The organism is Deinococcus yavapaiensis KR-236, assembly GCF_003217515.1.
Classification (GTDB): Bacteria; Deinococcota; Deinococci; order Deinococcales; family Deinococcaceae; genus Deinococcus_A; species Deinococcus_A yavapaiensis.
In genome coordinates, this window is the sequence record NZ_QJSX01000005.1 from 226,859 (window position 1) to 284,529 (window position 57,671).

A 57,671-nucleotide genomic window follows, 5' to 3' on the forward strand; every position below is an offset into this window, starting at 1 on the left:
CGCGCGCAGCCAATTCAAGCTGCGCTCCACGTCGGCGAGCATGTCGCCCTCGCTGCTGTCCTGCTCGATCACAAGCCACTCGGCGCGGGCCGCCTCCAAGCAGGCGGGCAAGTCCACCTCGCCGGTGCCGAGCGGAACGGGCACGGGGCCGGGGCGGTAGTCCTTGATGTGCAGCAGGGGCGTGCGGTCCGCGTAGCAGGCGAGGTAGTCGTGCGGCACCCCCCCGCCGGCGTCGATCCACGCCACGTCGAACTCCGCGTGGAGCGCCGGATGCTCGGCGAGGAGGAAGTCCAGGACGGGCCGCCCGTCCACCTGCCCCGTGAGTTCGTGCGCGTGGTTGTGGTACGACAGCGTGACGCCGAGTCCCGCCGCTTGTTCCACCACCGCTCCGAGCCGCTTCGAGAAGGCGCGCCAGCCGTCCTCGTCGGGCGCGTTCCACCACGGTACGGCGATGTAGGTGAAGCCGACCGCGCGGGCGAACTCGGCTTCTCGCGCGAAGTCCGTCTCGAGGCGCTCGAAGGAGACGTGCGCCCCGGCGGGTTGGAGGTTCAAGCGGTCCAGCAGGGCGCGCAGATCCTCGGGCGAGCGTTCGTAGTACCCGGCGAACTCCACGCCTTCGTACCCCATTTCGGCGACGCGGGTCATCGTGCCCTCGAAGTCCTTCGCGAGCGCGTCGCGGACGCTGTAGAGTTCCAGCCCGACCTTCACGCGCCCACCTCGTCGAACAGACCCTCGGGCAGAGGCGCGGGACGCTCGACCCCCGACGTGAGTTCGAGGGCGCGGCCTTGACGTGACGTCTCCAGCGTGGACGCCATCACGTCGAGGACGTGGTAGGCCAAGGCGCCGCTCGCACGCGGCGCGCGCCCTTCACGCGCGGCCAGCGCGAGGTCGCCGAGGCCGACGCCTCGGCTGTTGGTGGCGAGCGGTCCGCCCACCTCGACGTCCTGCCATTCCTTGTCTCCGGCGAGCCGGACGCGCACGGGGCCGCCGAACGTGTTCGGATCGGGCACGGACAAGGTGCCTTCCGAACCGTAGATTTCGATGCGCGGCAAGTTCGCGTGCCACACGTCGAAGCTCGTCACGAGCGTCGCGACGGGGCCCGACGCGAAGTCGAGGATCGACGCGACGTGCGACGGCGTCTCGACGGGAATGCTCTCGCCCTTCTTCGCGCCGCTGCCGATGGTGCGCGTGTCGAAGCTCGCCCGCGCCGAGCCGCTCACGCGGCGAACGCCCCCGAACAAGTTCACGAGGGCCGTGAGGTAGTACGGCCCCATGTCGAACATCGGCCCCGCGCCTTCTTGGTAGAAGAAGGCGGGATCGGGGTGCCAGCGCTCGGGACCGCTCGACATCATGAAGGCCGTCGCAGCGACGGGCACGCCGATGGTGCCTTCATCGATGATGCGGCGGCACGCTTGCAAGCCCGCGCCGAGGAAGGTGTCGGGCGCGCAGCCGACCAGCAGGCCGCGCGCGTCCGCTTCGCGGAGAAGTTCCGACGCCTCGTCGAGCGTGATGCCGAGCGGCTTTTCGTTGTACACGTGCTTCCCGGCCTTCAGCGCGGCGAGCGCGACCGACGCGTGCGCTTTGGGAATCGTGAGGTTCAAGACGACTTGGACGTCGTCGTCGGCGAGAAGTTCCTGAAGCGAGAGGGCCTTCGGAACGCCGTACTCCGCCGCGCGGCTCTTCGCGCGCTCCATGTCGAGGTCCGCGACCGCCACGACGTCCAAGCCGAAGCGGCGCGCGTTCTTGAGGTAGATGGGGCTGATGTTGCCCATGCCGACGATTCCGACGTTCACGACAAGACCTCCTGAGAAACGTTGGCGGCCCACAGCAAGCCGCGCCGCGTGAGCTCGCCCGCCGCGCCGTCCAAGTCGCTCGGGGTGTGCCCGACGGATTGGTAGAACACGCGGCCCTCACCGTACCGCCGCGTCCAAGCGACGGGCATGACCGTGCCCTCCACCCACGGAGCGTCCGTGCCGTCGAAGGTCGTCGTGGCGAGCACGGTGTTCGACGGATCGACGTGCATGTAGTACTGCTCGGACACGACGTCGAAATCCGACAGGCCCGCCGTGAGCTCGTGCGCGACGACGTTCACGCGGTACGGGCGGACGTTGCCGGGGTGGGCGACGAATTGGCCGCCCACCATGAATTGGTAATCGGTGTCTTCGCGGAACGCGTCGCCCGCGCCGCCGTGAATTCCGGCGAGTCCGACGCCGCCACGCACGGCGGCGCGCAGATTCGCGCTTTGCGTGCCCGTGAGTTTGCCCATCGTCCAGTTCGGCACGATGAGCGTGTAAGCGTCCAAGGGCTCGTCGAGCACGTCGAGGCTGCGCGCTTGATTCACGCTGAAGCCCGCGCTCTGAAGCAAACTGCCGAGCACCTCGGCGAATTCGAGGGGTTTGTGGCCTGGCCAGCCGCCGGAAACGATCAGTGCGTTCATGTCATGACCTCCAAGACTTCCGAAAGAGGGGGGGCGTACGCGCCGGGCCGACGGCAAGCGGCGGCGGCGGCGGCAAGCGAGAAGGACAAGTGTGCCGACGGGTCGGGCGGCGCGGTGAGGTGCGCGTGCAGCAAGGCGGCGATGCTCGCGTCGCCCGCGCCGACCGTGTCGACGATCTTGACCGCGAAGCCTTCGTGCGAGACGTCGAAGTCCGGCCCGATAAGGCGAGCGCCGTCCGCGCCGAGGGTGAGCAGCACCGTGACGGACGGATTGGCGTTTCGCACGAAGGCGAGGGCTTCGTCGAGGCTCGCGTGAGGCAGGACGCCCCTCAAGTCGCCGTCGCTCACCTTGAGGAGCGTGGCGAGCTTCAGGTACCTCGGAAAGGCGGCGCGGTACTCGTCGGCGTGCGCAGGACGGAAGTTCGGGTCGTAGACGATCCTCGAGCCACGCTCGCGCGCTTGCTCGGCGGCCCGAAGAAAGCGCGGTTGGCGAACGAGGGTGACGCCGCCGAAGTACGCGGCGGTCGCGCCTGGCCACGCTTCCTCGGGAACGCTTTCGAACAGCGAGTCGGCGCAGCCTCGGGCGTAGAAGACGTAGCGGCTCGCCTCGGAATCGTGCACGACGGACAAGGGCGTCGGCGCGTCGACGCGAACGGCGAAGCGTAGGCCGACCCCGGACGCCTCGCCCGCCCGCACGAACTCCTCGCCGAACTCGTCCGTGCCGAGCGCTCCGACGAACTCGCACGGCGATCCGAGCGCCGCGAGGACCCGCGAGACGTTCCACGCGCTTCCGCCTTGCCGCACGTCCCACGCGTCGCCACGCCGCACGAAGTCCATCACGGCGCCGCCGAAGACGAGCACCGTCACCAGTTCCCCCAGACGGGCACCTCGCCGCGCTTCACGCACTCGTGCGCGTACACGTACATCGCGGCGGACCAACTTTGGCCTCGGAAGCCGCTGGGCCGCCCGCTGGTGCCGTGCAGCCACTCGTTGAAGTCCCACTCCAAGCCGGGCGTTCGCGACTGCTTGTTGGCGAGAGCGAGGCGTTCGAGTTGCGTCGCCGCTTCCTGAAGCCGCCCGGCCTTCACGAGCGCCGCGACGTAGAAGCCGCCGATGAAAGGCCAGATTCCGCCGTTGTGGTACTGATTCGGAAGGTTGAGGTTGCGCAGGCGGTAGTACTCGCGCCAATCGGCTTCGCCGGGCATCACGGGCGGGTGGATCGCCTTCACGGGCCAAGGATGATTCACGCCCGCCGACTCGATGAAATCGAGGATCTTGTTCGCCTGCGCCGGAGACGCCAACCCGAAGAGAATCGCGATGAGGTTCCCGAACGTGTCGAAGCGGTCCGCGTAATCTCGGAAGGCCATGTACGGCAAGAAAAACGGTCGTTCTTGCAAGACGGTCGTCGTGAGTCGGATGGGGTACAGCCACTCTTTGCGGTTTCGCTCTACCCAGCCCATGTCCTTCTCGACTTCCGGCCCGAGCCATAAGAGGGTGTCGACCTTGAACTTCACGTCGTCGGCGCGCGCGTCGAACGAAGCGCCGTCCTCGCCGAGCGCCCGCGAAATCCTCGCCATGGCCTTGTGAACGGCGAACCACAAGACGTTCGGCCACAGCGAATTGTACCGATTCGCGAAGAGGTCCGCCCAGTCCATCGCCTCGTGAACTTCGAGCAGACCGCACTCGTTGGAGTCCTGGTACTCCAGCCAGGTGTAGGCCTTTTGGATGTTCGGCCAGAAGGTGCGAAGGCGCTCCACGTCGCCGTCGGTGTCGAACAATGCCCAGTTGCCGAGGATGAACCACAAGGAGTTGTCGATGCAGCCCGCGTGCGCCGTGTCCACGACGACGTCGGCGTCGCCCGCCTGGAGGCTTCCGCCGTGCGCGATGAGCGCCGGGTCGGGAATGCCGCTGAAGCCCACGTTGTGCGGCACGTTTCCGAGGCGCGATTGGTACGTGGCGAGCGTTCGGACGGAACGCCGCGCGATCTGCGCGCCTTCGGGGTCGGCGCACTGCAGCAAACCCAAGGTGCAGATCATGGAGTCGCGCGCCCACACCTGCTTGTACGCGGAACTCGCGCCCAGCAGGCCGATCGCGGAGCCGTTGGCGAGCACGGTGGCCTCGGCAACCGGACGAGCGGCGTCGGCGGCGGACGAATCGAGGATCGTCATGCCGTCTCCAACGAGTCGGGCGAACGCGGCCCCGCGGCGAGCCGTTCCGCCTCGAACACGCACGCCCGAGCGAACCAATCGAAGGTGTCGCCCGCGACCCAGTGAAAGTTGTCGCGCACGAGCGGAATCTCCTCCATCACGTACTCGCGTGCGCGCGCGTCGTGCGGATGGTCGAGGGCGCCGAGCGCGTACTTCAGCACGCGCGCCCAGCCTGCCAGCTTCGACACCCACGGCGCGATGTCGTTGCGAAGGTCGAGGTCTCGCAGGCGTTCGAGCGTGTACACGTGCAGTTCCATGTCGCGCGCGAGGTCGCGCAAGGAGCGCTCGTTTGCAGCGACCGACGTTCTGGGAGGGCGACCGGGCAAGTCGGGCACGGCAAGGTCGCCCCTCGCCGCCCAGAACGCGTCGATGGCGGGCCACAAGGAGTGGTGAAGCGCCGTCGGGTAGTACAAGGGGTTGCGGCGGGCGACGTCGGCGAGGAAGAGCAGGGCGTCGGCTTCGCGTTCGTTCGCGGCGCTGGCCTTCGCGGCTTCTCGAAGGGCGGCGCGCGGCTCGTACGTTTCGGGCGACTTCAAGTACGCGGCGACCGTACGCAAGGAGACGCGGTGCGCGGCGGCTAAGCGCCCCGGAGCGGCGAAGTAGCCGTCGATGGCGCTCAGCAACTCGGGCGAGCGGTCCTTCAAGGCTTCGACGTGCAGGTGGTTGCGCATGTCGAGGTCGTTCACGGGGAAGTTGTCCCAAATCGTGACTTGGCGGCGCAGCGAGGCGTTCACGGCCTCGACGTCGGCGGGCGAGAGGGAATCGGCGAAGACCTTCGCGCCCGTCCAGAACACTTTCACGCGCGGATCGAGCGTCTCGCCGAGAATCGTGAGGTACTCGGAGCGCCCGACGCCGTGGTACTCCGTGGGGCAGAAGTACAAGGTGCCGGGCACGCGCGGCAGGAGTTCGTTCAAAAACAAAGCCTGCGCGCGCGCGGGATGCCCGAAGCGCTCGGCGTCTTGTGGCGAGTCGAACGCCTCGGGCAAGTCGTCGAGCAGAAGGCAGAAGGACGAGATGCCGCACGCCTTGGCGCGCTCCAAGCGTCCGCGCACGATGGCGCCGTGCTCGGCGTTGGTGTACTGGTAGCCAATGGCCGACAAGCCGAAGATGAAGTCCACGCCGACGCGCGCGGCGTGCTCGGCGAGACGCTCGAATTCGCGCCACTCGAAGCTCGTGTACGGCTCCTTCCAGCGGTTGCGGTGCAGCGGGTCGTTCTTCGGGGCGTACAGATACGCGGTCAAGCCGACGTCGCCCATGAAGTCGAGAGTGGCGTGGCGGGCCGCCCACGACCAGGGCGGGCCGTAGAAGGCTTCGATGACGCCGAACGGTTTACTCATGCGCGACTCCGAGGGTGACGTGCGAAAGAAGAGGCGGATCGCCGGGAGCGCCGCGCACCTCGATCTTGGTGAGGGGCGCCGACGGCATGAACGTCGTTTCGAACGTGCCGTGCGGCGGCACGAGGATCGGCGAGGGGGAAGCGTCGCCCGCGATGAGTGCGCCGTGGAAGGCGTCGGGCGTGGCATTTTCGACTTTCACATGGACGGCCTCGCCGAAACGAGGACGAATCGGCGTGACGTGCAACAGCAGACGCGACGGCAGGGGTTGCAAGGTCGCGTGAAGGTCGCGCAGGCGCTCTCCCCTGCCCTTCAGGTCGGCGAGCCACTCGCGCGTCGGCTTCACGGGCGCGTGGTGCCCGCCGAACACGAGGTCGGGCGCGAGTCGCTCGATGAGGTCGGCGGAATCCGCGAAGTCGTGCTCGCGCAGGCCGTTGGCGTAGGTGTAGTTCAAGAAGCGCGCGTCGAGGCCGTACTGATCGCCGACGAACAGCAACCGTTCGCCGTGCGCCTCCACGAGGATCGCCACGGCGAAGCGCGTGTGGCCGGGGTACTCGTGCAAGGTGATCGTGAACTCTTCCCAGCGAAAGGGCTGCCCGAGCGGAAAGACGCGGTCGGGCGCCATCGGCTCGAACCACAAGCACGGCAGACGGTGGCGCTCGGGATGCGCGAGGATGTCCGCGAAGTTCTCGGGCGCCCAAAGGTGCGAGCCGAAGGTGTCGCGCAGCAGGGGAATCCCGGCGACGTGATCGTCGTGAAAGTGCGTCGGGATGACGGCTTCCACGGCGGTCACACCGTGTTGCTCGAAGAGGTCGGGCAACGTGTACAGCCACGGCATTCGGGATTCGCGCGTCGTGACGATCGCTTGGCCGAACGCGAAGTCGTACCCGAAGTCGATGAAGACCGCGCGGCCCGACTGCGCCTTGAGGACGGTGGAGTTCGCGCAACTCGTGCGGTTGACGAGCAGCCACGGGCGCAGTTCCTCGTAGGGGCGCTCGCGCAGTTCCAGCAACCTCGGGTTGTGGCCGCGCAGCTTCACGAGTTGCCACACGCGCTCGGCCGTGAAGCGCAAGTCGTCGGCGCTCAACGGCGAGCCGTGCGCGGGCAGCACGACGTCGGGCGCGCGGTCGGCGAGGTCGAGCAGCGACAAGATCGAGCCCGCCAGGCCCTCGCCGCCCGTGTACGTCCATTGCGTGGGCGCGAGGCGCGGCAACTGTCCACGCTCGGCCACGAGGTCGCCGCAAAAGATCACGTGCCGACCGTTCGAGACCACTTGGAACGAGAGGGCGTTCGGAGCGGCGCCGGGCGTTGGAAGGACGACCGCTTCGACGCCGCCGAACGTGTACGAGCGGTACGGTCGTAGCGGCCGAGTCTCGACGTGACGCGTCGGCTTCGGAAGGAAGGCGCGCGGATCGTACTCGTCGAGAAGATCGTCGCCGACGGGCCGCACGCCCGCTTCGGGCGCGAAGACGGGAATGCCGAGCTCGGCGGCGCGCGCGGCTCCCTCGGCGACGTCACGCGCGCCGTGCGTGAGCAGCACGGCGTCCACGTGCCGCACGGTCGGCGGGAGGTCCGAGAGGGCCGATCCGTCCCCGACGTTCACGAGGATCGCCCGCGCGCCGTTCACGACCGCGTACACGTGGCACGTGTCCGTGCGGCACAGCACGCCGGGAACGAGTTCCGTCCACGAGGAGACGCGAGAGGAGGACAGCGAATCGTTCATGTCGTCACACCAATTCGGGCGCCCGGTCCGCCCAGGGGATGAAGGTCGTCGTGAGGTCCACGGGTCGGCCCGTGCGAATGGACTCGTGCGCGCCCTCCAAGATCTCGACGATATGCGCGGCGTGCTCGCCCGTCATGCGTGACGGGCGGTTCTCCAAAATCGCCGAGCCAAGATCCACGAGGCCCGTCGCCCAGCTCCACTTGCGCTCCGTGCGCTCGTAGTCGGCGAGGGGCGCGTACTCTTCGCCGTACTTTGCCACTTCGATGGCGGCGCTCGGCGCGATCCAGTTGCCGAGGTGCAGTTGTCCGTCGTCGCCGAAGAACTCCACGCCTTTTTGGCGAGACTGCTCGGGCGCGTAGAAATTGCACGTGAGGCGCAGCACCTCACCGCCCGGAAACTCCACCATGGCGACGTAGAAGTCGTATTCGACGGCCTCGAACGGCACGCCGCGCTTCGTGAGGCGGTCCTTCTTGAGGGTGGTGCCGTACGCGGAGACGCGCGCGGCGGGTCCGAGGACGTTCGTGACGATTCCGAGCGGGTACACGCCGACGTCTCGCAGCGGGCCGACTTCGTAGAAGGACTGCGGCTGCGGATGCCACGCTTCGATGAGGCCGTGGTTCGACTCGGCGTACACGAGGCGCACCTTGCCGACGCGTCCCGCGCGAATTTCTTGCCGAGTGCGCTCTTGCGCCTCGCCCAGGAACGTCACGGGCGCGCACGAGAGGCGCACCCCGTGCCGACGCGCGACGTCCACGAGTTCGACCGCCTCGTGCACGCTTCCCGCCAAGGGCTTCTCGCTGAAGACGTGCTTGCCCGCTTCGAGCGCGCGCTTCGTGATGGGGTGGTGCGCCTTGAACAGCGTGAGGTTCACGACGACGTCCACCTCGGGATCGGCGAGCAGATCGTCGAGCGAGTCGTAGGCGAGCCCACCGTGCTTCTCGGCGAAGGTCTTCGTACGCTCCGCGTCCACGTCGTACGCGCCGCGCAACGTCAGGAAGTCGACTCCGACCATGTCCTTGGCGTACTCGTGCGCGATGACGCCGCAGCCGACGATGGCGACGTTCACGGTCTTCACGTCGTCACCTCCAGCACTTGATTCACGAAGGCGCGCGCGTCGTGCAGATCGGGCGTCGGGTCGAACTGGTCGGGCTCGTGCTCGACGCTGACGTATCCTTCGAAGCCGAAGCCTCGCAGCGTCTCGATGCACGCGCGAATCGGCACGACGCCCTTCTCGAAGCCGCACGTGTCGTGCTTGCCGATCTCGGACACGTCCTTGAGGTGCACGTGCATGAGTCGGCTTCGAAGTTCGAGCAGGGCTCGGTCCGCTGGGTAGTTCTGCGAGCCGTACCAGCCGGTGTCGACGGTCGCGCCGACGACGTCCTCGTCACCCCCGATTTTCTGGAGGTGCTCGGCGGGCGTCTTCTCGGGGTGGTTCTCGTACGCGAAGCGCACTTCGTGGTGCCGCAGCCGCTCCACGAAGCTCGCGCGCTTCTCGAAGAAGACTTTGCTCGCTCCGGCCAGCACGTCGATGCCGAGGGCGTTCACGAGACCGAGGGTGCGCTCGAACTCGGGCAGGTCGTCGCCGAAGCCGCCGCAGTACGCGACGAACTTCATGCCGCGACGCCGAGCGACGCTCAGCGCGATCTCCACGTGGCGGTCCGTCCACCACTTCTGGTGCAGGTGAAAGTGCCAAAGCTCGACGGCCTTGAAGCCGAAGGCGTCCACCTCGCCGAGCATCTCGTCGAAGCGTTTTTCGAACGTCTCCACGTCCGAGTAATGTTCGCGGCTCGTGCGGCAAGCTTGACCCCAGTCACCCGTCGCCTTGTACCCGACTTGACGAAAGGCGAAGTTGGCGGTGTTGAACGATATTTTGAGGTCCTGTCGGTCCTTCATGGGTGATCCTCCCTCAGGGCAAATTCGACTCGAACGGTGGCGGCACCCCAAGCGCTCACCGGGAAACGCAGTTCGTCGGGCGTGAAAGGCAAGTCTCGAAGGTCTCGTTCCAGCAAGTCGGTGAGCGTCGCCCGAGCGATGAAGCGGCCCGGGAAGCGCACGACGGCTTCCCTGTCCGTTCCGGACGGCTCGGTGACGCGCACGATCACGCCGCGCCCGTCTCTGGACGCGCGCATCAAGCTGAGGTCGACGTCGCCGCTCACGAAGGCGAGGCGTCCACCCGCCGAGTCGCCGTACGGCGCGAAGGGCGCGCGGAAGTCTTGGAAGCTGACGCGGTGCGCGTACAGGCCCAGCCGCGCTTCACGTCCGAAGCGGCCCGCGCGAACGGTGGAAAGGCTCGCGTCGCTGACGAGCGAGTACCGAAAGCGCAGGCGGCCCTCTTGCCCCGCTCGGTAGTTCGTGTGCCAGTAGTTGCTCAGCACGTACCCGAACACCCGCCCGCCTGAAAGGTCCTTCTCTTTGGGCCAAGCGCCGCGCACGGCGTCTCCGACGGTGAACAGCGGCACGTCCGGCGACGCGAGGCACAGCGCGGCGTTCGGCGTGTCGAGCAGAACCGCGCTTTGCAAGGGCAGCCACTCCAAGCACGCGCCCGGCAGCCGATCGCGGTTCCAGTCGATCCAGCCGAGTTGCGAGTCCGAGCGGACGCGCGCGCCGTCGAGCGTCGTGTCGAAGCGAACGTACGCCGCCTCGCGTCCCGCCGTCGGAAGCTTGTCGAGGACGTACTCGAAATCGACGCGCTTCTCGTGGGACGGCAGCGAGACGCGCAAGGAAAGCTCGCCGAGCGGCGTGCGGCCCCGAGCGACGATGAGGTCGCCGAGATCGTCGCTCGATTCTCGAAGTTCGAGCAGGTCGAAGGCGTCGTCCTCGCGCAAGTCCGCGAGCGGCAAGTCCGCCTGGTTGCTCAAAATCCTCGATCCCTCCCCGCCGAACACGGACACGAACGCCCCGAGTCCTTGCGGCCCGGCAAGCTCGAGGCCCGTCTCCAAATCCACGAGCGAGGTGAGGCGGCCTTGCGCGAAGACGGCGTTCCACCGCTTGGGCCGCTCGCGCGGCGCGCGCACGCCGCCGGAGGACGTCAAGGGCCACCGCCGATACGCCAGCCCTTCCACGGTCGCCACGAATTGAATTTCGCGTTGGGTGGGATGCCGTTTCAGTTCGCGGTACGGCACCGCCTCGCCGCGCTCGTCCACGGGCGCTTCGCCGTGCGCGATTTCTACGGTGACGACGTCCGTGACCGTCCAGTTGTGCGGATTGTACGCGACGACTTCTCGGCCGTTCGTGGCGAACTGAAGGCTGTGTCGGCTCGCGGCGGCGTGCAAAGCTTCGCGGGCGCGGCGCGCGGCGTTCTCGGCGAAGCCCGCCTTCGTGCTCCACTGGTCGCGGTCGAGGGCGGCGCCCGGATCGGTGACGCTCAGGAAGGCGCCCCACGTGTGCTCGTCGTACAGCAGCAAGTCGCGCCAAGCGTCGTCGTGCAAGTCGGGCGCGAAGCGCAGGCGGTCGTCGTGAACGCTCGCGAGCGCGGCGAGGGTGTCGGCGGCGGGCAAGCGGCTTTGGGCTTTCCGCGCGAGGATCGTCTCGCGCAGGCTCGTGAGGGCCCCGTCCTCCCAGTACGCGCCGCCGTCTCCCTTGAAGACGGGCAGGCGGTCCGCCGCGCGCTCGGCGTGCTCGAAGAACGCCGTGGGGTCGCTCGGAACGAGGCGCGGGTAAGCGTACTCGGCGTTCCAAGCTCCGATGAAGGCGTTGGGCTGCGGATCGAGGTCGGTGTTGTCCGCTTCCTGGCCATACAGCAGCACCGCGTCGAGGAGGTAGTCGGGACGCTCGAACTCGCTGAGCCACACGCCGAGGCCGCGCTCGGCGCTCGACAAGACGGGCGGGCTGCCGCAGACTTTGCGAAGCTCGCAGTACATCTTCGCGAGCCACACGAGCACCCGCCCGCCCGCCACGCCTTCCCACACGAAGGGGCTCGCACGGTGCAAATTGCCGTTGAGGCGAAACGGCCCTCGGTCCTGGTTGTTGGCGTGCACGAGGTACTTCACGCCGCTTCCGGCGAGGACGTCGGGCACGCTCGCCGAGATGGACGCGACGTCCACGACCGCCGCGAGCTTCGCGCCGAGCCCCAGCGGCGAAAGGAAGTCGTTCGTGAAGCGGGCGTTTTCGACGAGTTCTTCGAGCGACGCGAGGTTCGTGAGGAGGTCCGCGAAGTTCGCGGCGACGTTCACGCGCCCCTCGCGCACCCAGTGGCGCAGACGCTCGACTTGCCCAGGAGAGCGCGTGCGAAGGTAATCGAGCAGGGGCCACGACGCGTCGAGGTGGTACGCGAAGTTCGCGTCGCCCGCGTCGAGGAAGGCCACAGCCGCGTCGAGGTTGCGGCTGTGACGCTCGGCGACTTCCTCTTGGCGGTGCGTGTAGCCGATGTCGGTGTGCGAGTGGGCGGCGACGTACACCGTCCAGAGGCGCTTGCGGGGAACGGTGAAGGTCCACGTGCGGGCGCCGTGCGAAGCTTCGACGCGCAGGTCGGCCTCGACGCGTGGAACTTGCAGCGTGAACGTCACGTCTCCGAAGACCGTCGGCGCGACGGGCAGATCGACGTCGAGGTCGTCGAGACGCAACTTCAAACGGTCCGCCGTGGGATGACGCAAGATGACGTCCACGCGGCCCGTCAGCACGCCGTCCACCTCGCGGTGCAAGACGCTCGGTTCGATCGTCAGGACGGTCGTCGGATCGTCCGCTTCCCGAAGGGCGAGGTGCTGCCAGATGACGCCGGCGCCGTTCGCCATGCGGTCGAGCCGAGCGATCTTGTCGGGCGAGTCGATTCGCAGGACGTCGCCGCCGTCCACAGCGGTGATTTCCAGGACGTTCGCGCCCGTTCGGAAGAGCTGTCTCGGCAAGGCGACCGTCAAGCGCTCGTCGGCGTAGATGCTCGTGTGCAGGCCCGACAGCAGGCGAATCTCGCCGCTTTCCGAGGCCTTGGGACTCAAGTGGACCGCTCCGGCCATGCCGTTCACGGTGAGGTGGAGGGTGGGCACGCGCGGCGCGATCACGAGGACGTCCAGCACCAGTTCGAAGTCGCTCGTCACGCGGTCGAGGTCGAACTCCACTCGGCGTGTCTGCGCTCGGTATCCGCCTTCGGGATCGGCTTCGGACGCTTGGAAGATCGGCCAGACGTTGCCGTCGCGGGCGACACGCCACGTGACGCCTCGCCCGTCGAGCGGACGTTTGTAGTTGTCGGGCAGATCCGGGCTCGGCCCGTCCTCGCTACCGATGCGCCAAACGGTGCGACTTGGCGGCGGGGAGGCCGTCACGCGGTCGCCTCCTCTTCCTCGACGACGTCTTGCGGTTCGGGCCGCTCGCGAAGCGGTGCGACCAGGGCCGCCGCGAACGTCAAGCCGAGCGCGATCAGCACGACGGGCGCGAGCGTGCGGAAGTACAAGCCCGCCACGAGCAGAATCACTCCGAACAGCACCGAGACGTGCCCTTCGAACGGTTGGCGCGCGAGCCCGAGGAAGGCATCTCGCCACGCGGGCAGGAAACGCGCTTCTCGTACGGCGAGCGCTTCGAGCAGAAACGGCTGAAGCGCCACGAACAGCCACAGCAGGTACAGCCACACCATCAGCACGACCGTCGTTCCGAAGGGCGGCAGAAAGCGCGGCCAGACGGTGGTGTTCGCGTAGAACAGCACCGCGAACATGACGGCGCTCAAGGCCCACAGCAAGCCCGAGCCCAAAAAGCGCAGGACGAGCCTCGGCAGGAGGCGAAAGTCGATTTCCAAGTCTTCGCGCAGGCGCGTCGCGACAAGGTGGTACACGGCGAGCGTCGCGGGACCCAGCAGGATCAGCGTCCACGCCATCGCGACCCACGCGAGGTTGAGCCACACGAGGGTCAGCAAGTTGCGCCACGTCATGAGCGCGCCGTCCTTGAAGATGTCGATCAAGCCGCGAGGTGCAGCGAAGGTCATTCGGCCTCCCACGGCGAGGTGACCCAGGAGGCGTTGAAGGCGCGCAGGCGAACGGAAGCGGCGGGCGAGGACTCCACGGCGCGCGCTTCTCCCGGCAGCAAGTGGAAGCCGTTGTCCGAGAAGCGCTCGGGGCCGTCTCCGGTCGCTTCGATCATGACGTACGGCGCGACGGTGCCGCCCGTGTTGCGAACCGTCAAGCGGTCGCCTTGCCGAGTGACTTCCAGCGTCGTTCCCGGCGCGGTGACGAGGGCGGCGAAGGGATGCGGGCGGTCCCGGGCGAGCCACTGCTCGGCGAGGCGGTCCTCGTGCCTCAAGCGCAGCAAGACGGGCGTGTCGAGCAAGTGAACCGTCAAGTCGCCGTCGACGGTGCCTTCTTGCCGCTTCGCGCCGCTCAAGTCGAAGACTTCGAAGGTCAGCTCGCCTTCCGCGCCGAGAAGTCGCGGGCGAAGCGTTACGCTTTCCTCGCCGACGGGAGCCGTCATGCCGAGGTGGATCGCCACGGGCGCGTTCGCTTCCTTGCAGCGGTAGTACGCGAGCTTGGGCTTGAGGTCGTAGTCCACGACCGAGGTGTTGTGCGCGTTCGGCCACGGCTCGCCGAGTTGCCACACGAGGGCGGCGCTGCACTCTTCTTGGCGCGAACGATTCCAGGTCAACGCGTGACGAAGCACGTCGCCTTGCGCGGCTTGGCCCACGTGGACGTACGTGTCGAGGTCGCCGACTTCGCCGAACACTTCCTCGACGCGGTGCGCCATCAACCACCACTCGCCATGGTGAACGACTTCGGGATTCGCGTCCGTCATCGGCCAGGGGTGCGTGAGGTACTTGCGCAAGGTCGCGCTTCGCGACGGCGCTTGACAGCCGAACTCGGAGTGGACGAGGGCGCGGTTGCGCGCGTGCATCTCGTAGCTGTCGTGCACGCCTCGGTAGTGCCAGCCGCCGTGAATGTCGTGAAGGTCCTCGGGACGCGCTTCGGGATGCATTTCGTAGGACGGCCCGCTCGGAGAGGTCGGCAGGAAGGGGCGCGTGCCGTCGGTGTTGGAGATGAGAGTGCAGATGAGGGCGATCGTCTCGTTCGACTCGTCGGCGGGCCGTCGATGTTCGTCGGTGAGCTCGTTGCCCGCGCCGAACAGCACGACGCAAGGATGGCTTCGAACGTGCCGCACGAGCGGCGGCACGTCTCGGCGCACTTGGGCCTCGAACATCTTCAGCGGCGGCGGAACGTTGTCCGTGCCGCTCGACGAGAGCGGCATCTCCTGCCACACCATGACGCCCAGTTCGTCGCAAGCGTCGAGCCACGCGTTCGACGCCGCGTAACCCACGCCGTTGAAACGCAGGAGGTTCGCGTGCGAGAAACGCACGAGTTCGGCGAGGGCGCGCTCTTTGGCGGGCACGCCGCGACGACCGGGAATGAGGTCGGTCGGGACGATGTTGTAGCCGCGCGCGTAGACGGAGACGCCGTTGACTTCGAGGGTGTAGGGCCGCGCGCCTCGCTCGCGCGAAGCTTCGTTGTGCACGAGCCGCACTCGGCGAACTCCGAAGCGCTTCGTCACGGGGCGCGCGCCGGACACGAAGGCGGTGACTTCGTAAAGCGGTTGATCGCCGAGATCGTGCGGCCACCACAAGGCGGGCTCGGGAATCTCGAAGCGGAGGTCGCGTCCCGCGACGCGCTCGGTCGTTCCGTTCGGGTGGCGTAACTCTGCCGTGACGACGACGTCCGGATCGCCGTGAACGTCCACTTCGACGTCCACGGTCGCATGGGTGAAGTCGTCGGTGAGCGTCACGCGCGGATTCACGTCGGTGATGGCCGCGCCCTCGTCCCACTCCAAGCGCACGTCACGCCACAGCCCGACGTGGACGAGGCGCGTCGCGAAGTCCCACCAGTAGCCGTACCTCGGCTTGAGGGTGCGCGTCTCGCTCGTGCGGCCGAGTTGGCCGTGCTCGGGCGGGGGTTCGTGCAAGACGACCGCGAGAAGGTGCGGCGCGCGGCGATCGAGGAAGCTCACGTCGAAGCGGGCGGGCGTGTGCGTGCCCGCGACGCCGCCGAGCAGTTGACCGTCGAGGTACACGTCCGCCTCGAAGTCCACGCCGTCGAAACACAGCGTGAGGCGTCCGCCTTCGGGAGCGTCGACTTCCAGCGCGCGGCGGTATACCCACTGCCGCGCGCTCACCCACTCCGCCTCGAAGGAGTTCAAGGCGAAGTTCGGGTCTTTCAGCACGCCCGCCTCGATCAAGTCGAGGTGCACGCTGCCCGGCACTCGCGCAGAAATCCACGCGGTGCGCGCGAACGCCCCGACGCTTTGATCTCGCTCGGAGTGCAAGCGGCGGAAACGCCAAGCTTCGCTGACGGACGGCGCCAGATCCCACCGTCCACCCAAATCCCAATGCTGGCCGTGCGAGCCTGCGTGCCCCTCCTCTCTTTCTTCCGGGCCGTGCGTCACGCGCGCACCGCGTCCGCCTTCCCGGCGGACAGCACGTAGTTCGTGATCTTGTCGCTCGCTTCGAGGTACACGGCGTCGAGGCCGAGCGCGCGTTCCTCGTTGGGCAAGGCGTCGAGTTCGGCGCTCGTCATGCGGCTGCGGCCCGGCATGGCTTTCAGAAGGGCCTGCTCGAGGTCCGTGGCGACGTTCATCTTGGACACGCCGCCGCCGGGCAGGGCGATCGCGCGGCGCACGGTGTGCACGGGAAGGCCGCTGCCACCGTGCAAGACGAGCGGCGTCGTCGGCAGCAACGCCCGAATGGCGGCGAGTCGGTCGAAGTCGATCTTCGGGTCTTTCACGGTGTAGACGCCGTGCGCGGTGCCGATGGACACGGCGAGGGCGTCGCATCCCGTCCGGTTCACGAAGTCGAGCGCTTCCTCGGGAACGGTGTAAAGCGCTTCGTCTCCTTCGGTTTCGAGCTTGTCGGTCGTGGTGAGCTTGCCGAGTTCGGCTTCGACGCTCACACCGCGCGGGTGGGCCATGGCGACGACGCGCTTCGTCGCGGCGATGTTGTCCTCGAAGGGTTGAGCGGACGCGTCGATCATGACGCTGGAAAAACCGGCGGTGACGGCCGCTTCGATGACGTCGAACTCCCAGGAGTGGTCGAGGTGCAAGCAGAGCGGCACGTCCAGCGCGAGGTCGATCATGGCTTTTTCGACGGCGTCGCGGAAGTCGCGCGGAGAGAGCCCGAACCAGCCGAGTTCGCGCTGCGAGATCTCGACGATGACGGGGCTGCGAAGGTCTTGCGCCGCCCTCAGAACGGGTTCGACGCACGCACGGTAGCGGGCGCTGAAGGCGGCGACGGCGTACCCGCCTTGTTGCGCTTCGGGCAGGAGTTCGGCGAGGGTGAGGCTGCGCGGAAGTTTCATGACAACGCCTCCAGGGCCTTCGCGAGGCCGCTTTCGGGGCTGGAGAGGACGGGCGTGGTGAGGTCGTGAAGGCTCGGCAGGAGGCGCGCCATGCTCGCTTGAGCGAGCACGACGACGTCGCTGCGGGCGGCAAGGTTCGACAAGGCGGCTTTGACGAGTTCGTCGTGCCGCTCGGCGTGCCCGGCCACGAGAGCGTCGTAGGCGCCTTCGACGAGGACGCGCTCCACGGTGGCGTCGCGGCCCGCTTCCCGGGCGGCGCGCTCCACGAGGTTGGCGGTGGGCTCCAAGGTGCTGCGGACGGTGGCGATCACGCCGACGTTCGAGCCGAGGGCGACGGCGCGAACGGCCATCGGCGCGTCGATACGCAAGAACGGCACGGAGAGGTCGTCGCGCAAGTCGTCGACGACGTCCCCGACGGACGAGCAGCAGCACATGACGGCGTCCGCGCCCGCCGCGACGGCGTTCTCGGCGTAGGCGCGCATGCGCGCGCGCACGCCCTCGGTGGGACGGCCCGCCGCCATGACTTCGGGCAGAAGGCTGTCATCGAGGATGTTCACGACGCGAACGTTCGGAGCACGCTCGCTCGCGAGGGCCTTCATGGACGCGACGGTGACGGGCGTGGTGTGCAGCAGGGCGAGGGTCTTCACGGTCTCACCTTCAAAGCGAGCGTGACGATCTCCCAGGGACGCGCGTCGAGGGTGACGGCGCCGCCTTCGACGGCGAGATCCTCGACCAACGTCTCGGAGAGGTCCACGCGGCGCGCGGCGGCGAGGTGAGGCAAGCTCACGCTCGCTCGCTGCGATTCGGGCGTTTGGTTGACGAAGCGCACGATAAGGTCGTCGGACAATTCGGCCTCCTTGACGGTCGTGACGAGCACGCGGCCCTCGACGTTCAAAAACTGCCCGACGGGCGGCAGCGACGCGTCGAGCGCGTGGAAGGCGTTGCGCAGCGGAATGACTTGCGAAATCACCGTGGCGGTGTGCAGGGGCGACGCGAAGTCGTGCGCTTCCCTCCACGCGTTCGCGTCCGCCCAGCTTCGCGCGTGCGGAACGAGGCTGTACTCGGCGAAGACGGGCCCGAGCATCTGCGCGTCCGGTACGGCGATCGTGGGACCCGCGCCGCCGACGCGCGTGAGGAAGTCTTCGCGCGAAAGGTAGCCGACGGCTCGCAGCACAGTGAGGTTGGCGGTGCCGTCGGGCGACACGCTGAATTCCGGCAGTCCCCGGTTGGCGATGGTGAGGCCGCGCCGTCCGTCCGTGACGCTCAGGAAGGTCGTTTGGGGATGCTCGTCCACGGCAGGTTCGGCGCTGCCGCGCTGGCCGTTCGGAAGGGCGGTGGGGCGGTCGACGACGCCGTACGGCGTCTCGGCGCTCGACACGGCGACGGGCGCGCCGAGCGGAAAGTGCGCGCGCAGGCGGTGGTCTTTCGCGGTGTTGTCGAAGTGCGCCTTGAGGTCGACGCGCTTGACACCCGCGTGAAGCGTGACGTCGTGATGCAACGTGAACGCGACCTTCTCGGTCGAGCGGCTTTGTCGGTCGTTCGAGAGGCCGCCGGGAAGGCTCAGGGACCACGTGACGCGCAAGGTGGCGGAGGCGGGACCGACTTCGACCCAGCCGACGCTGGGCTGGACGCGGCTCGTGGAGAAGATTTGGTCGCCGAGGGGCCAGGCGTAGTTGTACGTGTCGCCGTTGTCGCCGCCGTCGGTGAACGAGCCGAGGCGTTCGTACGTTTCGCCGGTCGTCTTGTCGTGCAAGTCGAAGGTGCCGTCGTCGAAGTTCACGGTGACGCACACGAACGCGTTTTCGAGGACGCCCGGCGCGATCAGGAGGTCGCTCGGGGCGGTGTCGCCCTTGTCGAGGGCGACGTTGCCGAGCACGCCGTAAGGGCGCACGCGCACGTCGGGACGGCGCTTGTCGCGCCGACGCAGGGCGTACGCGCGGTAGCCGAGCCCCGGCACGTCCTTCGCGACGAAGCGCACCTCGGTGAACTCGTTGTGGTCGTGCGAACGCGTGTAAGCGGTCCCAAGCCAGTCGAACGCCTCGGCCTTCTCCGTCTCGTGGTGCACGGTGCGCGTTTGAAACGGCACCTCGTTGCCTTCATGGTCGGTCAGCGCCCACGTGTCGGGCGAGACTTCCAGGTACCCGTTGATCAGGACGGTCGCGAGGTCGGCGCGCGTCCAGTTGAGAGGGTTGAAGACGCTGATCGGGAGGCTTCCCGGCGCGAAGCTCGTGTCGACGCGTGAGGCGAGGGCTTCGTGCGCGTCGCTCGCGAGAAGATCGGCGATCTGGTTCGCTTCGTCGAAGCGCGTGATCATCTCGCGGTGCACCTGGTCGATAGAGCAGCCGCAGATGGAGTCGTGCGGGTGGTTCTCGATGAGGCGCTCCCACGCGGTCCACAGGTAGTCGCGCTCGTACGACTCGCCGTGCAGGGACGCGAAGGCCTGCAAAGGCTCCGCGAAGCGCTCCAGCGCCGTTTGCGCTTCGTAGTTGCGACGCTTGAGGTACAGGCGCGCGCTGAACACGCCGGGCAGGAGGTGCGCCTTGCGGCCGAAGGCGCGTCCCTCGCCGTGCCACTCGACCGTGACGCGGTCCGATTGGGCTTTCACGTCTTCGACGAAGGCGTCGAGGGAACTCACCTCGTACGTGAAGCCTTCGTTCCCGACGGCCTCGTTGATGCCCTTGAGCAAAGTCGGAAGGCGCGGATCGACGGGCAGGTGGTCGCCGCCCATCGGTTCGAGGATGACGTCCGTCGCGGCGTACTTCTTGAGGTAGTTCAGCGTGCGCCGCGCGCGCCCGATCGTTTGGTCGTGCGTGGCGGTCTCGTCGCCGGGGCTCACCTTGTAGTGGCTGCGGTAGTACTCGAGCGGCAGTTGCACGCCGAGGACGCGCGTGCCGTCGAGCGCCGTCCACCAGAACTCGGACGTGATGCGGTTGGGAAAGCGTGCGTCGCGCGCGCGGGGCAGCAGGTACGAGTCGCGCCCGACGTCCCCCTCGCCTTCCTCGCCGCCGAGGGGCGGCGCGCCGAACCCGCGCCACACGATGGCCGAGTCGATGCCGAAGCCCGACAGGATCTGCGGCATCTGCGCGAGGTGTCCGAACGAGTCGGGCAGGTAACCGACGCGGCTCGTCGGCACGTCGAGTTCACGGGCCGTGCGCTCGGCGAGCAGCAGGTTGCGAACGGTCGCCTCGCCGCTCACGAGGAACTCGTCGGGCAGGATGTGCCACGGCCCGACGAAGAGGCGACCTTCGCGGATGTGCCGAGCGACGCGCTCGCGTTGAGCGGGACGCACCTGCAGGTAGTCTTTGAGCACGATCGTCTGCCCGTCGAGCACGAAGCAGTTGAGGCCCGCGTCTCCTTCGAGGGTGTCGAGGATGCGGTCGATCGTGCGGACGAGGCGAAAGCGAAAGCGTTCCTTCGTGCTCCACCACTCGCGGTCCCAGTGGGTGTGGTGGTACATGTGCACTTTGAAGGTGCGTTCGTGCCGCGTTTCGGGACGCTCGGAGCGGATCGTCACGAGTTGTTCCTCTGGGTGTGCGCGCCCCACACGGCCCGCACGAAGTCGTAGTCGGCCTCGGTGAGCTCCTCGCCGTCACCGTCGACGTGCGTGGCGAAGTAAAGGCTGGGGATGCCGAGGTGGGGTTGCAGGGCGACGTACGCGCGCCACGCCTTGATGCTCGGCATCGGCCAGTTGTCCGTGTCGATGAGGTGCGCGGGCAGGGCGGCGCGCGTGACCTTGGCGCGGTGCGTCATCTGCTCGTTGACGTCGGCGGCCATGTTGACGTCGTTGAGGCGGATCATGTCCGTGACGTTGGAGAAGACGGGGTGCGGCGTGTGCGTCATGACGAGCGCGTCGGGCTTGCACGCCTTGGCTTCGGTGTACAAGATCTCCAGCAGGCGGTGCAGGAGGTGGATGCCCCAAGCGTCGCCGTGCCGCTTGAGGCTGGGCCCGCTCGGCGTGCGCGCGGAAAAGTCGACCTTGAAGCCGTCCGCGTCGTAATCGAGCAGCATGCGGCGCACGGCGCCGCGCAAGATCGCTTCGTAGACGGGGCTGGTGGGATCGGCGGCGATGGGCTCGCCGAGGTCGTCGAGAATGCACGCTTCGGGCGGCAGGCCTTCGCAGTCCCAAGCTTTCCACCACAGCAAGACCTTCTGCTGTCGAGCGTGCGCCGCGTCGATCCAGCCGCGCAAGTCGGGCCACTTCACGGGATCGACTTCGCAGTTACCGTAGGTGGCGCTCCACTTGTCGTCGAGCACGAGGACGCCGGGCGTGAGGCTGCGGACGCCGAGGGCGTGCAGGAAGTCGTCGTAGTTTTCCTGCGTGCAGTAGTCGGGCGCTTTGCCGCCATGCTTGTTGGCGAGGTGGCACTGCGCTCCCCAGCCGCATTGAATGGGCGTGGACCACCACTCGGGCGTACGCTTCGGGGGACGCGAGGTGTAGCCGAGTTGCTCGTGGCGCTTGGCGTTCTCGGCGAGCGCTTCGTAGGGGCCTTCCACGAAGTTCAGGCGCAGGGTCGGCGTGCGGAAGGTGCCGTTGACGTGCGTTTGACCTTCATACGCGACGCGCAGCGAGAACGCGCTTTCGCACGCGTCGTAGTGAAACGCGGTGAAGTTGAGTTCTTCAACGGGCGCGACGATGGACATGGAAAGCCACGAGGGCTCGCCCTTCCACGCGGCGACGACGGCCTTCACGGCGGCGGGCGTGCCGCCTTGGTCGGCGCCGAGGTGGCTGAGGGTGTCTTGGCTGGGGTCGGTCTTGACGGCGTACACGAGCGGCGCGGGCGTGAAGAACCAGTGGCCCTTGCCGGGCAGGCTCGTTCCGAGGACGTCGATCGTCGAGGACTGCGAGGCGGGCAAGGTGCGCTGCTCTTTGTGGGTCGGCTCGGGGTTGAAGACGCTGGAGAAGTGGGCGCCGCTTTGGAAGAAGCCGCTTCCGTAGCGCAGGTGGCCGCTGTAATGTCCGCCGAAGAGGTGGACGTCCGTCAGCGCTCCTTGGCCTTCCACGGTGACGTTCATGTCGATGCCCGCGTCGTCGCACCTGAACTCCACCGTCTTACGCCGCCACACGCCGCCGCGCAAGTCGAAGCGCAGCACGACCGTGTCGCCGCGCTCCTCGATAATGGGGCCGGTGACTTTGGCCGTGGAGTCGAGGCCGAGGGTGGAGTGCAGACTCGGCGCGAGGAAGAGGTCCGCGACGAGCAGGCCTTGCACGTCGATGAGGCGCAGGTAGGGGCGAAGGTCGTCGTAGACGACTTGGTACGTAGACAGGCGCACGCGAAGGCGGGTGGTGCCTTGCTTGGTGGTTTCGCGTGAAATTCGGCTCGATTGAAGTCCTTGGTTTTGCTGTTCCTGGGTAGTCGTCACGATGGTCCCTTCGGGTCGTTCCTCTTGTATTAAGGCTGCCTTCACACTACCCTATTTCTTAAAGATATTAAATAACCTCGAGTGGGAGTGACATGATCGACTTTCGAAGCAAAACCTTAACCGTTCACCTCGTCGGTCACGCGCACATCGATCCAGTGTGGCTGTGGAATTGGCGCGAAGGCCACGAGACGGTCAAGGCGACCTTCCGCAGCGCCCTCGACCGTCTGCGCGAAAACCCCGACATGGTCTTCGTTCACTCCAGCGCCGCGCAGTACGCCTGGATGGAAGCCCATCCCAAGCTGCTCGCCGAAGTCAAGGACGCCGTGCAGCGCGGCCAATGGGAACCCGTCGGCGGCTGGTGGGTCGAGCCCGACGTCAACTTGCCCCACGGCGAAGCTCTCGCGCGCCAAGCCCTCATCGGACAGCGAACGCTCGAGCGACTCGTCGGCAAGCGCGCACGCGTCGGCTTTCTGCCCGACTCGTTCGGTCACCCGTCCACCTTGCCTCAGTTTCTCGTGGAGTCGGGCCTGAACGCCTTCGTCTTCATGCGGCCCAACGCGAACGAAATCGACTTGCCGTCGAACCTCTTCGTGTGGGAAGGCGCCGACGGCTCACGCATCTTGTCGGCGCGCGTGGAGTGCTACAACTCCAGTCCGCTGTGGATCGAGAGCAGCCTCAAGCGCAACCTCGATTGGCGCCCGCAGGAATTGGACGTGTGGCTGGGCCTCTTCGGCGTCGGCAACCACGGCGGCGGCCCCACGAAGCGCGCGATTCGGAATCTGCGCGACCTCAACGCCTCGCCCGAGTGGCCCGACTTGAAGATGAACTCGCTCTCGGGCTTCTTCGACGTCGTGCGTGAGGAAAGCCGTCCCGTGTACCAGGGGTCGTTGCAACACCACGCGCGAGGCTGCTACGCCGCCGTGAGCGAGATCAAGGCCCTCAACCGCCGCGCCGAGTACGCGTTGATTCGCGCCGAGAAGCTCGCCGTGCTGGCCTCGTCCTACGGATATCCGTATCCGAAGGACGAGCTCACACGGGCATGGAAGCGGCTGTTGTTCAACCAATTCCACGACATCCTCGCCGGAAGCTCGATCGAAAGCGCGTACGATGACGCGCGGCACGAGATCGGCGAAGCCCTCGGCGTGGCGTCTCGCGTGACGTTCGCCGCCATGCAGGCCGTGGCGGACCGCGTCGACACCCGTCTGAACGGCCGCGACGCCGACGAGCCGATTCGTTCGGTGCGCTGGGACGGCCCGACGTGGGTCACGGACTACGGCGACGGCGTGCCCGTGTTGATCTTCAACGCGTCCGACCGTCCGCGCAGCGAAATCGTGGACGTCGAACTCAACGATTGGCACACGCCGAGGGCGCGCCTCACCGACGAGTCGGGCCGTGACGTCCTCGCGCAAGTCTCGCATCCCGAAAGCGCCTCGGGCGGACGTCCGAGGTTCGTCTTTCGCGCCGAGGTGCCCGCCTTCGGCTACCGCCTGTACCGCGTGACGGACGAAGACGCGGGCGAGGTCGAACATCCGGGCCTTCTACGCGTTTCGCCCACGGGGCTGGAGAACGACTTCTGGTCTTTGCGCTTCGACGCCGACACGGGCGCCTTGACAAGCTTGCGCGACAACACGCGCGGCCTGGAACTGCTCGCGGGCGGCGCGCAAGTCGTCGCGGTGAAAGACGAGACGGACACTTGGGGCCACGGAATGCGCTCGTTGCGCCACCTTCTCGGGGCGTTCGCAAACGCGAAGCTGGAAGTCGTGGAGAGCGGTCCCGTGCGCGCCACCTTGCGCGTCACGACGACCTTCCGGAATTCGACGGCGGCGCTGGAGTTTTCCTTGTCTCGCGGCTCGAAGGACATCGGCCTCGACTTGGAGCTCGATTGGCGCGAACGGCACGCCTGCGCTCAATTCGTGCTGCCGACGGCGCTCGCCGACGTCCGAGCGACCTTCTCCGTTCCGTACGGCAGCGAGGAGCGGCCCGCCGACGGCGAGGAGGAACCGACGTCCACGTGGACGGACGTGAGCGGCCTCACGCGAGACGGACGCGGCGTGCGTCATGCAGCAGGCTTGTCGCTCGTGAGCGATTCGAAGACATCCGCGAGCGTCCTCGGCGGCGAGTTGCGCCTCACCTTGTCGCGCAGCCCCGTGTACGCGCACCACGATCCCGCGACGCTCGACCCCGCCTTGAAGTACCGCTACGTCGACCAAGGCCGACAAGTCGCGCGCCTCGCCATGAGGCCGCACGAAGGAGATTGGCGCGCGGCGCGCGTGCCGGAGTTCGCCGAGAACTTCGGGCAGCCCTTGACGTTCGTGCGCGAGTACGTCCACGACGGCGACTTGCCGCAGCGCGCGTCGCAGTTGCAACTCAGCGGCTTGGAGAGCGCCTCCGTCAGCGCCATGAAACGCTCGGAAGACGGTGACGACGTCGTCGTGCGGCTCGTCGAGTGGGCGGGCGCCTCGACGCTCGGAACCATGCGGTTCGGCCCGTCCTCGCACGACATCGCCCTGCGGCCCTTCGAGATCTTGACCTTGCGCCTCTCGGGCGGCGAGGCGACGCGCGTGAACTTCCTGGAGGAGCCGCATGATCGAATCCCTTCCTGACGTCCTGCCCGACGCGAAGACCACCTGGGCGAGCGACGAGCTCCATCCCAGGCCGATGCTGACGCGCCCTTGGCGATCGCTCGACGGCGTGTGGGCCTTCTCCACGAGCAAGCAAGAACACCCCGAGGACGTCGCCTTCGACCGCACGATTCGCGTGCCCTTCGCGCCCGAGACGCCCGCGAGCGGCGTGCACGCCACCGACCACGGCGGCAGCTTGTGGTACCACACCCGCGTCGAACTCGCGCCTCACGAGGTTCCCGGCCCCGACGAGCGTCTGCTCGTTCACTTCGGCGGCGTGGACTGGAAGGCGCGCGTCTTCGTCGACGGCGCCTTCGCCCGCGAGCACGAAGGCGGCTACACGAGCTTCTTCGTGGACGTCACGCGCGCTGCGAGAAAGGGCAGCTTCGAGATCGCCGTGCACGCCACGGACGAGCCCGGCGATCTCGACGTGCCGCGCGGCAAGCAAACGTGGAAAGACGAGCCGCACGCCATCTGGTATCCGCGCACGAGCGGCTTGTGGCGCACCGTCTGGCTGGAGAAGGTGCCTCGTCAGCACGTCGCGCACGTCGCTTGGACGCCCAACATCGACCGCTTCGAACTGCTGCTGCGCACCGAACTCGCCGAGTTGCCCGCGCCGGGCACGCGCCTGCGCGTCCAAGTGTCGCTGCACGGCGAGGTCCTCATCGACGAGGACGCCCTCGTTCGCACGCGCCGCTTCGAGAAGGTCCTGCGCTTTCCCGATCCCGGAATCGACGCGGCCCGTGAAGACTTGCTGTGGACGCCCGACCATCCGCGCCTCTTGGACGTCACGTTCACCTTGACCGTCGCCGGAAGCGAAATCGACCACGCCGAAGGCTACACGGCGATGCGCTCCGTCTCGACCGGCGGGCGGCGCTTCCTGCTCAACGGCCGCCCGTACCCGCTGCGACTCGTGCTGCACCAAGGCTACTGGGCCGACACGGGCCTCACCGGAGACGACGACCGCTTCCGCTTCGACGCCGAGATGATTCGCCGACTCGGATTCAACGGCGTCCGCCTGCACCAAAAAGTCGAGGACCCGCGATTCTACGCGTGGTGCGACCGCGTCGGGCTCGCCGTGTGGGCGGAGTTGCCGTCCGCGTACGCTTTCAATCCCGAGAGCCTCTCGACCCTCACGCGAACGTGGCTCGACTGCTTGCGCGACCTCGCGTCGCATCCGTGCATCGTCGCGTGGGTGCCCTTCAACGAATCGTGGGGCCTGCCCGACCTCGCCACGCGGACCGATCAGCGCGAAGCGCAGCGCGCCTTCTACGCCCTCACGAAAGCCTTCGACACGACGCGCCTCGTGAGCGGCAACGACGGCTGGGAGCAACTCGTGACGGACATGTACACCGTGCACGACTACGACGAAGACCCCGAGAAGCTCCTCGCACGCTACGGCAGTCCGGACGCGATTCGCGAGACGATGTGGAAGCTCTGGCCCGGCGGGCACCGCTCCACCTTGGAAGGACTGATGCCCGACGAGCGTCCCGTGATCCTCAGCGAGTTCGGCGGCATCTCGTGCATTCCCGAGGGAGAGCGCGGATGGGGCTACGTCGTCGTGCGAACTTCCGACGTCCTCACGAGCGCGTACGAAGCGCAACTCGGCGCGGTGAACCGCGCCCTCGACCTCAAGGGCCTCCACGGCTTTTGCTACACCCAGTTCGCCGACACGTACCAGGAGAAGAACGGCCTGCTGGACATGGCGCGCCTGCCGAAGGCGGACGTCGAGCGGATCGCGCGGGCCACGAGAGGCCAAGCGCCCCACCCCGCCAATCCGTTGTGGTACTCGCCGCGCTGGCGCCAGGGGGTGAAGCCGTGACTCGCGTCGTGATCACGGGCGCGGGCGGCATGGTCTTTCCGCTGACCCTCGCGGCGGACTTCCTGGCCTCTGCGCAACTTCGCGGCGCCGAGCTCGTTTTGCACGACATCGACGCCGCGCGGGCCGAGCGCACCGCCAACGCCGTGCGCGGCGTGGCCGATCATCACGCCCTCCCCTTGAAGCTCGTCGTCACGGCGGACCGCCGCGAAGCCTTGGCGGGCGCCACGCACGTCCTGATCACCTTTCAAGTCGGCGGCCTCGACGCGTACCGCTCGGAAGTCGAGATCTCGCGGCGCTACGGCTTGGACTTCGTCGCGGGCGACACGCTCGGACCGGGCGGCATCTTGCGCTTCCTGCGGTCCACGCCCGCCTTCGACGCGCTCGCGCGCGACGTCCTCGACCTTTGCCCGGACGCCCTCGTCCTGAACTACACCAACCCGATGGCGATGAACTGCGCGTACCTCGCGCGGCTCGGCTTGAACGTCGTCGGCTTGTGCCACTCGATTCCCGGCACGGCCAAGATGCTGTCGGGATTGCTCAGCGTTCCCTTCGAGGAACTCGATTACGAGGCGGCGGGCATCAACCACCAAGCGTGGTTCGTGACGCTGCGGCACGCGGGCGAGGACCTCAATCCGCGCCTGAAGCGTCTGCTGAGAGAGACCTTCTTGCCCGAGTACGGCGGCTTCACGGCTTTTCAAGAAGGCGGGCCCGCTTATCAAGGCGGGCAGGAACGCGTCCGCGCCGAGATGATGGAGACCTTCGGGTACTTCCTCAGCGAGTCGAGCCACCACGCGTCGGAGCTCGTGCCGTACTTTCGCAAGTCGCGTGAAAGCGTCGTGGCGCACTTGCCGCGCCGCTGGGACTACCTCAAGGGCTCGCTGCAAACCGCGGGGCAAGAAGCGCGGACGACGAGCGACGCCGTCGCCGAATTGCGCGGCAAGCTCGCCGTGTCCGACGAGTTCGGCATGCGCATCGTCGCCGCGCACGCCTCGGGCGAACCCGCGAGCGTGTACGGAAACGTCTTGAACGACGGCTTCATCGACAACTTGCCGAGCGACGCGTGCGTCGAAGTTCCGTGCATCGTGGACGGCGACGGCGTGAAGCCGAAGGCGATAGGCCGCTTGCCGAGCGCGTGCGCGGGCCTCAACCTCACGGCCGTCGCCGTGCAGACGACCGTCGTGGAGGCCGCCGCGAACCACGATCCCGAGGCGCTGCGCGCCGCGTTCGCCCTCGATCCGCTCACGGCGAGCGTCGTCGACCTGCCCGACATTCGCGCGCTCGCCGCCGAGTCGATCGGCGCGCAACGACGCTGGCTGCCTCAGTGGGTGCGAGGATGAACTCCATGAAAGTCGGCGTGTTCAAGAAGGGCCGGAATCTGCCGAGGGTGAAGGCGGACAACCTCGCCGTGGTCGTGCAGGCGCTCCGCAAACTCCAACCGATCGCCCGAACGACCCTCGCCGACGTCACGGGTCTCACGGCTGCTACCATCACGAACATGGTCGACGAGCTCAGCGACCTCGACCTCGTTGTGGAGCGCCCGTCGGAAGAGCGGCAAGTCGGACGGCGCCCGACGTTGCTCACCCTCAATCGTGATCGCGGGCAAGTGATCGGCGTGGAGATCTCGCGTTCGCGCGTGCGCGTCGTGCGCTCGAACTTCGGCGGGGACGTGCTCGCCCGCGTCGAGCGGCCGTTCAAACCGGGCGCCGTCAAACGCAACCTCGCGCAGATCAAGGACGTCATCTCCGAAGTGGCGGGCGGCCCGAACCTGCTCGGAATCGGCGTGGGCGTTCCGGGCCCCGTGAGCTCCGCGCTGGGCCTCGTCGTGAGCCCTCCGAACTTCGGAGCGTGGCAAAACGTCGAGCTCGCCGAGACCCTTGGCGAAGCCTTCGGCGTGCGCTGCTGGCTGGACGACGACGCGAAAACCGCGGCGTTCGGCGAAGCTTGGTACGGCGCGGGACAAAACGTCTCGACGTTGCTGTACATCTCGCTGCGTTCGGGCATCGGTGCAGGTTTGATCGTGAACGACCGCGTGTACCGGGGAACACACGAGCTTGCCGGAGAAATCGGGCACACCACCATTCACGTGGACGGCCCCTTGTGCGAGTGCGGCAACCGAGGGTGCGTCGAGACGCTCGTGAGCGTCCCGGCGATCCTCCTCGAAGCGCGGCGCCTCGGCCTGGACGTCCCCGACTTGGAGACGTTGCGCAGTCTCGCCGATGCGGGCGAAGCCCGCGCGGTGCAAGTGCGCGAGCGAACGCACACGTACCTCACGGCGACGTTGCTGAATGCCGTGAACCACTACGATCCCGACGTCATCGTTCTCGGCGGGCAACTCGTCGCGGCGTGGCCCGACCTCACCGAGGCGCTCGCCGCCAAGGTCAAAGGCCGCTCGTTCGGCTTTCTCTCCAAGGACGTGCGCATCGAGCCCAGCATGCTCGGCAAGGACGCGACGGCCCTCGGCGGCGTCGCCCTCGTGATCGATCAGGTGCTGCGCGATCCTCACGGCGTCCTGAAGCCCGTGGAGCACGTCGAAAGCGCAGACTGACCGAGCGTCGCGCTTCACGGTGACGGCGACGGTGAGAGGGACGGCAGGAAGGCGGCTCTCACAGGACGGTGGTGATCGAAGTGGTTCTTCGCGGACACGAGGCGCTCGCCACGCCTCGTTCCACGTTTTCTCCAGGTAGCCTGGGCCCGCGCTCCCCTCGTCTCCTGCTCAAGAAAAGCGCCCTTCCCATTCGGGAAGGGCGCTTTTTCGGCCATTGAGCCAGGAGGGACGTCAGCCCTTGACGGCGCCGTTGAGCGCGGAGCCTTGCACGAAGTAGCGCTGGAAGAGGAAGAAGATGACGATGACGGGCAGCATCACGAGGAGGCTGGCGGCCATCAGGAACTGCCACTGCACTTGCGACTGGGTTCGGAAGAACTGCAAGCCGACTTGCAAGGTGTAGAGGCGTTCGTCGTTGAGGTACAACAGCGGTCCGACGTAGCTTTCCCAGGCGCCTTCGAAGGTGAAGATGGCGACCGTGGCGATGACGGGCTTCGAGAGCGGCAGCATCACCTTGCGCCAAATCCAGAATTCCGTCGCGCCGTCGACTCGTGCGGCTTCGCTGAGCTCGTTCGGCACGGACAGATAGTGCTGGCGAATGAGGAAGGTGAAGAAGGCGCCCGCGAAGTAGCTCGGCACGACGAGCGGAAGGTACGTGCCGACCCAGTGGATGCGTGAGAACAGGATGTACTGCGGGATGAGCGTCACCATGCCGGGAATCATCATGGTGGCGAGCAGGACCGTGAAGAGGGCGTCACGACCGGGAAAGCGCAACTTCGCGAATCCGTACGCGGCGAGCGAGCACGACAGGATCGTGCCGATCACCACCGCGATGGCGTACAAGGTGGTGTTGATGGTGTAGCGCGTGAACGGCGCTTGCGTCCACGCTTGCACGAAGTTGTCCCACCGTAGGGGGTTCGGAATCCAGATGGGCGGGTTGGCGTACACCTGCGTGTCGGCCTTGAGGGCGGTCGAGAGCATCCAAACCGCCGGGAAGAGGATCAGGCCGCCCACGATGGCGAGCAGAACGAACGCGATGGTCCGCCAGAACATATCGAGCGCGCGAGGTCCGCCGGGCGCGCGGCGATTGTCGGCAGCGGACGAGACGGGTGCGGAGCTGAGGGGTTCTTGTTGAACGGTCACCGAGACGCCTCGCCTTCGTAGTGGACCCAGCGCTTCGCGCCGATGAATTGGATGAAGGTGACGGTCAATGCGATGATCAGCAAGATCCACGCCATGGCCGACGCGTAACCCATCTGGTACTCACCGAACGCCTTTTGCCACATGTATAGACCGTAGAAGAGCGTCGAGTACGAGGGGCCGCCTGTGCCGCCCGACGACACGATGAGCGCGGCTTCCCAGAACTGCAGGGCCGCGTACACACCCGTGATGAGCTTGAAGAAGATGGTGGGAGACATCATCGGGACGGTGATCTTCCAAAACTGCGTGATGGGCTTGGCACCGTCGATCATCGCGGCTTCGTAGAGATCCTTCGGAATTCCTTGCAAGCTGGCGAGGTAGATGATGAAGCCGCCCGCCGCGCCCCACATGCTCATGATGACGAGGGCAGGCTTGGCCCAGATCGGGTCGGAGAACCACAAAGGTGGATTCTGGATGCCGATGAAGCGCAGGAACGAGTTGATGGGACCGAACTCGGGATTGAAGACCCACAACCACAGCAGGAGAACGGCGACGCCCGAGAGCACCTTCGGCAGGAAGAAGATCGTGCGGAACACGCGCTGACCCGGCACCTTCTGGTTGAGCAGCACGGCGATCAGCAAGCCCACGGCGACCGAGAGCGGCACGCTGAACAAAGCGTAGAAGCCCGTGTTGCCGAGCGAAGTCCAAAACAGGCTGTCGTCGAACAGCAGACGTTGGTAGTTTTCCAAGCCGATCCAGCGCATGCGGGTGGTGACGTCGTAGTTGGTGAACGAGGCGTACAGCGAGAAGAGCATCGGGCCAGCCGTGAAGAGCAAAAAGCCGAGAAGCCAGGGCAAGATGAACAGGTAGCCGTTGATGGCCTCTCGGCGCCTCAAGGTGCTCATGCCGGCCATGTCTTCCTCCTTGCGCAATGGGTGAGTTGAGAGACTGGCATACGAACCGCTTGCATCGCTGACCACCTTTCTGTTGGGCGCGGCAAAACCACGCGTCGTGTGAAGTTGAACTCGCCCGAGTTACTTAACTATATGAAAAAATAGCGCCATTTGGTATATGCTGAGTTTAGCCCGAGTTTCGCTTCCTCTGTTCCTCTTTAAAGGAGTCACCAATGCCGTTGCTTTCACCCGAGGCGCCGCCTCGTCACGTTCTCGCCATCGACATCGGCGGCACGAAGCTCGCCGTCGGCATCGTGTCGAGTCGCGGCGAAATCGCCGATTCGGCGCGCACGCCGACGCACGTCGAGTTCGGCCCGGACGTCGTCTTGTCCCGCATCGTCGGCCTCAGCCGTGACTTGCTGCGCCGTCATCCCGTCGCCGTAGACATGATCGGCGTCGGCTGCGGCGGTCCCTTGGACACCGGGCGAGGTCTCGTGAAGAACCCGCCGAATCTGCCCGGCTGGAACGACTACCCGCTCGTGCAGCACCTTCAAGACGCCTTGGGCCTGCGAGTCGCGCTCGACAACGACGCGAACGCCGCCGCCCTCGCCGAATTCCACTTCGGAGCGGGGCGCGGCACGCGCCACATGGTGTACTTCACGATCTCCACGGGCATCGGCGGCGGGTTGATTCTCAACGGCGACCTTTACCGAGGCAAGTTCGGCAACGCGGGCGAAATCGGGCACGTGCAAGTCGAGTACGACGGCGAACCGTGCAACTGCGGCGGTCGCGGTTGCCTGGAGCACTACGCCTCGGGAACCGGCATCGCGCGCCGAGCACGCAAGCTCGCCGAGCGGTATCCGGACTCGCTGCTGAACACCCTCGCCGAGCACTCGGGTGAAATCACCGCGCACACCGTCAAAGCGGCGCTCGAAGCGAACGACTCGGCGACCGTCGACTTTTGGGCCGAGACGATCGAGATGCTGGCGGCCGGTGTCGCGAGCGTCGTCCACGCCTTCGATCCGGAACGCGTCGTGATCGGCGGCGGCATCTCCAAGTTCGGCGACTTGCTGTTCGAACCGCTCCGTTCCAGGGTGAAGGCCCGCACGATGCCGCCCCTCATGGAAGGCGTGGATATCGTGCCCGCCTCGTGCGCCGACGACGTCGGGGTGCTGGGCGCGGCGGCGGTGGCGCTCGGCGGGCAGACGATGGTGGTGTCGTGAGCGCCGCCTCGAACTTGCTGACGTACGTCGAGCGGCACCGCGCGGCGCTCGATCGCCTCGCGGACCTGTCGCCGAACGTGGAGCGAGCCGCGACCCTGTTGTTGGAAGCGCTTCGCGGCGGCGGCAAGTTATTGACGTGCGGCAACGGAGGCAGCGCGGCCGACGCGCAGCACTTCGCCGCCGAGCTCACCGGACGCTACCGACGCGAACGCCGACCGCTGCCCGCCATCGCCCTCACGACGGACTCGAGCGCCTTGACGTGCATCGGCAACGACTACGCCTTCGCCGACGTCTTCTCGCGTCAAGTCGAAGCCCTCGCGGGCGAACGTGACGTCGTCGTCGGCATCACGACGAGCGGCAACTCCGAGAACGTCGTGCGGGCCTTGGCGGCGGCGAAGGCGCGCGGCGCGCGCGCGGTCGCCTTGTGCGGCGAACGCGGCGGTCGCGTCGAGGAATTCGCGGACGTCACCCTCAAAGCCCCGAGCGCCCTCACGGCGCACACGCAGGAAATGCACATCCTGCTGATTCACGTTTTGTGCGAGACGATCGACGACGCCTTCGTCGACGAACGAATCGCGGAGCAGGCATGACCGATACACGACGAGAAGACCACGATTCGACGAGCGCGGCGCCCCGCGCCGTCTTCCACATGATCGGCAACGCCCATATCGACCCGGTGTGGTTGTGGAATTGGCAAGAAGGCTTTCAGGAAGTCAAGGCGACTTACCGATCGGCCCTCGACCGCCTCGCGCAGTTTCCCGAGTTCGTGTTCACGTGCTCGTCGGCCGGACACCTCGCGTGGATCGAAGCGAACGAGCCCGAGATGTTCGACGAGATTCGCGCCCGCGTTCACGAGGGCCGCTGGGTACTCGTGGGCGGCTGGTGGGTACAACCCGACTGCAACCTTCCGAGCGGCGAAGGCTTCGTGCGTCAAGGCCTCTACGGACAGCGCTTCTTCGCGTCACGTTTCGGACGCACGGCGAAGGTCGGTTACAACCCCGACTCGTTCGGACACGCCGGTACCCTGCCGCAAATCCTGCTGAAAAGCGGCCTCACCGCCTACACCTTCATGCGTCCCGGTCCGCACGAGCAAGCCCTGCCAGGGCGGCTCTTTCGCTGGGAAGGCCCCGACGGATCGAGCATCCCGACTTTCCGCATTCCGTACGAGTACTGCACTCCCGGCTCCGACTTGGAGGCGCACGTGCGCAAGTGCCTCACGGAAGTCGAGTCGGCGGACTCGCGCCTCATGGTGTTCTACGGCGTCGGCAACCACGGTGGCGGCCCGACGATCGAGAACTTGAAGTCGTTGGAGCGAATGCAGCGAGACGAGTCGCTGCCGCACCTGCGCTTCTCGGACCCCGAGTCGTACTTTCGCGAAGTGCAGGACGCTCGGATGCCGACGTGGTCGAGCGAGTTGCAGATGCACGCGGTGGGCTGCTACGCGGCCCACTCGGAAGTCAAGCGCCTCAACCGCGCCTCCGAACTCGCGCTCGTGCGCGCCGAGAAGTTCTCGGCGATCGCGCACGCGGTCGCGCGTCTCCCCTACCCGCAGGCCGATTTCGATCGCGCTTGGAAGCGCGTTCTCTTCAACCACTTCCACGACATCCTCGCCGGCACCTCGCTCGAAAGCGCGTACGACGACGCCCGCAACGAGTACGGCGAAGCCCTCGCGACGGCGCAGCACGCGGTGAACGCCGCCGTGCAGCGCCTCTCGTGGCGCGTCTCCATTCCGCACGTCGAAGGCAGCCGTCCCTTCGTGGTGTTCAATCCGCATCCGTGGGCCGCGTCGGTTCCCGTGGAGCACGAGGCGGGCGGATTGCGCGCCGGATTCATCTTGCGCGACGAGCGCGGCGAGCGCGTCGCGAGTCAGACCATCCGCTCGGAAGCGACCGTCAACGGCTGGCGCAGCCGCATCGCGTGGACGGCGACCCTGCCGCCGCTCGGCTACCGCGTCTTCACGGCGTTCAAGGAAGAGCCCGAGACGAACCTTCGGTCCGACGCTTCGGACACGCACGTCGAAAACGACGCCTTTCGCTTGGAAATCGATCCAGAGACGGGCGGCATCGCGCGCTTGCTGCACAAGGCGAGCGACGCGGAGGTCCTGTTCGCGTCCACGAGCGCCGTCGTTCTCCGAGACGACACGGACACGTGGAGCCACGGTGTCACGACGTACGACGACGTCGTCGGACGGTTCGAAGGCGAGTCGAGCCGCCTGATCGAGCACGGCGAGGTTCGCACGGCCATTCGCACGGTGAGCCGCTTCGGAACTTCCACCCTGACGCAGGACGTGCGCGTGTACGAGGGCCTGCCGTACGTCGAGGTGAAAGTCAGGCTCGATTGGCGCGAACGGCACCGCATGCTGAAGTTGAGCTTTCCCGCGAACCTTCACTTTCCCGAGGCGACCTTCGAAGCGCCGTACGGCATCACGAGTCGGCCCACCGACGGACGCGAGCAACCCGGCCAGCGCTGGCTCGACGTCGGCGGCGTGCACCGATCCACCCAGGCGATTCGGGGCCTCGCCGTCATCAACGACGCGAAGTCCAGCTACAGCGTGTCGGGCTCGACGTTGAACGTCACGGTGACGCGCTCGGCGATCTACGCCCACCACGATCCGTACGTGCCCACCGAAGGCGGCGATTACCGCTACCTCGACCAAGGCGAGCAGACGTTCACGTACTGGCTCGTTCCGCACGCCGGAACGTGGCGTGACGCGGGCATCGCGCGCCTCGCCGCCGAACTCACCGAGCGGCCCGTCGTCATCCCGGAGACGTACCACGACGGCCCCCTGCCGCCGAGCGCGAGCTTCGCCGAGGTAGCGCCCGCGAACGTCGCGGTGACGGCGTTGAAGCGCGCCGAAGACGACCGCGGCACGATCGTGCGCCTCGTGGAACTCCACGGCACGCCTTGCACGGCGACCGTCAATCTCGCCTTCTTGAAGCGCGAGCTCAGCGTGAAACTCGGCAAGTTCGAGATCAAAACCCTCCTGATTCCCGACGAGGGCGAACCGCGCGAAGTGAGCTTGACGGAATTGGAGTGACCGCTCCCCGATAAAAGGCCCGCTTTCAGCGGGTCTTTTATCGGGCGACCACGCGGCCGTGCCGTCCGCCCGGCACAATGGGCGCTATCGGCGCTTTTCCCGCTCTTCCACGAAGCGCAACCCGAACGTCCACACCGCCAAGCCGACGGCGAAGGCGTACAACCAGCGCAAGTCGTCCGTTCCGGCGAGCAAGCCGCGCGCCGTGACGGCGGCGAAGGTCGGGTAGGACGCGAGGTGCAAGAGGCGCCACGTGCGCGCCGAGAACTTCGCACGCCACTTCGTCGTCGCCCAGACGAGCGTCAAGCCGTACACGCCGAGGGTGCCGAGTCCGACGGCGAGCGGCGCCAAGGTGGACGCTCCCGGAATCAGGAGGTTGACGAGCGACTGGGGGCTCTGTCGGTCCACGACGAGGGTGAGGCCGTGCAAAACGCCGAGGACGAGGGCCGTCGTGGACAGGAGACCGTGCCAGCCGCCTTGCTGCGCGCGACTCAGCCAGGCGGGAGCGACGCGGCCGCCGAGCAGGGCTCTGAAGGTGACGCCGAGAGACAGCGCGAGGTACGCGACGACGCCGAGCGCGCGGTCGAGGCTCCACGCCAGCGTCTGCGGACCGAGGCGCAGGAAGCACGCGACGAACAGCGCGGCGTACGTGAGAAGCAGTCCCGCGACGAGGGCGTCGTTCGTGCGACGTTCGAGCGAAGTCGTCACGCCGCCGCCTCCCCAGGGCGAAGGGTTCGGCGCAAGACGCGGCCTGACGTGTCGTACGCGACGAGCCAAGCGGGGCCTTCGAGCGGAAAGGCCTTGAGGGCCGCGTCGTCGAGAAAGGCGAGCTTGGCCAGCACTTCGGCGGTCGTGACGCTCGACGCCGCGACGGTAACTTGCACGAGCGGCGAGTCGACGGGGCGGAAGGTGCGCGGGTCGATGAGGTGGTGCCCGCCCACCCACGCGCGCTTCATCAGGCTGCTCGTCGCGATTCCCCACGTGCCCGGCGCGAGCTCCAGGAAGCGCCGCGCTTCCCCGAAGGGATGTTCGATCTCCACGGAGAACGGTTCGCTTCGCCGCGAGAGCAGATCGCCGCCCGCGTTCAACATGGCGTCACCCGAGAGAAAGCGAAAAGCTCGCTCGACGATCCAGCTTTTCGCGGTTCCGCCGAGGTCGAGGCTGACACGCGGCGGCAAGCAGATTTCGCCGAGGTCGCACACGACGCCGCGCGTGGACGGCACGGAAACGGCAAGCCGAACGGGACCTCCGGGCCGTTCGTCGTACCCGGCGGCTTTGAGCGCTTGCAAGACCGTCGGCGTGACGAGACCGTCGGTGAGGCGCGCGACGTGCAGAGCGTGCTGCAAAGCTTCCACGAGCTCGATCGGAGGTCGAGGCAAGACCCCGTCGTCGTTGAGGCGCGTGAGGGGCGATTCGCGAAAGCGCGTCAGGATGTCTTCGAGACGTCGCACTTCCCGCAACGCTTCGGTCGCGCCTTCGCCTTTGATCTCGACGTCCGTGCCGAGGGCGCGCGCCCTCAGGAACGAGGCGAGCGCCATGTCAGCTTCCCCTCGTGCGGCCCGCGCTCGGCAAGTCGGACGTGCCGCCGAGCCACGGGCCCGAGCGGTCGTCCGAGGAGGCGTCGCGGCCCGGGCGGTCTTCGTACCAGCCGGAGTCGTCGTTCGAGTTCCACGCGGATGAGTCGTCGATCGAGCCGGGATCGGCGGGCGCGATTTGCGTGAAGGAGGTGCTTTTGGCGTGCGTGCCGAGCGCGTACACGGTGAGGGTCGTGGAGAGGCTCGCTACGGCGAGCAGCAGCGTCCTGACGGCACCATTCGAGTCGAAGCGGGGGGGCGTGGCCATCTCGGGTCTCCTTCCTTCTGAAGGCAGTGTGGACCCGAGCAGTTAAAAGTCGGTAAACGACTTGCAAGCAACTCGCTTAGAGCTCGCCGCTTGAAGCGAACTTCGAAGAGGGCTGCGGACGCTGGCGCCCAGGCCCGCAGCATTGTGCGTGTCCTCCTGGAAGCGAGCACGGCTCGCTTGCGCCTCTCTAAGAGCGAACCGCGCCGAGGTCGAGGATCACAGCCGCACCACGCGCTTGAAGTAGTACACGCGGATGGTGGTTTTGGACATGCCGCTCGTCACCGTGTCGACGAGTTCCCAGCCCGACAAGCCCAAGCGGTTGAGGAACTGCATTTCCGTCAACTCGGCGGTGCCGCGCGGCATGTTCTTGAGCTTGAGGGTCGTGGCGAGTTGACGGAGGGTGAGGGACGTGAAGCGCTCGCTGAACGGTCCGTTCCACACTTGCAGCGAGCGGGTTCCGCTATAGCTTCGCCACGTCGCGTATTGCCATTTCGTCGCGCTTGCGAAGGACACGAGCATCAACAAGAGCAGGACCGGAAAGCGATTCATGCCTCAGCATCCCCCGAATCAACATCCGTTGTCTACAAATAACTCACGTGGGGCGTTCGTTCGGCAGCACGCGCCTTTCATGCGACCTTCGTCATTTTGTTCTCGGCTTCAGAAGCGTCGGTGCCGTGGCGAGGATGGAGTGCGTATGCGTGCCACCGACCGTACGACGCGGACTCCGGCGATCGTCGGGCGAAGGGAAACAGCGTGGTCGGCGCTTCCTCCTCGAAGTCGAGAACGAAGTTCCTAGAGGCGGAGTCGGGCGTACTGCTCGTCGGGAACGCCGAGGGCGTGCATGTGGACGCGCAGACGGTCCTCCAGGCGGCGAAGCTCGGCGGGTTCGGCGGCGGTGAGGTCGCGTTCCTGTAAAGGATCGAGCGCGGTGTGGTACAGGAGGTCCGGGCGAGGCGGCCCCAGGTGCGTCACGTCGTACGCGCGCACGGGCATCTTCCAGTGGGGAGTGGTGACGCCGGGAATAAAGCGGCCCGCTTCGAGGTCCGGGAATTCGGTCGGGCGCTGTCTCCGCGCTCCGGTACTGCGCGCGTCGAGATGCCCGACTTGCAAGGAGTACCAGTGTGGAGGCGCGGCGCTCGGGTCTTGGTCGCGCAGCAACGTCCACGTGCCGTCCGTCACGCCGACGCGTTGATTGGCGTAGCCGTACACGGCGAGGTCGCGGTGCGCGTCGGTCTCGCCGAGAACGAGCGGCAGGAGGCTACGCGAGTGCGCGGAGCGCAGCGGCACGCCGAGCGCGTCGAGGACGGTGGCGTACAAGTCGATGGTCTGGGTGAGGGCGGAAACGCGACGTTGTCGCTGCTCGGGGTGCCAAATCATGAGGGGAACGTGCGTGAGGGTGTTCCACAGCGGGCTCATCGGTTTGCCGATTCGGTCGTGCTCGCCGAGGTAGTGGCCGTGATCGGTGGAAAGGATGACGCAGGTATCTCGCCAAAGATCGTGCTTCGAGAGCGCGTCGAAGACGCGCCCCAGCCAAGCGTCCACCATGGTGAGCTTTCCGGCGAATTGAGCGCGCACCCAGTCGATTTCCTCCGAGCTCACGGGGCGCGCTTCGTCGTTCGTGCGGCCGTAAGGCGGCCAGGGATTGAAGCGCGTCGGATCGGCGTCCGTGTACAACGAGCGGTACGGCTCGGGAATGTGGAAGGGCTCGTGGACGTCGAAGGAGTCGACGTGCAGGTAGAAGCGTTCATGCGCGTGGTTCTCGTCGATCCAGCGCGCGGCGGCGCTCATGACCCTCGGGCCGAAGAAGTCGGCCTCGCTCCCGAAGTCCGCGACGTTGCGAAGGTAGATTCGGCCGCCTTCGCCGTGCCGTTCGATCATCTTCGTCGCCCAGTCGGGCGTGTCCGAAAGGGGTTGCGTGCGCCAGTTGTCGTGCTCGTGGCCTCGCACGAATTCGTACCCGTCGAAGTCGTGGTGGTAGGAGTGCGCGCCCCACTCGAAGAAGTGGTAGTGGTCCGTGACGAGCGACGTGACGACGCCCGCGCGGTTGACGAGGTACGCGACGGGTTCGTCCCACGGTTCGAGCGGTCCCCAACCGCGCCACCAGAATTCCTCGACGCCCGCCCAGATTTCACGCCGGGCGGGCATGCACGGCAGCGAACCGGTGTAGTGCGCGTCGAAGATCACGGCCCGTTCGGCGAAGGCGTCGATGTTCGGCGTGCGCACCCAACCGCCGTAGGCGGGCAGGAAATGGCGATTGAGCGAGTCGAGTTGAATGACGATGACGTTCAAGGAGGGCCTCCCAAAGGGAATGAAAAATCGGGACCCTTGGAGGGTCCCGATTTCGTGGAGTCGTGGATCAGTTCGCGTCGCGCTTGCCGTCGGCGACCATCTTCTGGATGTCGGTTTGCGCGTCGTCGAGCGCTTCCTTGGCGCTCTTGCCGCGCAGGACGACATCGTCCACGGCCTTGTTGATCGCGTTGCCGTAGCTCGGGGCGAACACGGCGGTCGGCGCGACGAAGGTGTTGCTCATGTTCTGCGCCATCGAGATGAACACGCGGTTGGTGTTCGACGTCAAGGCTGCCTTGGCGCCGGGAATGTCGTTTTGCTCGGCGGTCCAGATGCGCGCGCCTTCCGTGACGAGGAAGCGGGCGAACGCCACGGCTTCCTTCGGGTGCTTCGTGCCGCGCGGGACTTCGATGTTGAAGCCGCCGCCCCACGAGGAGGCCGGGTGCTGGCTGCCGTCGGGCGTCGGGACGGGAACGAAGCCGTACTGAAGCGAGGGCGCGTTGTTCTTGAGGGCCGTGAGGTAGTTGCCGTTCTTGACGACCATCGGAACCTTGCCGGACATGAACTCGTCTTGCGCGCCGCCACCGAAGGAAGCCTTGAACGCCGCGTAGTTGTTCGAGCCGTAGCGGTCCGTCCACTTCTTGACCCAGTTGAGCGTGCTCACGGCGACGGCGTTGTTCACGCGCGGCACTTCGTAGTCGCTGTCCCAGAACGAGGACTTGGCGTTCATGACCCAGCCTTCGTAGCCGAAGTCACCGAAGAGCGGGTGGAAGCCCATGCGGGTGTAACGGCCCGAGGCGTCCTTCTTGTCGAGCTTGTTGGCGTACTCCCAAAGCTCGTCCCACGTCTTGGGGGGATCGTTGGGGTTGAGACCGACTTCCTTGAACGCGGCCTTGTTGTAGAACAACAGGCGCGTGTCGGTGTTGAACGGCAGGCCGTACTGCTTGCCGTTGTAGGTGCCCGTCGCCCAGAGGTTGGGGTAGAAGCGGTCCTTGATAGAGTTCACGCCGTATTGCGACATGTCGACGATCTGGTTCTTCGACGCGCGCTGCTTGGTCGTGCGAATGTCGATGACGACGACGTCGGGCGCGTTGCCCGCGGCGACGCCCGCGAGGGTCTTGGTGATGATCTGGTCGAAGGGCACGCCCGTGTAACGCACTTGGACGTTGGGGTTGCGCTGGTTCCAGAGGTTGACGATCTTGTCGATCGTCGGGCGACGTTGCGCGCTGAGCCAGTGCGCGGAGAAGTCGAGCGTGATCTTTTGTTGTGCGAGGGCTCCACCGCTGAGCCCGCTCAACCCCATCATCGCGACCGTGACCAGGAAAATCTTCTTACCCATGCAGGTTCCTCCAGTGCCACGTGCTCGTGGCGTTACGAGTTGGCTTTGTGTTTTTTTATTCTATTAAGTAAATCCTCAGCCGTCAAGCGAAGTTCGTGAACACAGGCACGACTTCGTACGAGCGGCTTCTCAGAATAAGGCCCCTTGCATCGCCGCAGGCTCGGATTTCGCGAGGGCCGTCACCTCGACGAATTCCAAACCTTGCCGCGTCAGCGCTTCGCGGGCCGGCGCCGTCACGCTCGGCGCCGCCAAGATGCCGCGCACTTCGCGGTGCGGGACTTGCAGACGCACGGCCGCCACGTACCGCGCGAGCTGATGCACCGCCTCGTGTCCCGCCCGCGCGCGCTTGAGCTCCACGACCACGAGTCGCCCGTCGCGGTCGAGCGCGTAGAGGTCGATGCCGCCCACCCCGACGAGCAATTCGCGGTCGAGCACGGTCAAGCCTTGCTCGATGACGTGCGGCGAGCGGGCGAGCGCTTCTTGCATGTCCTTCTCGCTGCCCGACAGCGTGAAGCCCGCCTCCTCCAACTCGAGGGCGAGCGCGAGGTGCACGTCGTGAAAGGTCACCTTCACGACCTCCTCGGGACTGCGCCGCGAGGCCACGAGGACGCAGCGACCCTCCTCCACGAAGGCCGAGACGTCGTCCGTGCGCGGCTGCCAGTTCACGGGCTTGACGCCGCGCGCCCCGTGGATTTGCAGACTGCCGTCGCACTTCACCATCACGACGTAACAGCCCGCGTCGGCCGTGCTGAGCGCGCGCCCCGCGTATTCGACCTCGCACTCGGCCACGACTTGCACGAGAACGTCGCACGAGCGAACGTGACCGTTGAGGAACGCGGCGAGCGAAACGGGAGTCGGCGAGGAGAGTTGTTCGCGCAGCACGCCTACACAATACGGCAGCGCGCCGCGCCGCGGCTTCACACGCGACTCGGCCGCTCCGAGTGCGGCTCGGAGCGCTCCATGTCCGAAAGCAGCTCGGTCAGCAGGCGCGCCTTGACCTCGGCGAGCGCGGAATCGTCGAAGCGGTTGACGTGCTCCTCGGGATCGTCTTGAAGGTCGTACAGTTCGCCGAACGTCTCGCCGGGGTACACGACGAGCTTGAAGTCGCGCGTGATCCACGCCTTGTAGCGCACTCGGTCGGGCTCCTCCTTGAATTCCACGCGGGCTCCCGCGCGGCCTGGCGCCTCTCCCCTCTCCAGCGTGGCGCGCAAGTCGACGCCGTCGGAGGCGGGCAAGTTCGCGCCGCCGAGGTTCAGCAACGTCGGCGAGAGGTCCACGAGCGACACGACGTCCGATACGCGCCGAGGCGCGAAGAGCTGGGGGCACCACACGATCAAGGGAACGCGCAGCACGGCTTCGTACGCGAGCGGCCCCTTCTGGCCGATGTCGTGATCGCCGAGCATGTCGCCGTGATCGGACGTGAACACCACGACGGTCGGCCGCGCCGAGCGCCGCCGCACGGCGCGCATGATCCGCGCGAATTGCGAATCGAAGAGGTTCACGAGCGAGTAGTACGCGGCGCGCGTGCCTCGGTCTTTCGCCTCGTCGTGAAAGTACGCGCGCCAATCGTGCGCGCCCGCGTTGCCCGCCACCTCGAAGCGGCCTCGGTAGCGGCTCGCGTTGATCGTTCCGGCGCGCAGCATCGCCACGGGTTCGACGACGCCGACGTCCGAAGCGCCGTCGATTCTCGGCGGCAAGTCTGCCTCGTTCACGCGCGCCTCGAAGTCGAAGGGCACCGCGTGCGGATGATGCGGATCTTGAAAGCCGAGGTTGAGAAAGAACGGGCGGTCGTCGTCGCTCGAGTCCAGAAAGGCGAGGGCGCGTTCGAGAATCCAGGCGCCGCTGTGCAGTTCGCTCGCGACGCCCCAGTCGCCCGTCTCGTTCGGATCGGACTCGAAGCGCCGCTCGATGCGGTTGAGCTCGTGTCGCCGCGCCTTGTCGACGCCGCGGCGATCGAGCCAGCGTTGATAATGTCCGGTGACGCCCCACGTGACGTGTCCGGTGGCGAGTTCGGCGGTCTCGAAGCCCACGAAGTCCCGCCACGGCGTGCCGCGTTCGTCGACGGGCGCGCGCTCGGGGCTGGGATCGCTCCACGGATGCCAGTGCGCTTTGCCGACGTGATGGGTGCGGTAGCCCGCCGCCCGCAGTTGCACGCTGAGAAAACGAGACTTGTCGATCGCCGTCGTGCCGATGTTGTATCCCCCGTGCCGCGACGGAAACTGTCCGGTCATGAGCGTGAGCCGTGAAGGGGTGCACACCGGATTGGGGCAGTACGCCCGGTCGAACGCCACGCCTTCGGCCGAGAGTTCGTCGAGGGCGGGCGTCGTCATGAACGGGCTCCCGTTGGCGCCCAGCGCGTCGTAACGCTGCTGATCGGTGGTGACGAGGATGATGTTCGGGCGAAGCGCGGCAGTCATGCGGGCATCTTAAAGGCTGTCCGCTCGCCCGGCCCGCGCCACGCGCGCGAAACGCACGACCTCGAATGCACCGAAAGCGGTTTCAGAACGAAGAAGTGTGAAACCGGTTTCGATTCCCGAAGACACGCGATATTTCACCGTAGACCATGAAATCTTGGCGGCACGTGCAGTGAAACGTATTTGACAGCGCTTTCAAGAAGGTGTACGCTGCCCTGGAGCACGTATGGAAAAGTCTGTGACGCTCGCGCGAGTGGCGCGTGAAGCTGGCGTATCCGCCAGCACGGTTTCTCGCATCCTCAACGGCACGGCGAATGTCCGTGACGAAAAGAAAGAGGCGGTCGAGCGCGTTTTGGCGCGCCTCAACTACCGTCCCAACGTGCTTGCCCGTAGCCTTGCGAGTGGGCGCACCATGAGCGTCGGCGTCCTGACGCAAGACATCTCCAGCCCTTTCTACGGCGACACCTTGCGCGGCATCGAGCAAGGTCTCTCGGGAAGCGGCTACCACCCGATCTTCACGAGCGGCCACTGGCAAGCGCAAGAGGAGCTCGAAGCCGTGGATCTTCTGCTCGCGAGAAAGGTGGACGCCCTGATCGTGCTCGGGGGCGTCCTTCCCGACGAGAAGCTTCGGGAAGTCGCCGCCAAGGTCCCCCTCGTGGCGCTCGGACGTTCGGTGCCCGACCTCGAAAGCCAGTGCCTGCGGCTCGACAACTTCAAAGGCGCCTACCTCGCTACGCAACATCTCGTCGAACTCGGGCACCGAGCGATCGCGCACATCATGGGCGTGCCGTCGCACCGAGACGCGCAAGACCGCCTTGCAGGTTACAAAGCGGCGCTCGCCGACGCCCGCGTCGAATTCGATCCTGATTTGGTGCGCGAAGGCGACTTCATGGAAGCGTCGGGGTTTCTGGCAGCGACGCGCCTCGTGGAGGGCCTGAGAACCTTCAGTGCCATCTTCGTCGCCAACGACCAGATGGCGTACGGCGCGCGCTTGGCGCTGTTTCGCAAGGGACTGCGCGTTCCCGAGGACGTCTCGATCGTCGGTTTCGACGATCTTCCCAGTTCGTCGTTCACGACGCCGCCCCTCACCACGGTCGCTCAACCTACCTACGACATCGGACTCGCCTCCGCCGAATGCGTGCTACGCCTTCTCAACGGCGAAGAGGCCGCCTTGCCTCCCCTCGACGTGCAACTCGTCGTCCGCGAATCCACCACGCGTCGGCGCTCCTGACGCTCCGACTTCGCTTCCCACGGTTTCACTTTTTCTTCCATAGGAGGATCGACTGATATTTGAAAGCGCTTTCAAAAGCCATCCACCCACCCCATCCACCTTCTCTCCCCGGAGGAATCCCATGAAAAAGACCTTGACCGCCCTCACGCTCGCCCTGATCGCCACCGTCGCCGGAGCCCAAGCGAAGAAGACCATCACCGTCGGAGTGTTTCCCGACCTCGACTCGGTCGTGAAGGCCGCATTGCCGGGCTTTCAGAAGAAGTTCCCGAACATCGACGTCAAGCTCGTCGTGCTGCAGTACGCCGACCACCACAACGCCCTCACGACGGCCCTCGCGACCGGCTCGGGCGCCAACGACGTCGTCGCCGTCGACTTCGGTTACGTCGCGCGCTTCGCGGAGGGCGGCGGCCTCGAGGATCTCGCCAAGGCGCCCTACAACGGCTTGTCGTACAAGAGCCGCTTCGTTTCGTACACCTTCCCGCAAGCGACGTTCTCGGGCAAGCTCGTCGCCATGCCGACCGACATCGGCCCCGGCACGATGTACTACCGCAGCGACTTTCTCGCCAAGGCGGGCCTGAAGCCCGGCGACCTCAACAAGAGCTGGGACGCCTACATCGAAAACGGCAAGAAGATCGTCGCCGCCAACCCCGGCTCGTTCCTCATCCCCGACGCCACGGAAGTCTCCGAGATCTACATCCGCACGAACATCCCGGCCGGACAAGGCCTGTACTTCGACGCGAGCAACAAAGTGCTCGTGAGCGCCGACAATCCGCGCTTCATGAACGCCTGCACGCTCGCCAAGCGCGTACGTGACGCCAAGCTCGACGCTCGTGCGGGCGGCGCCTTCTCGCCCGAGTGGACGACCGCCTTCCAAAAGGGCAACCTGGCCACCGAGTTCAGCGGCGCGTGGCTCACCGGCCACATGCAAAACTGGCTCGCGAAGGACTTCTCGGGCAAGTGGAACGTACAGCAACTGCCGAGCGGCGCGTTCGCGTCGTGGGGCGGCTCGTTCTACGCCATTCCCACGCAGAGCAAGAACAAGGCCGAAGCGTGGGAGCTCATCAAGTACCTCACGACCGACAAGGACCAGCAGATCCTCGCGTTCAAGACGACGGGCGCCTTCCCCGCCTTGCGCGCCGCCCAAGACGCGCCGCTGTTCAACGAAGGCGTCGCGTACCTCTCCAACCAAAAGGCCCGCACGCTGTGGCGCACGGCCGCCAACCGCATCAAGCCGCTCGACGTCAACCGCCTCGACCCGATCGCGAGCGAAATCTGGCTGACGCAACTCGGCTCCGTCCTCGACGGCTCCAAGACGTGCCAGCAAGCCCTGACGGAAGCGAACACCCTCATCGCGCGGCGCGCCCGCTGATCTTCGCCGCGCCCGCCCGGGACCTCCGCCCGGGCGGGCGTTTGGCCACCGCTAGGAGTCACCGTGCAAGCTCGCGCCACCATCCCACGTGAACGACCGTCCATCGGCACGCGCTGGAACAACTTCCAGCGGCGGTACGCGCCGTACATCTTCATCAGCCCCTTCTTCATCTTGTTTCTCGCGTTTGGCCTCTTCCCGATCCTCTTCCTCGCGTATCTGTCCTTTCAGGAATGGCAGCCCTCGGCGGGCCTCGGCACGATGAAGTTCGTGGGCCTGCGCAACTACACCGACAACCTCACCGATCCCGCCTTCTGGGACGCGCTGCGTCACACCTTCTCGCTCGCCGTGATGTCGGGCGTGCCGCAGCACCTCATCGCCATTCCGCTCGCCTTCGCCATCCACATGGGGCTGCGCAAGCTGCAAGGTCCTCTCACCGCCGTGTACTTCGTGCCGTACATCACCTCGGTCGTGGCGATCTCGGTGACGTTCTTCACGCTGTTCTCGTGGCAGTACGGCGCCATCAACGGCTTGATTCAAGCGCTGCACTCGCTGCCGCTCATCGGAGGCCTGTTTCCCGCCGAGCGGATCAATTGGCTCGGCGAAAAGGCCTTCATCCAACCTGCCATCGCGCTCGTCGTCGTGTGGCGCTTCACGGGCTGGAACGTCGTGCTGTACCTCGCGGGCCTTCAGTCCATCCCCAAAGACCTCTACGAGGCGGCGGCCGTCGACGGCGCGACGCGCGCGCAGCAATTCCGCTTCATCACCTTGCCGCTGTTGCGCCCCATGATGTTCCTCGCGATCACCCTCACCCTCATCGGGAATCTGCAACTGTTCGAAGAGCCGTTCATCCTCACGAACGGAGGCGGCGGTCCCGGGCAAATCGGCACCACCGCCGTGATGTACATGCTTCGCACGTACCAAAGCTACGCCGACGCGGGGCTCGCCGCCGCCATGGGCTGGCTTCTGTTCGTCGTGATCGCCGTGCTCACCTTCGTCAACAACCAGGTGTTCGGCCGCAGCGGCCTCGCCGGGAGGGAGTAACGTGGCCGTCGTTTCCCCTGAAGTTCGCCCGAAGCCTCGTCGACGGGGCGCCGTGAAGCCCCTGTCGCGCGGCGCGGCGTATCTGCTGCTCGCCCTCGGCGCGATCCTGACGATCGCTCCGTTCTACTTCATGTTCGTGTTCGCCACGCACGACCGCTCCGAGATCTTCCAGTTGCCGCCTCCGGTGTGGTTCGGCGACGACACCGCGAAGAACTACCAAAGCTTGTTGGAGCGCGTTCCCTTTTGGCGTAGCTTGTGGAACTCGTTTTATCTCGCCTTCATCTCGACCGCCACGACGCTGTTCTTCTGCTCGCTCGCCGGGTACGCCTTCGCGATGTACAACTTCAAAGGTCGCGAGTTCCTGTTCGGCATCGTCCTCGCCACCCTCTTGATTCCGACGGCGCTCAACATCGTGCCGTACGCCCTCATCATGCAGGCCCTCGGCTGGATCGACACGCCGCGCGCCCTCTGGGTGCCGGGCATGGCGGGCGCCTTCGGCATCTTCTTGATGCGCCAGTACATCGGAAGCGCCATCCCCAAAGAGCTGATGGAGGCGGGCCGCATCGACGGCGCCACCGAATTCGGAATCTACCGCCGCATCATCTTGCCGCTGTGCGGTCCCGCGCTCGGCACGCTCGGCCTCATCACCTTCATCAACTCGTGGAACTCCTTCGTCGGGCCGCTCATCATCTTCCGCTCGCCCGAGACGTACACCGCTCCCCTGCTGCTTCGCTCGCTGCAGGCGGTCGCCAACACCGACTGGGGCGCCTTGATGGTCGGCGTGGCGCTCACCGTGCTGCCGCTCCTCGTGATCTTCGTGTTCGCGTCGCGGCAACTCATCGAAGGCCTCACCTCCGGATCGTTGAAAGGCTGAACGGTGAAGCGCGCGCTCCTTCTCACCTTCTGCCTCGGCACGACCGTCCTCGCCGAACCCGTGCGCCTCACGATCTCCGGCCCCTCCATCCCGATCTCGCCGACGGCCATCGGCGGGTTCAACGTCAGCTGGCAAATGCCGATCGTGGACGCGCTGCAGGCCGTTCGCTCGGTCGCCCCGACGTCGCTGCGCTTTCCCGGCGGCAACGTCGGAGACGAAGCCGACCTCAACGCGAGCGGGCTGCAGTACTTCAAGTCCAGCCTCGACTTGACGCAGTCCAAACCCGCGGCGATCGTGCAAACACGCGTGTTCGCCACGCGGTCGGACGCCCGCAACAAACCCCAAGATGCCGCCCAGGCCGCTCGAGACGCGAAGAGCGTCGGGTTGAATGTCACGTACTGGGAGATCGGCAACGAGCCCGATCTCTACGCGACGAACCGCGGCGATCCCTCGTGGACGCCCGAGCAGTACTGCTCGACGTTTCGCGCTCAGCGTGACGCCATCGCGAAGGTCGATCCGAACGCGAAGTTCGCCGGTCCCGCCGCTTCGAAAGGCAGCGGACCCGCGCAGGACTACCTCGCTCGCTTCGTGAAGGCTTGCGGCGACGTCGTGGACCTCCTGACGTGGCATGAATACCCCACCGACGGCACGGCGAGCGACGAGGCCGCGTTGCAAAGCGCGGCGGACGTCACGGCGCACGTCGCCAGCATTCGCGCCTTGTGGGCCGATCCCGAGCGCAACCCGCTCGGGATCGGCCGCACGATTCGGCTGGGAGTCACCGAGTACTCGCTGTCATGGAAGTCCAACCGCGCCCGGCACCTCGCCGATCAAGTCGCGGCTCTGTGGACGGCCGAGGCGACCTTGCGGCTCGCCGAGGCGGGCGTGGACGTCACGAGCTACTTCGCGATCATCGCGGCGGGTAACCACGGCCTCGTCGACCTCTCCACCATTCCGAGACCCACCTTGTACGCGTTTCAACAACTGAAGCACTTCCACGGAAGCGCGCTGCCCGTCACGTCCAGCGATTCCGCCGTGTGGGCGCACGCCGCCGAGAACGCGAACCTTCGCACGGTGCTCGTCACGAACACCGCCACGACGTCGACCTCCTTGACGACGGCGATGGAGGGATTCGCTCTCATCGGCGCGAAGACGTTCACGGAGGCGACCGTCGCGCACGAAGACGATTTCATTCGCCTCAAGCTCGGCGTCACGCTCGACTTGCCGCCCCGCTCGCTCACGCGGCTCGCCTACAAACGCCTTCCCTGAACCCACCACGAGGACTTTATGACCATCTCTCGAACCGACTTTCCTCCCGGCTTCGTGTTCGGCGTCGCGACCTCCTCTTACCAAATCGAGGGCGCCACGCACGAGGACGGACGCGGCCCCTCCATCTGGGACACCTTCTGCCGTGAACCCGGACGCATCTCCGACGGTTCGTCGGGCGACGTCGCCTGCGATCACTACCATCGCTGGCCCGAAGACCTCGACCTCATCCGCTCGCTCGGCACCGACGCCTACCGCTTCTCCATCGCGTGGCCGCGCATTCAGCCCAGCGGCAAAGGACCCGCCAACGAGAAAGGCCTCGACTTCTACGAGCGCCTCGTCGACGGGATGCTGGAGCGCGGCCTCGCGCCGTACGCGACGCTGTACCACTGGGACTTGCCGCAAGCGCTGCAGGACGAGGGCGGGTGGGCGAACCGCGACGTGGCCTCGCGCTTCGCCGAGTACGCGCGCCTCGTCGCCGAGCGGCTCGGCGACCGCGTCCGCAGTTACGCGACGCTCAACGAGCCGTGGTGCAGCTCCATCTTGTCGTACCAAATCGGCGAGCACGCGCCGGGCCTGCGCGACCGCAAGCTCGCCTTGGCGGCCGCGCACCACCTGCTGCTGGGGCACGGCGAGGCGACGCGGGTGCTGCGAAGCCTCACGAAGACCGCCGAGGTCGGCATCGTCCTCAACCTCAACCCCGCCTACCCCGCCTCGAACGACGCCGCCGACGTCGCGGCGGCGCGGCGCTCGGACGGCACCTTCAACCGCTGGTTTCTCGATCCCATCTTCAAAGGCGCGTATCCGCAAGACATCGTCGAGGCGTACGGAGACGACATGCCGAGCGTCGAAAGCGGCGACTTCGACGTCATCTCCAGCGCCATCGACTTCCTCGGCGTCAACTACTACAGCCGCTCCGTCGACTCGGCGAACGGACAAGTGCGTCCCAGCGAGTCGAGCTACACGCACATGAACTGGGAAGTGTATCCGCGCGGTCTCACGGACCTGCTCGTGCGCGTTCAACGCGACTACGCCCCCAAGGCGATGTTCGTCACCGAGAACGGCGCCGCGTACGAGGACGAACTCGAAGGCGGGCGCGTGCACGACACGGAGCGCGTGAAGTACTTTCAAGAACACCTCGAAGCCGTTCGGGACGCCGTTCGCTTCGGCGCGAACGTCCGCGGATACTTCGCGTGGAGCCTCATGGACAACTTCGAGTGGGCCTTCGGGTACTCGCGCCGCTTCGGGTTGGTGTACACCGACTACGGCAACCAAAGCCGCGTCCTGAAGAATTCCGCGCTCTGGTATCAAGCCTTGCTGACGGGCCGTTCCAAAGGCGACGCCTTGCTGGCGAGCGACTGATGATGCGCCGAGCTTTCATCACCCTCGCCCTGCTCTCCCCCGCCGCGGCGGCACAATCGACGCTGCCGTACCGAGACGCGACCTTGCCCGTCGAGCGACGCGTGCAAGACCTCCTGTCGCGCATGACGCTCCAGGAGAAGGTCGGGCAGATGACGCAGATCGACACGGCGCGCCTCATGGGCCGCGACGAGTGGGACCGCGGACCGCTCAATCCCGAGTGGATGAAGCGCGTGCTCGCCGATCAGCACGTCGGGTCGCTGTTGAGCGGCGGGGGCGTCGCGCCGATTCCCAACACGCCGAGCGCGTGGGCGGAGATGACGAACACCCTGCAACGCTTCGCCCTCGAACACTCACGCTTGGGAATTCCGATCTTGTACGGCGCGGACGCCGTGCACGGCCACAACAACGTCGTGGGCGCCCCGATCTTTCCGCACAACCTGGGCCTCGCGGCCACGTTCGACCCGTCTCTCGTGGAAAGCATCGGCGTGGTCACGGCCAACGCCTTGCGGGCGACGGGCGTCACGTGGAACTTCGCGCCCGACGCGGACCTCGGCGTCGACCCGCGCTGGGGGCGCTTCTACGAAACGTGGGGCGATCTTCCCGAGCTCGCTGCGGCGATGGTCGCGGCGAGCGTGCGCGGCCAGCAAGGCGACTTCGGCCCCCAGAACGTCGCGACGACCCTCAAGCACTTCGTGGGATACGGCGCGCCTCAAGGCGGCAAAGACCGCGCGGACGCGATCATCGCCGACGCCGACTTGCGCTCGTCGCACCTTCCGCCCTTCGAGGCGGGCTTGAAGGCGGGCGCGCTGAGCGTCATGGTGAACAGCGGCTCGGTGAACGGCGTGCCCGCGCATGCCTCGGCGGCCCTGCTCACGAAGCTCCTGCGGCAGGACCTCGGCTTCACGGGCGTCACGATCTCGGACTGGGAAGACGTCAAGAAACTCCAGACCGTCCACAAGGTCGCCGCGTCGTACCGCGACGCGGTGAAGATGGCGCTTACGGCGGGCGTGGACGTCTCGATGGTGCCGCACGACGCCGAGGGCTTCACGAGCCTCGTGCTCGACCTCGTCAAGAGCGGGGACGTGCCTCAGGCGAGAATCGACGAGGCGGCGGGACGCGTTCTCGCGATGAAGTTTCGCCTCGGCTTGTTCGAGCGACCGTACGTCGACGCGAGCGGCGCCGCTGCGGCCGTGGGCGCGGGGCGCGACCTCGCCGCGAAGGCCGCCCGCGCGTCCATCACCTTGCTCGCCAACGACGGCGTCTTGCCGCTCGGCCGAAGCGGTCGGCGCGTCCTGATCGTCGGCGAGCGCGCCCGAGATCCGAGATCGCAACTCGGCGGGTGGACGATCGGCTGGCAAGGAATGCCCGCCAACGAGGACACGCCGAGCGTGACGGTCCTCGACGGCATGAAGGCGACCCTTCCCAAAGGCGCTGCCCTCGCGTTCTCGAACGACGTGCCGAGCGCGCCGAACGCGGACGTCATCGTGGTGGTCGTCGGCGAGCCGCCCCACGCGGAAGGCGACGCGGACAATCCCACCCTCGGCTTGCCGAGCTCGGACGTGGACTTGCTGCGAAGCGCCGTTCGCAGCGGAAAGAAGGTCGTGGCGGTCCTCTTGTCGGGACGTCCCGTCGTGTTGCCCGACGACGTGCGAACGAAGCTCTCGGGGCTCGTCATGGCGTACCTGCCCGGCAGCGAAGGTGGACGCGCCATCGCGGACGTTTTGTACGGCAACACCAATCCGAGCGGGCGCCTGCCGTTCACGTGGCCGAGCGGCGCCGCACGGTCGGGAGCGATGTACAGCCTCGGCTTCGGCTTGAGCTACACGACCTTCACGGAGTCGACGCCCACGGTCGATAAGGGCGTCTTGAACGTCACCGTGTCGAACACCGGGAAGATTGCGGGAACGAGGACGGTGCTGGCCTTCGGCCGCGCCAACAACCGCGACACCCTCGCCGCCTTCGGCAAGGTGACGCTCGCGCCAGGCGAAACGCGCCGCGTGACCTTGCCCCTCCTCGCGGGCACTCCGGCGAACTCCGAATACCGAACCGTGCGGTGACCGTGCGCCCCCTTCCACTGGGGGCGCGCGTTTACGCGCCGAGCCGCGGGCCGAACCAGCCCTCGAGGTGCTCGTAGGCCGCCTCGAAGCGTTCCACGGCGTCCGCGAGGCGAAGCTCGCCTCGCGGTTCCACGATGCCTTCGACCTTCGCGAGGGGCGCCTCGGCGCCGCGCGCCAGCAACGACGCGCCCAGGGCCGAGGCGTCCGGAATGTCCACGACTTCCAAGGGGCGTTCCAAGACGTCCGCGAGCAGTTGGCGCCACCACGGATGAACGGAGCCGCCGCCCGCGAGGCGCACGAGGTGGGTCTCGGCGGGTGCGAGCGCGCCCAAGGCTTGGCGGATGGAGAAAGCGACGCCTTCGAAGGCCGCGCGCGCGAGGTGCGAAGCGTCATGCTGCAATCCCGCGCCGATCCAGCCGCCTCGCGCGTGCGGATCGAGGTGCGGCGTTCGGTCTCCGGTGAGGTACGGCAAGAAGATCACGCCGCCCGAGCCGAAGTCGGCGCTTCGCGCGAGCGCGTAGAACTCGCGCCACTCGGCTCGGAGAGCGCGCCGCGCCCACTCCAGGGCGAGACCGGCGTTCTGCACGGCTCCCAAGACGTAAAAGCCCGCGTCGGCGCCGCGAAAGACGTGCACGCCGCGCCGCGCGGTCGGCAAGGTGGCAGAGCGTACGACGAGTTGGGCGCCCGTCCCGACGGTGAGTTGTACTTGGCTCGCCGTCAAACCCGTGCCGAGCAAGGCCGCCGCCGTGTCCGCCGCGCCCGCCACGACTTGAACGCCTTCGGAGAGGCCGAGGGCGCGCGCGGCGCTCGTCGAGAGCTCACCGACACGCTCGCCGGAAGCAACGAGGGGCGGCAGAAGGTCGCGGCGCAAGCCGAGGACCGCGACGAGGTCGTCGTGCCAAGCGTCGCGCTCCAAGTCGTACAGAAGCGTGCCCGAGGCGTCCGACGGTTCGGCGTGCGCTTTGCCCGTCAGACGCAGGCGAAGCCAGTCCTTGGGTTGCAAGGCGAGGGAGGCGCCCTCGTAGACGCCCGGCTCGTGGTCGCGCAGCCAAAGCAGGGTCGGCCCGGCCATGCCGGTCGTGACAGGATTGCGAAGCCGCGCGAGGAGCGTGGGCGGCACGGCTTCGTACGCGGCAAGTTGCCGCGTCGCCCGCCCGTCCGCCCAAAGCACGGCGGGACGCGCGGGCGAGCCGTCGAGGTTCGTCAGGACGACGCCGTGCATCTGCCCGGACAACCCGAGCGCTTTCACGCGAAGTCCGTCTTCGGCGGCGGTGCGAACGGCGCTCACGGTCGCCGACCACCACGCCTCGGGGTCCGTCTCGGCCCAGCCGGGACGCGGAGACGCGACTGCGTAGGCGGCGGACGCGTCGCGCACGAGACGGCCCGCTTCGTCGTACAACACCGCCTTCACGCTGCTCGTACCGAGGTCGACGCCGAGAAACATGGGCGCAGTCTACTCGGCCCCGAGGTGGGCGCCGCTTCTTGACACCTTCGAGTTTGGCTCTTATTGTAGTCAAATGACCACCATACGAGACGAAACGAGTTCGCTCATCGCTCGGCGCCTGCGCGTCGAACGCGAGGCGCGCGGATGGTCGCAAGCCGACCTCGCCGCTCGGTCGGGCGTCTCGAAGGCCACGGTCAGCAAAATCGAACGCGAGGAGATGAGCCCGACCGCCGTCGTCCTCGTGAAGCTCGCGTCCGCTTTCGACCTCACGCTCGCGGGCCTGCTGCTGCGCGCCGAGGGCGACGGCGGTCGCCTCGTGCGCGCCGCCGACCAGCCTTCTTGGCGCGACCCCGACACGGGCTACGTCCGCCGGCAGGTCTTCGCGCGGCCCGACCATCCCCTCGAACTCGCCGCGATCGAGTTGCCGCCCCGCAAGCACGTCACCTTGCCCGCCGCGTCGTACGCGCACATCCGACAAGTCGTGTGGGTGCGCGAAGGTCGCCTCGTCGTGACCGAAGGCGGCACGCGCAACGAACTCGGCCCCGGCGACTGTCTCGGATTCGGCTCGCCCACCGACGTCACCCTCGCCAATGACACGGACGCGCCTTGCACCTACGTCGTCGTCCTCGCGCGCGGATGACACCCTCCGGAGGTTTGCACATGACCGACACTCTGCCCGACCTGCGCGTCGACCTGCTCGCCCCCTCGCGAAGCGTGAGCGCCCAACTCGCCGAGATCCTCATCGAGACGGTCGCGGCGGGCGGCTCCGTGGGCTTCATGCATCCCGTGACGCTCGACGACGCCCTCACCTTTTGGAACAAGGCGCTCGAAGCCGCGCAACGCGGCGAACGTCTCGTGCTCGGCGCGTGGAGCGGCCCTCGACTGCTCGGCACCGTCAGCGTGCTGCTCGACACGCCCGTCAACCAACCGCACCGCGCCGAGATCGCCAAGATGATGACGCGGCCCGACGCTCGAGGCCGCGGCGCCGCCACCGCCTTGCTGCGACGAGCCGAAACCCTCGCCGCCGAACGCGGCCGCACCCTCTTGATCCTCGACACCGCCTCGGACGGCGGCGCTTCACGGTTGTACGAACGCCTCGGCTACACGTTCGCCGGAGAACTTCCCGACTACGCCCTCAAACCTCACGGCGGCCTGACCGGCACCCGCTTGTACTACAAGCGCCTGGCCCTCACTTGACCGCGCCCCTTCACCACCAACGACGCCGCCGCGCGAAGACGAGCACGAGCGCGGCGAGCACGAGAATGAGGCCCAGCACTCGATAAAAGCCGCGCACGCCCATGTTCTCCCAAGGCTCGCCCGTGTTCATCCCGAAGAGGCCCGAGACGAACGCTCCGAGGCCGAGCAGGACCGTCGCGATCGTGAGAACCCGAACGATGTCGTTCGTGCGCTCCGCGCTTCTCGCCATGTACAAATCGAAGGTGCCGATCACGAGCGAGCGCGCGTCCTCCACCGCCGAGAGCGTGCGCTCGAAGCGCGAGAAGAGCGCCACGAAGTGCACGCTCGCCGCGCCCTGCTGCCCGAACCAGAAGTCAGGCCGCGCGAGCGCCGCGAACACCTCGCGGTGCGCCGCCAACGCTGTTCGCACGTCCGACACGCGGCGACGATGCCTCACGATTCTCGTCAGCAAATCATCGTCGGGCATGCCCTTCGCCAAGATCGCCGTGTCGAGACGGTCCAACTCGGCTTCCATGGTGTCGATGGTGCGGTAGTACCCGCCGAGCAGCCAATCGAGCAACGCCGCGAGAAACGCCGATGACGACAACGCCCCGAGGTCGGTGTCGCCACGCTGCTGCTCCCTGAAGGCTTGCAAAAACGCCACCGGGCAAGGATGGACGGTCAGAACGAAGTTACGACCCGCGACGAAGTCGATCTCCACGTTCTCCAACTTGCCGCCACGCTCCTCCAGCGTTCGCACGTCCAACGTGAAAAAGTCGCTGTACAAGTGCAAGTGCGGCTCCTCCACCTCGTCGAGCAGATCCTCCGTCACCTCGCGCGGCAACCCCAGCCGTTCGGCGACCGCGCGCACCTCGCCCTCGGCGCGGCCTTCCACGTCGATCCACAACAAGTGCGACTCGCCGAGGCGCGACACGTTCATGTCCGCGAGGTTCAGGTCGCGGTCGCGGCCCTCGGCATCGAACAGGGTTACCCGAATCGTCATGACTCAGTCTGTCCCGCCCGCCTCAAGCAGCGCTGGAACGAAGAGCTTCACCCGTCGTGGCCCCGCGACGATACGGACACGACGAGGCCGAGCAGGACGCGGGCGAACGTGAAGTTTGCAAGATTCACGCACGAAAACGCGGGCGGGGACCCACGAACGTTCGTGGGTCCCCGCTCGGGTCACGCCCGTCAGTCGGCGGGAACGGCGTTCGTGCCGACCTTGGCGAGGTGCTCTTCGACGGTGTGCTTGAGTTTGAGGTAATCCTGGTGGAAGGCGCGGATGCCCTCGTTGAGCTTCTCGCCCGCCATCTGATTCTCGATCAAGGACCAGCGGAACGCCGCCTCGCCGAGCGGCGCTTCCTTGTCGCCCTCCGCGTCGCTCGGCGTGAGTTGCCGCACCAACGTGCCTTGATCTCCGTCGAGTTCGGCGAGCAGGGCGGGACTCACCGTCAGGCGGTCGCAGCCCGCGAGCGCCTCGACTTGCGCGGCCGTGCGGAACGACGCGCCCATCACCACCGTCGGGTAGCCCTGCTCCTTGAAGTGCGCGTAGATGCGCCGCACGCTCTGCACGCCCGGGTCCTCTTCGACGGGGTAGCTGTCCTTGCCCTCGGCCTTCTTGTACCAGTCGGTGATGCGCCCCACGAACGGCGAGATCAGGAACGCGCCCGCCTGCGCGGCCGCCACTGCCTGCTCCAGGCTGAACACCAGCGTGAGGTTGCAGTGAATCCCCTCGCCTTCGAGCACCTCGGCGGCACGCACGCCTTCCCACGTCGCCGCGAGCTTGATCAGCACGCGGTCACGACCCACGCCGTGCTCCTCGTACAATGCGATGAGGCTTCTCGCCTTGTCGACCATCGCCTGCGTGTCGAACGAGAGGCGCGCGTCCACCTCGGTGCTGACGTAGCCCGGCACGAGCTTCGTCAGCTCGGTGCCGAAGCGCACGGCGAGGCGGTCGAGAATGCGCTCGACGGAATCGCCGTCGCGCGCGCCACGCTCGATGACCTCGCGGACCAAGCCTGCCGATTCGGGTTGCTGCGCCGCCTTGAGAATCAGCGAGGGGTTCGTGGTGCAGTCGCGCGGTCGGAACTTCTCGATCGCGGTGAGGTCGCCCGTGTCGGCCACGACGACGGTGAACGCCCGAAGTTGCTCCAGTTTGCTCGTCATGCTCTACCTTCCTCTCCTCACATGAGACAGCGTGGCGGGTCGCCTCAACGCGCGCGAACGGCGCGAGCCCGTCCTTTCAGGATACCCGACCCTCGAGCGCTTCCACCGCGCCGCCTTACCCGCCGCGAACAGCGAAATGGTACCGCCATCGGTGCGCCGCGCGGCGTGCTGGAGCTCTAAGCGGATCACAGCAGTTCCTACCACCGTTCCGAGTTCG

The 57,671-nt window shown here is 66.8% G+C and carries 45 protein-coding genes (1 of these 45 cut by a window edge); 16 read left to right on the top strand and 29 right to left on the bottom strand.

What is annotated here, in order from left to right:
• The 16 genes in view from DES52_RS08465 to DES52_RS08540 are tightly spaced (at most 4 nt apart) and all read right to left on the bottom strand, a layout consistent with a single transcriptional unit that may run on beyond the window.
• Positions 1–708: the 5' portion of a sugar phosphate isomerase/epimerase family protein gene (locus tag DES52_RS08465; RefSeq protein ID WP_110886349.1), read on the bottom strand. The gene continues 15 nt to the left of window position 1, outside the view; the window shows 708 of its 723 coding nt (coding positions 1–708); its start codon is at positions 706–708; its stop codon lies off the left edge, out of view.
• The gene (locus tag DES52_RS08470) at positions 705–1,793 is read right to left on the bottom strand and encodes a Gfo/Idh/MocA family protein (protein ID WP_245900831.1); all 1,089 of its coding nucleotides are present in this window, start codon (positions 1,791–1,793) and stop codon (positions 705–707) included. The genes DES52_RS08465 and DES52_RS08470 overlap by 4 nt, the downstream gene beginning before the upstream one ends.
• On the bottom strand, positions 1,790–2,437 hold the full coding sequence (locus tag DES52_RS08475) for a ThuA domain-containing protein (RefSeq protein ID WP_110886350.1): 648 nt from the start codon (positions 2,435–2,437) through the stop codon (positions 1,790–1,792). Before DES52_RS08475 ends, DES52_RS08470 begins: the two co-directional genes overlap by 4 nt.
• Positions 2,434–3,303: a carbohydrate kinase family protein gene (locus DES52_RS08480; RefSeq protein WP_110886351.1), complete on the bottom strand. Its 870-nt coding sequence runs from the start codon at positions 3,301–3,303 to the stop codon at positions 2,434–2,436. Before DES52_RS08480 ends, DES52_RS08475 begins: the two co-directional genes overlap by 4 nt.
• Positions 3,300–4,604, bottom strand: a complete 1,305-nt coding sequence (locus tag DES52_RS08485) for an amylo-alpha-1,6-glucosidase (protein WP_110886352.1) — start codon at positions 4,602–4,604, stop codon at positions 3,300–3,302. The genes DES52_RS08480 and DES52_RS08485 overlap by 4 nt, the downstream gene beginning before the upstream one ends.
• Complete coding sequence (locus tag DES52_RS08490) at positions 4,601–5,980, bottom strand: beta-N-acetylglucosaminidase domain-containing protein (RefSeq protein ID WP_170130953.1); 1,380 nt, start codon at positions 5,978–5,980, stop codon at positions 4,601–4,603. Before DES52_RS08490 ends, DES52_RS08485 begins: the two co-directional genes overlap by 4 nt.
• Positions 5,973–7,700, bottom strand: coding sequence for an MBL fold metallo-hydrolase (locus DES52_RS08495; protein WP_110886354.1), 1,728 nt, complete (start codon positions 7,698–7,700; stop codon positions 5,973–5,975). The genes DES52_RS08490 and DES52_RS08495 overlap by 8 nt, the downstream gene beginning before the upstream one ends.
• Positions 7,701–7,704: 4 nt before the next feature.
• Positions 7,705–8,775, bottom strand: coding sequence for a Gfo/Idh/MocA family protein (locus DES52_RS08500; RefSeq protein ID WP_211317886.1), 1,071 nt, complete (start codon positions 8,773–8,775; stop codon positions 7,705–7,707).
• Complete coding sequence (locus DES52_RS08505) at positions 8,772–9,593, bottom strand: sugar phosphate isomerase/epimerase family protein (protein WP_110886355.1); 822 nt, start codon at positions 9,591–9,593, stop codon at positions 8,772–8,774. The genes DES52_RS08500 and DES52_RS08505 overlap by 4 nt, the downstream gene beginning before the upstream one ends.
• Complete coding sequence (locus tag DES52_RS08510; protein WP_110886356.1) at positions 9,590–12,955, bottom strand: glycoside hydrolase family 38 N-terminal domain-containing protein; 3,366 nt, start codon at positions 12,953–12,955, stop codon at positions 9,590–9,592. The genes DES52_RS08505 and DES52_RS08510 overlap by 4 nt, the downstream gene beginning before the upstream one ends.
• Complete coding sequence (locus DES52_RS08515; protein WP_110886357.1) at positions 12,952–13,608, bottom strand: hypothetical protein; 657 nt, start codon at positions 13,606–13,608, stop codon at positions 12,952–12,954. Before DES52_RS08515 ends, DES52_RS08510 begins: the two co-directional genes overlap by 4 nt.
• The gene (locus DES52_RS08520) at positions 13,605–16,046 is read right to left on the bottom strand and encodes a beta-mannosidase (RefSeq protein ID WP_110886358.1); all 2,442 of its coding nucleotides are present in this window, start codon (positions 16,044–16,046) and stop codon (positions 13,605–13,607) included. Before DES52_RS08520 ends, DES52_RS08515 begins: the two co-directional genes overlap by 4 nt.
• Complete coding sequence (locus DES52_RS08525; protein ID WP_110886359.1) at positions 16,043–16,954, bottom strand: class II fructose-bisphosphate aldolase; 912 nt, start codon at positions 16,952–16,954, stop codon at positions 16,043–16,045. Before DES52_RS08525 ends, DES52_RS08520 begins: the two co-directional genes overlap by 4 nt.
• Entirely contained in the window at positions 16,951–17,601 is a 651-nt protein-coding gene (locus tag DES52_RS08530) for an aspartate/glutamate racemase family protein (RefSeq protein WP_110886360.1), read from the bottom strand. Before DES52_RS08530 ends, DES52_RS08525 begins: the two co-directional genes overlap by 4 nt.
• Positions 17,598–20,468, bottom strand: a complete 2,871-nt coding sequence (locus DES52_RS08535) for an alpha-mannosidase (RefSeq protein WP_110886361.1) — start codon at positions 20,466–20,468, stop codon at positions 17,598–17,600. The genes DES52_RS08530 and DES52_RS08535 overlap by 4 nt, the downstream gene beginning before the upstream one ends.
• Positions 20,465–22,315 carry an alpha-amylase family protein gene (locus tag DES52_RS08540; protein WP_110886362.1) on the bottom strand — a complete coding sequence of 617 codons (1,851 nt, stop codon included), beginning with the start codon at positions 22,313–22,315 and terminating at the stop codon, positions 20,465–20,467. The genes DES52_RS08535 and DES52_RS08540 overlap by 4 nt, the downstream gene beginning before the upstream one ends.
• Before the next feature lie 92 nt (positions 22,316–22,407).
• Between DES52_RS08540 and DES52_RS08545 the strand changes: the two genes are divergently transcribed.
• The 4 genes from DES52_RS08545 to DES52_RS08560 are packed head-to-tail and all read left to right on the top strand — an operon-like array spanning position 22,408 to position 29,303.
• The gene (locus tag DES52_RS08545) at positions 22,408–24,918 is read left to right on the top strand and encodes an alpha-mannosidase (RefSeq protein ID WP_110886363.1); all 2,511 of its coding nucleotides are present in this window, start codon (positions 22,408–22,410) and stop codon (positions 24,916–24,918) included.
• The gene (locus tag DES52_RS08550; RefSeq protein WP_110886364.1) at positions 24,899–26,758 is read left to right on the top strand and encodes a glycoside hydrolase family 2 protein; all 1,860 of its coding nucleotides are present in this window, start codon (positions 24,899–24,901) and stop codon (positions 26,756–26,758) included. Before DES52_RS08545 ends, DES52_RS08550 begins: the two co-directional genes overlap by 20 nt.
• Positions 26,755–28,095 (top strand): family 4 glycosyl hydrolase, encoded by a 1,341-nt coding sequence (locus DES52_RS08555; RefSeq protein ID WP_146237221.1) that lies wholly within the window; start codon positions 26,755–26,757, stop codon positions 28,093–28,095. The genes DES52_RS08550 and DES52_RS08555 overlap by 4 nt, the downstream gene beginning before the upstream one ends.
• Positions 28,096–28,100: 5 nt before the next feature.
• A complete protein-coding gene (locus DES52_RS08560; protein WP_170130954.1) occupies positions 28,101–29,303 on the top strand; it encodes an ROK family transcriptional regulator in 1,203 nt (400 codons plus the stop codon).
• A 231-nt stretch (positions 29,304–29,534) separates the two neighbouring features.
• Here the strand turns inward: DES52_RS08560 and DES52_RS08565 are convergent, their stop codons facing one another.
• Positions 29,535–30,443 (bottom strand): carbohydrate ABC transporter permease, encoded by a 909-nt coding sequence (locus DES52_RS08565; RefSeq protein WP_245900832.1) that lies wholly within the window; start codon positions 30,441–30,443, stop codon positions 29,535–29,537.
• Complete coding sequence (locus DES52_RS08570) at positions 30,440–31,354, bottom strand: carbohydrate ABC transporter permease (RefSeq protein WP_110886367.1); 915 nt, start codon at positions 31,352–31,354, stop codon at positions 30,440–30,442. The genes DES52_RS08565 and DES52_RS08570 overlap by 4 nt, the downstream gene beginning before the upstream one ends.
• Positions 31,355–31,566: 212 nt before the next feature.
• Here DES52_RS08570 and DES52_RS08575 point away from each other — a divergent pair, with 212 nt between their 5' ends.
• From DES52_RS08575 to DES52_RS08585, 3 genes are read left to right on the top strand one after another with little or no spacing between them, the layout of a single operon-like run.
• The gene (locus DES52_RS08575; protein WP_110886368.1) at positions 31,567–32,556 is read left to right on the top strand and encodes an ROK family protein; all 990 of its coding nucleotides are present in this window, start codon (positions 31,567–31,569) and stop codon (positions 32,554–32,556) included.
• Positions 32,553–33,146, top strand: coding sequence for a D-sedoheptulose-7-phosphate isomerase (locus DES52_RS08580; protein WP_110886369.1), 594 nt, complete (start codon positions 32,553–32,555; stop codon positions 33,144–33,146). Before DES52_RS08575 ends, DES52_RS08580 begins: the two co-directional genes overlap by 4 nt.
• Positions 33,143–35,593, top strand: a complete 2,451-nt coding sequence (locus DES52_RS08585) for an alpha-mannosidase (RefSeq protein ID WP_110886370.1) — start codon at positions 33,143–33,145, stop codon at positions 35,591–35,593. The genes DES52_RS08580 and DES52_RS08585 overlap by 4 nt, the downstream gene beginning before the upstream one ends.
• Before the next feature lie 84 nt (positions 35,594–35,677).
• Here DES52_RS08585 and DES52_RS08590 read toward each other — a convergent pair whose 3' ends face one another.
• The 8 genes from DES52_RS08590 to DES52_RS08625 form a co-directional block, all read right to left on the bottom strand.
• Positions 35,678–36,298 (bottom strand): ferric reductase-like transmembrane domain-containing protein, encoded by a 621-nt coding sequence (locus DES52_RS08590; RefSeq protein WP_170130955.1) that lies wholly within the window; start codon positions 36,296–36,298, stop codon positions 35,678–35,680.
• Positions 36,295–37,128: an FAD:protein FMN transferase gene (locus DES52_RS08595; RefSeq protein ID WP_110886372.1), complete on the bottom strand. Its 834-nt coding sequence runs from the start codon at positions 37,126–37,128 to the stop codon at positions 36,295–36,297. Before DES52_RS08595 ends, DES52_RS08590 begins: the two co-directional genes overlap by 4 nt.
• Before the next feature lies 1 nt (position 37,129).
• Entirely contained in the window at positions 37,130–37,432 is a 303-nt protein-coding gene (locus DES52_RS08600) for a hypothetical protein (RefSeq protein WP_110886373.1), read from the bottom strand.
• 216 nt (positions 37,433–37,648) lie between these two features.
• Positions 37,649–37,981, bottom strand: coding sequence for a hypothetical protein (locus DES52_RS08605; protein ID WP_110886374.1), 333 nt, complete (start codon positions 37,979–37,981; stop codon positions 37,649–37,651).
• A gap of 243 nt (positions 37,982–38,224) precedes the next feature.
• On the bottom strand, positions 38,225–39,721 hold the full coding sequence (locus DES52_RS08610) for a sulfatase (protein WP_245900833.1): 1,497 nt from the start codon (positions 39,719–39,721) through the stop codon (positions 38,225–38,227).
• A gap of 67 nt (positions 39,722–39,788) precedes the next feature.
• Entirely contained in the window at positions 39,789–41,057 is a 1,269-nt protein-coding gene (locus DES52_RS08615) for an ABC transporter substrate-binding protein (RefSeq protein ID WP_110886376.1), read from the bottom strand.
• 129 nt (positions 41,058–41,186) lie between these two features.
• The gene (gene nucS, locus DES52_RS08620; protein WP_110886377.1) at positions 41,187–41,939 is read right to left on the bottom strand and encodes an endonuclease NucS; all 753 of its coding nucleotides are present in this window, start codon (positions 41,937–41,939) and stop codon (positions 41,187–41,189) included.
• Between the two features lie 35 nt (positions 41,940–41,974).
• Complete coding sequence (locus DES52_RS08625; RefSeq protein ID WP_110886378.1) at positions 41,975–43,474, bottom strand: sulfatase family protein; 1,500 nt, start codon at positions 43,472–43,474, stop codon at positions 41,975–41,977.
• A gap of 223 nt (positions 43,475–43,697) precedes the next feature.
• On the opposite strand from DES52_RS08625, the gene DES52_RS08630 reads away from it, so the two are divergent.
• The 7 genes from DES52_RS08630 to DES52_RS08660 all read left to right on the top strand — a co-directional run bounded on the left by DES52_RS08630 (position 43,698) and on the right by DES52_RS08660 (position 52,668).
• The gene (locus DES52_RS08630; protein ID WP_110886379.1) at positions 43,698–44,702 is read left to right on the top strand and encodes a LacI family DNA-binding transcriptional regulator; all 1,005 of its coding nucleotides are present in this window, start codon (positions 43,698–43,700) and stop codon (positions 44,700–44,702) included.
• 121 nt (positions 44,703–44,823) lie between these two features.
• A complete protein-coding gene (locus tag DES52_RS08635) occupies positions 44,824–46,071 on the top strand; it encodes an ABC transporter substrate-binding protein (protein ID WP_110886380.1) in 1,248 nt (415 codons plus the stop codon).
• A gap of 63 nt (positions 46,072–46,134) precedes the next feature.
• The gene (locus DES52_RS08640) at positions 46,135–47,112 is read left to right on the top strand and encodes a carbohydrate ABC transporter permease (protein ID WP_110886381.1); all 978 of its coding nucleotides are present in this window, start codon (positions 46,135–46,137) and stop codon (positions 47,110–47,112) included.
• Position 47,113: 1 nt separating this feature from the next.
• Entirely contained in the window at positions 47,114–47,986 is an 873-nt protein-coding gene (locus DES52_RS08645) for a carbohydrate ABC transporter permease (protein WP_110886382.1), read from the top strand.
• 3 nt (positions 47,987–47,989) lie between these two features.
• Positions 47,990–49,252 carry a GH39 family glycosyl hydrolase gene (locus tag DES52_RS08650; protein ID WP_245900835.1) on the top strand — a complete coding sequence of 421 codons (1,263 nt, stop codon included), beginning with the start codon at positions 47,990–47,992 and terminating at the stop codon, positions 49,250–49,252.
• Between the two features lie 18 nt (positions 49,253–49,270).
• Positions 49,271–50,611, top strand: a complete 1,341-nt coding sequence (locus DES52_RS08655; protein WP_110886383.1) for a GH1 family beta-glucosidase — start codon at positions 49,271–49,273, stop codon at positions 50,609–50,611.
• Entirely contained in the window at positions 50,611–52,668 is a 2,058-nt protein-coding gene (locus tag DES52_RS08660) for a glycoside hydrolase family 3 protein (RefSeq protein ID WP_245900837.1), read from the top strand. The genes DES52_RS08655 and DES52_RS08660 overlap by 1 nt, the downstream gene beginning before the upstream one ends.
• Positions 52,669–52,699: 31 nt before the next feature.
• On the opposite strand, the gene xylB is transcribed toward DES52_RS08660, so the two are convergent.
• Complete coding sequence (xylB, locus tag DES52_RS08665; protein ID WP_110886384.1) at positions 52,700–54,112, bottom strand: xylulokinase; 1,413 nt, start codon at positions 54,110–54,112, stop codon at positions 52,700–52,702.
• A gap of 73 nt (positions 54,113–54,185) precedes the next feature.
• Here xylB and DES52_RS08670 point away from each other — a divergent pair, with 73 nt between their 5' ends.
• A complete protein-coding gene (locus tag DES52_RS08670) occupies positions 54,186–54,752 on the top strand; it encodes a helix-turn-helix domain-containing protein (RefSeq protein WP_110886385.1) in 567 nt (188 codons plus the stop codon).
• A 20-nt stretch (positions 54,753–54,772) separates the two neighbouring features.
• A complete protein-coding gene (locus tag DES52_RS08675) occupies positions 54,773–55,309 on the top strand; it encodes a GNAT family N-acetyltransferase (RefSeq protein WP_110886386.1) in 537 nt (178 codons plus the stop codon).
• A gap of 10 nt (positions 55,310–55,319) precedes the next feature.
• Here DES52_RS08675 and DES52_RS08680 read toward each other — a convergent pair whose 3' ends face one another.
• Together DES52_RS08680 and tal are read right to left on the bottom strand one after the other, a co-directional pair.
• Complete coding sequence (locus DES52_RS08680; RefSeq protein ID WP_110886387.1) at positions 55,320–56,291, bottom strand: magnesium transporter CorA family protein; 972 nt, start codon at positions 56,289–56,291, stop codon at positions 55,320–55,322.
• Positions 56,292–56,479: 188 nt separating this feature from the next.
• The gene (tal, locus tag DES52_RS08685; protein ID WP_110886388.1) at positions 56,480–57,454 is read right to left on the bottom strand and encodes a transaldolase; all 975 of its coding nucleotides are present in this window, start codon (positions 57,452–57,454) and stop codon (positions 56,480–56,482) included.
• Positions 57,455–57,671 lie beyond the last annotated feature (217 nt).

Coding starts and splice junctions, on each gene's coding strand:
- DES52_RS08475 (WP_110886350.1), bottom strand. CDS start 2,437: ATGAACGCACTGATCGTTTCCGGCGGCTGGCCAGGCCACAAACCCCTC.
- DES52_RS08660 (WP_245900837.1), top strand. CDS start 50,611: ATGATGCGCCGAGCTTTCATCACCCTCGCCCTGCTCTCCCCCGCCGCG.
- DES52_RS08515 (WP_110886357.1), bottom strand. CDS start 13,608: ATGACCTTCGCTGCACCTCGCGGCTTGATCGACATCTTCAAGGACGGC.
- DES52_RS08675 (WP_110886386.1), top strand. CDS start 54,773: ATGACCGACACTCTGCCCGACCTGCGCGTCGACCTGCTCGCCCCCTCG.
- DES52_RS08525 (WP_110886359.1), bottom strand. CDS start 16,954: ATGAAACTTCCGCGCAGCCTCACCCTCGCCGAACTCCTGCCCGAAGCG.
- DES52_RS08635 (WP_110886380.1), top strand. CDS start 44,824: ATGAAAAAGACCTTGACCGCCCTCACGCTCGCCCTGATCGCCACCGTC.
- DES52_RS08585 (WP_110886370.1), top strand. CDS start 33,143: ATGACCGATACACGACGAGAAGACCACGATTCGACGAGCGCGGCGCCC.
- DES52_RS08485 (WP_110886352.1), bottom strand. CDS start 4,604: ATGACGATCCTCGATTCGTCCGCCGCCGACGCCGCTCGTCCGGTTGCC.
- DES52_RS08615 (WP_110886376.1), bottom strand. CDS start 41,057: ATGGGTAAGAAGATTTTCCTGGTCACGGTCGCGATGATGGGGTTGAGC.
- DES52_RS08595 (WP_110886372.1), bottom strand. CDS start 37,128: ATGGCGCTCGCCTCGTTCCTGAGGGCGCGCGCCCTCGGCACGGACGTC.
- DES52_RS08490 (WP_170130953.1), bottom strand. CDS start 5,980: ATGAGTAAACCGTTCGGCGTCATCGAAGCCTTCTACGGCCCGCCCTGG.
- DES52_RS08630 (WP_110886379.1), top strand. CDS start 43,698: ATGGAAAAGTCTGTGACGCTCGCGCGAGTGGCGCGTGAAGCTGGCGTA.
- DES52_RS08495 (WP_110886354.1), bottom strand. CDS start 7,700: ATGAACGATTCGCTGTCCTCCTCTCGCGTCTCCTCGTGGACGGAACTC.
- DES52_RS08575 (WP_110886368.1), top strand. CDS start 31,567: ATGCCGTTGCTTTCACCCGAGGCGCCGCCTCGTCACGTTCTCGCCATC.
- DES52_RS08545 (WP_110886363.1), top strand. CDS start 22,408: ATGATCGACTTTCGAAGCAAAACCTTAACCGTTCACCTCGTCGGTCAC.
- DES52_RS08600 (WP_110886373.1), bottom strand. CDS start 37,432: ATGGCCACGCCCCCCCGCTTCGACTCGAATGGTGCCGTCAGGACGCTG.
- DES52_RS08605 (WP_110886374.1), bottom strand. CDS start 37,981: ATGAATCGCTTTCCGGTCCTGCTCTTGTTGATGCTCGTGTCCTTCGCA.
- xylB (WP_110886384.1), bottom strand. CDS start 54,112: ATGTTTCTCGGCGTCGACCTCGGTACGAGCAGCGTGAAGGCGGTGTTG.
- DES52_RS08655 (WP_110886383.1), top strand. CDS start 49,271: ATGACCATCTCTCGAACCGACTTTCCTCCCGGCTTCGTGTTCGGCGTC.
- DES52_RS08680 (WP_110886387.1), bottom strand. CDS start 56,291: ATGACGATTCGGGTAACCCTGTTCGATGCCGAGGGCCGCGACCGCGAC.
- DES52_RS08570 (WP_110886367.1), bottom strand. CDS start 31,354: ATGGCCGGCATGAGCACCTTGAGGCGCCGAGAGGCCATCAACGGCTAC.
- DES52_RS08505 (WP_110886355.1), bottom strand. CDS start 9,593: ATGAAGGACCGACAGGACCTCAAAATATCGTTCAACACCGCCAACTTC.
- DES52_RS08550 (WP_110886364.1), top strand. CDS start 24,899: ATGATCGAATCCCTTCCTGACGTCCTGCCCGACGCGAAGACCACCTGG.
- tal (WP_110886388.1), bottom strand. CDS start 57,454: ATGACGAGCAAACTGGAGCAACTTCGGGCGTTCACCGTCGTCGTGGCC.
- DES52_RS08670 (WP_110886385.1), top strand. CDS start 54,186: ATGACCACCATACGAGACGAAACGAGTTCGCTCATCGCTCGGCGCCTG.
- DES52_RS08625 (WP_110886378.1), bottom strand. CDS start 43,474: ATGACTGCCGCGCTTCGCCCGAACATCATCCTCGTCACCACCGATCAG.
- DES52_RS08560 (WP_170130954.1), top strand. CDS start 28,101: ATGAAAGTCGGCGTGTTCAAGAAGGGCCGGAATCTGCCGAGGGTGAAG.